Source organism: Nonomuraea maritima (assembly GCF_900100395.1).
GTDB lineage: Bacteria > Actinomycetota > Actinomycetes > Streptosporangiales > Streptosporangiaceae > Nonomuraea > Nonomuraea maritima.
The window spans coordinates 1-53,882 of the sequence record NZ_FNFB01000020.1 but is presented as its reverse complement, the minus strand read 5'-3'; the positions used below and the strand labels follow the sequence as shown (position 1 = coordinate 53,882).

General features: G+C 70.0%; 60 protein-coding genes, 1 tRNA gene and 2 pseudogenes (1 of these 63 running past the window's edge). 30 read left to right on the top strand and 33 right to left on the bottom strand.

Features of this window, described 5'->3' with window-relative positions; translation table 11 throughout:
* Nucleotides 1-2,425 carry the 5' portion of an ATP-binding protein gene (locus BLR04_RS42450; RefSeq protein ID WP_281191676.1) on the bottom strand. The gene continues 431 nt to the left of window position 1, outside the view, so 2,425 of the gene's 2,856 nt are visible here — the first part of the coding sequence; it begins with the start codon at nt 2,423-2,425; the stop codon falls past the left edge of the window.
* 110 nt (nt 2,426-2,535) lie between these two features.
* Entirely contained in the window at nt 2,536-2,682 is a 147-nt protein-coding gene (locus BLR04_RS40910) for a hypothetical protein (protein WP_176903301.1), read from the bottom strand.
* A 195-nt stretch (nt 2,683-2,877) separates the two neighbouring features.
* Here BLR04_RS40910 and deoC point away from each other — a divergent pair, with 195 nt between their 5' ends.
* A complete protein-coding gene (gene deoC, locus BLR04_RS26740) occupies nt 2,878-3,807 on the top strand; it encodes a deoxyribose-phosphate aldolase (RefSeq protein ID WP_245740577.1) in 930 nt (309 codons plus the stop codon).
* Between the two features lie 114 nt (nt 3,808-3,921).
* Here deoC and BLR04_RS26735 read toward each other — a convergent pair whose 3' ends face one another.
* Complete coding sequence (locus BLR04_RS26735; protein ID WP_090770308.1) at nt 3,922-4,140, bottom strand: Smr/MutS family protein; 219 nt, start codon at nt 4,138-4,140, stop codon at nt 3,922-3,924.
* A 177-nt stretch (nt 4,141-4,317) separates the two neighbouring features.
* Here BLR04_RS26735 and BLR04_RS26730 point away from each other — a divergent pair, with 177 nt between their 5' ends.
* Genes BLR04_RS26730 through BLR04_RS26725 form a run of 3 tightly spaced genes read left to right on the top strand, consistent with a single transcriptional unit; the run spans nt 4,318 to nt 6,785 of the window.
* A complete protein-coding gene (locus tag BLR04_RS26730; protein ID WP_090770306.1) occupies nt 4,318-5,760 on the top strand; it encodes an aldehyde dehydrogenase family protein in 1,443 nt (480 codons plus the stop codon).
* On the top strand, nt 5,750-5,947 hold the full coding sequence (locus tag BLR04_RS39930; RefSeq protein WP_143022217.1) for a hypothetical protein: 198 nt from the start codon (nt 5,750-5,752) through the stop codon (nt 5,945-5,947). The genes BLR04_RS26730 and BLR04_RS39930 overlap by 11 nt, the downstream gene beginning before the upstream one ends.
* Nucleotides 5,940-6,785: an aldehyde dehydrogenase family protein gene (locus BLR04_RS26725; protein WP_090770303.1), complete on the top strand. Its 846-nt coding sequence runs from the start codon at nt 5,940-5,942 to the stop codon at nt 6,783-6,785. Before BLR04_RS39930 ends, BLR04_RS26725 begins: the two co-directional genes overlap by 8 nt.
* On the opposite strand, the gene BLR04_RS26720 is transcribed toward BLR04_RS26725, so the two are convergent.
* Genes BLR04_RS26720 through BLR04_RS26710 form a run of 3 tightly spaced genes read right to left on the bottom strand, consistent with a single transcriptional unit; the run spans nt 6,782 to nt 11,011 of the window.
* The gene (locus BLR04_RS26720) at nt 6,782-8,230 is read right to left on the bottom strand and encodes an amidase (RefSeq protein ID WP_090770301.1); all 1,449 of its coding nucleotides are present in this window, start codon (nt 8,228-8,230) and stop codon (nt 6,782-6,784) included. The genes BLR04_RS26725 and BLR04_RS26720 overlap by 4 nt on opposite strands.
* A gap of 47 nt (nt 8,231-8,277) precedes the next feature.
* On the bottom strand, nt 8,278-10,683 hold the full coding sequence (gene hrpB, locus BLR04_RS26715) for an ATP-dependent helicase HrpB (protein WP_090770299.1): 2,406 nt from the start codon (nt 10,681-10,683) through the stop codon (nt 8,278-8,280).
* Nucleotides 10,676-11,011 carry an ArsR/SmtB family transcription factor gene (locus BLR04_RS26710; RefSeq protein ID WP_090770297.1) on the bottom strand — a complete coding sequence of 112 codons (336 nt, stop codon included), beginning with the start codon at nt 11,009-11,011 and terminating at the stop codon, nt 10,676-10,678. Before BLR04_RS26710 ends, hrpB begins: the two co-directional genes overlap by 8 nt.
* A gap of 57 nt (nt 11,012-11,068) precedes the next feature.
* On the opposite strand from BLR04_RS26710, the gene BLR04_RS26705 reads away from it, so the two are divergent.
* A complete protein-coding gene (locus BLR04_RS26705) occupies nt 11,069-12,244 on the top strand; it encodes an MFS transporter (protein ID WP_090770295.1) in 1,176 nt (391 codons plus the stop codon).
* A 55-nt stretch (nt 12,245-12,299) separates the two neighbouring features.
* Nucleotides 12,300-12,725 carry a hypothetical protein gene (locus BLR04_RS40905; protein WP_176903299.1) on the top strand — a complete coding sequence of 142 codons (426 nt, stop codon included), beginning with the start codon at nt 12,300-12,302 and terminating at the stop codon, nt 12,723-12,725.
* A 5-nt stretch (nt 12,726-12,730) separates the two neighbouring features.
* Here the strand turns inward: BLR04_RS40905 and BLR04_RS26695 are convergent, their stop codons facing one another.
* A complete protein-coding gene (locus BLR04_RS26695) occupies nt 12,731-13,558 on the bottom strand; it encodes an undecaprenyl-diphosphate phosphatase (protein WP_090770291.1) in 828 nt (275 codons plus the stop codon).
* Between the two features lie 195 nt (nt 13,559-13,753).
* On the opposite strand from BLR04_RS26695, the gene BLR04_RS26690 reads away from it, so the two are divergent.
* The 4 genes from BLR04_RS26690 to lipB all read left to right on the top strand — a co-directional run bounded on the left by BLR04_RS26690 (nt 13,754) and on the right by lipB (nt 16,149).
* Complete coding sequence (locus BLR04_RS26690; RefSeq protein WP_090770289.1) at nt 13,754-14,674, top strand: AraC family transcriptional regulator; 921 nt, start codon at nt 13,754-13,756, stop codon at nt 14,672-14,674.
* Nucleotides 14,671-15,177, top strand: coding sequence for an HAD domain-containing protein (locus BLR04_RS26685; RefSeq protein ID WP_245740565.1), 507 nt, complete (start codon nt 14,671-14,673; stop codon nt 15,175-15,177). The genes BLR04_RS26690 and BLR04_RS26685 overlap by 4 nt, the downstream gene beginning before the upstream one ends.
* 60 nt (nt 15,178-15,237) lie before the next feature.
* Nucleotides 15,238-15,429, top strand: a complete 192-nt coding sequence (locus BLR04_RS26680) for a PspC domain-containing protein (protein ID WP_090770287.1) — start codon at nt 15,238-15,240, stop codon at nt 15,427-15,429.
* Between the two features lie 81 nt (nt 15,430-15,510).
* A complete protein-coding gene (gene lipB / locus BLR04_RS26675; protein WP_090770285.1) occupies nt 15,511-16,149 on the top strand; it encodes a lipoyl(octanoyl) transferase LipB in 639 nt (212 codons plus the stop codon).
* 39 nt (nt 16,150-16,188) lie between these two features.
* Here the strand turns inward: lipB and BLR04_RS26670 are convergent, their stop codons facing one another.
* From BLR04_RS26670 to BLR04_RS26660, 3 genes are all read right to left on the bottom strand, one after another.
* Nucleotides 16,189-17,736: an amino acid permease gene (locus BLR04_RS26670; protein WP_090770283.1), complete on the bottom strand. Its 1,548-nt coding sequence runs from the start codon at nt 17,734-17,736 to the stop codon at nt 16,189-16,191.
* 138 nt (nt 17,737-17,874) lie between these two features.
* On the bottom strand, nt 17,875-18,420 hold the full coding sequence (locus BLR04_RS26665; RefSeq protein ID WP_090770281.1) for a type 1 glutamine amidotransferase domain-containing protein: 546 nt from the start codon (nt 18,418-18,420) through the stop codon (nt 17,875-17,877).
* A gap of 63 nt (nt 18,421-18,483) precedes the next feature.
* A complete protein-coding gene (locus BLR04_RS26660) occupies nt 18,484-18,828 on the bottom strand; it encodes a ribosomal maturation YjgA family protein (protein WP_218129177.1) in 345 nt (114 codons plus the stop codon).
* 148 nt (nt 18,829-18,976) lie between these two features.
* On the opposite strand from BLR04_RS26660, the gene BLR04_RS26655 reads away from it, so the two are divergent.
* From BLR04_RS26655 to BLR04_RS26635, 5 genes are read left to right on the top strand one after another with little or no spacing between them, the layout of a single operon-like run.
* Nucleotides 18,977-20,794: an ABC transporter substrate-binding protein gene (locus BLR04_RS26655; protein WP_090770276.1), complete on the top strand. Its 1,818-nt coding sequence runs from the start codon at nt 18,977-18,979 to the stop codon at nt 20,792-20,794.
* Complete coding sequence (locus BLR04_RS26650; RefSeq protein WP_090770274.1) at nt 20,791-21,843, top strand: ABC transporter permease; 1,053 nt, start codon at nt 20,791-20,793, stop codon at nt 21,841-21,843. The genes BLR04_RS26655 and BLR04_RS26650 overlap by 4 nt, the downstream gene beginning before the upstream one ends.
* Nucleotides 21,840-22,721 carry an ABC transporter permease gene (locus tag BLR04_RS26645; protein WP_218129176.1) on the top strand — a complete coding sequence of 294 codons (882 nt, stop codon included), beginning with the start codon at nt 21,840-21,842 and terminating at the stop codon, nt 22,719-22,721. The genes BLR04_RS26650 and BLR04_RS26645 overlap by 4 nt, the downstream gene beginning before the upstream one ends.
* A complete protein-coding gene (locus BLR04_RS26640; RefSeq protein ID WP_090770272.1) occupies nt 22,718-23,692 on the top strand; it encodes an ABC transporter ATP-binding protein in 975 nt (324 codons plus the stop codon). The genes BLR04_RS26645 and BLR04_RS26640 overlap by 4 nt, the downstream gene beginning before the upstream one ends.
* Entirely contained in the window at nt 23,689-24,693 is a 1,005-nt protein-coding gene (locus tag BLR04_RS26635; protein ID WP_090770270.1) for an ABC transporter ATP-binding protein, read from the top strand. Before BLR04_RS26640 ends, BLR04_RS26635 begins: the two co-directional genes overlap by 4 nt.
* Nucleotides 24,694-24,736: 43 nt before the next feature.
* On the opposite strand, the gene BLR04_RS26630 is transcribed toward BLR04_RS26635, so the two are convergent.
* A complete protein-coding gene (locus tag BLR04_RS26630) occupies nt 24,737-25,384 on the bottom strand; it encodes a response regulator (protein WP_090770463.1) in 648 nt (215 codons plus the stop codon).
* 20 nt (nt 25,385-25,404) lie between these two features.
* On the bottom strand, nt 25,405-26,550 hold the full coding sequence (locus BLR04_RS26625) for a sensor histidine kinase (protein WP_090770461.1): 1,146 nt from the start codon (nt 26,548-26,550) through the stop codon (nt 25,405-25,407).
* A gap of 109 nt (nt 26,551-26,659) precedes the next feature.
* Between BLR04_RS26625 and BLR04_RS26620 the strand changes: the two genes are divergently transcribed.
* A complete protein-coding gene (locus BLR04_RS26620) occupies nt 26,660-27,733 on the top strand; it encodes an alpha/beta hydrolase family protein (RefSeq protein WP_176903298.1) in 1,074 nt (357 codons plus the stop codon).
* A 32-nt stretch (nt 27,734-27,765) separates the two neighbouring features.
* Here BLR04_RS26620 and BLR04_RS26615 read toward each other — a convergent pair whose 3' ends face one another.
* Nucleotides 27,766-28,401, bottom strand: a complete 636-nt coding sequence (locus BLR04_RS26615) for a maleylpyruvate isomerase N-terminal domain-containing protein (RefSeq protein ID WP_090770266.1) — start codon at nt 28,399-28,401, stop codon at nt 27,766-27,768.
* A gap of 48 nt (nt 28,402-28,449) precedes the next feature.
* Complete coding sequence (locus BLR04_RS26610) at nt 28,450-29,178, bottom strand: nucleotidyltransferase domain-containing protein (RefSeq protein ID WP_090770264.1); 729 nt, start codon at nt 29,176-29,178, stop codon at nt 28,450-28,452.
* Nucleotides 29,179-29,188: 10 nt separating this feature from the next.
* Here BLR04_RS26610 and BLR04_RS26605 point away from each other — a divergent pair, with 10 nt between their 5' ends.
* Nucleotides 29,189-30,001: an SDR family NAD(P)-dependent oxidoreductase gene (locus BLR04_RS26605; RefSeq protein WP_090770262.1), complete on the top strand. Its 813-nt coding sequence runs from the start codon at nt 29,189-29,191 to the stop codon at nt 29,999-30,001.
* Here BLR04_RS26605 and BLR04_RS26600 read toward each other — a convergent pair.
* Nucleotides 29,988-30,926 (bottom strand): ribose-phosphate diphosphokinase, encoded by a 939-nt coding sequence (locus BLR04_RS26600; RefSeq protein WP_090770260.1) that lies wholly within the window; start codon nt 30,924-30,926, stop codon nt 29,988-29,990. The two genes, BLR04_RS26605 and BLR04_RS26600, sit on opposite strands and share 14 nt — an antisense overlap.
* Nucleotides 30,927-30,977: 51 nt before the next feature.
* Complete coding sequence (locus BLR04_RS26595; RefSeq protein WP_090770258.1) at nt 30,978-31,634, bottom strand: HAD family hydrolase; 657 nt, start codon at nt 31,632-31,634, stop codon at nt 30,978-30,980.
* 96 nt (nt 31,635-31,730) lie between these two features.
* On the opposite strand from BLR04_RS26595, the gene BLR04_RS26590 reads away from it, so the two are divergent.
* Together BLR04_RS26590 and BLR04_RS26585 are read left to right on the top strand one after the other, a co-directional pair.
* Nucleotides 31,731-33,530 (top strand): alkyl/aryl-sulfatase, encoded by a 1,800-nt coding sequence (locus tag BLR04_RS26590; RefSeq protein ID WP_090770255.1) that lies wholly within the window; start codon nt 31,731-31,733, stop codon nt 33,528-33,530.
* A gap of 514 nt (nt 33,531-34,044) precedes the next feature.
* Nucleotides 34,045-35,481, top strand: a complete 1,437-nt coding sequence (locus BLR04_RS26585; RefSeq protein ID WP_218129174.1) for an MFS transporter — start codon at nt 34,045-34,047, stop codon at nt 35,479-35,481.
* On the opposite strand, the gene BLR04_RS26580 is transcribed toward BLR04_RS26585, so the two are convergent.
* Nucleotides 35,464-36,444: an NAD-dependent epimerase/dehydratase family protein gene (locus tag BLR04_RS26580; protein ID WP_090770251.1), complete on the bottom strand. Its 981-nt coding sequence runs from the start codon at nt 36,442-36,444 to the stop codon at nt 35,464-35,466. The genes BLR04_RS26585 and BLR04_RS26580 overlap by 18 nt on opposite strands.
* Nucleotides 36,445-36,672: 228 nt before the next feature.
* Between BLR04_RS26580 and BLR04_RS26575 the strand changes: the two genes are divergently transcribed.
* Nucleotides 36,673-38,043: a sensor histidine kinase gene (locus BLR04_RS26575; protein WP_176903297.1), complete on the top strand. Its 1,371-nt coding sequence runs from the start codon at nt 36,673-36,675 to the stop codon at nt 38,041-38,043.
* A 16-nt stretch (nt 38,044-38,059) separates the two neighbouring features.
* A complete protein-coding gene (locus BLR04_RS26570; protein ID WP_090770247.1) occupies nt 38,060-38,368 on the top strand; it encodes a nucleoside triphosphate pyrophosphohydrolase family protein in 309 nt (102 codons plus the stop codon).
* A gap of 67 nt (nt 38,369-38,435) precedes the next feature.
* Here the strand turns inward: BLR04_RS26570 and BLR04_RS26565 are convergent, their stop codons facing one another.
* On the bottom strand, nt 38,436-40,223 hold the full coding sequence (locus BLR04_RS26565; protein ID WP_090770245.1) for a bifunctional metallophosphatase/5'-nucleotidase: 1,788 nt from the start codon (nt 40,221-40,223) through the stop codon (nt 38,436-38,438).
* A 107-nt stretch (nt 40,224-40,330) separates the two neighbouring features.
* On the opposite strand from BLR04_RS26565, the gene mshD reads away from it, so the two are divergent.
* A complete protein-coding gene (gene mshD, locus BLR04_RS26560) occupies nt 40,331-41,239 on the top strand; it encodes a mycothiol synthase (RefSeq protein ID WP_090770243.1) in 909 nt (302 codons plus the stop codon).
* 3 nt (nt 41,240-41,242) lie between these two features.
* On the opposite strand, the gene BLR04_RS26555 is transcribed toward mshD, so the two are convergent.
* From BLR04_RS26555 to dcd, 3 genes are all read right to left on the bottom strand, one after another.
* Nucleotides 41,243-42,247: an inorganic phosphate transporter gene (locus BLR04_RS26555; protein ID WP_090770241.1), complete on the bottom strand. Its 1,005-nt coding sequence runs from the start codon at nt 42,245-42,247 to the stop codon at nt 41,243-41,245.
* A gap of 5 nt (nt 42,248-42,252) precedes the next feature.
* Entirely contained in the window at nt 42,253-42,870 is a 618-nt protein-coding gene (locus tag BLR04_RS26550; protein WP_090770239.1) for a DUF47 domain-containing protein, read from the bottom strand.
* A gap of 249 nt (nt 42,871-43,119) precedes the next feature.
* Nucleotides 43,120-43,695 carry a dCTP deaminase gene (gene dcd, locus BLR04_RS26545; protein ID WP_176903296.1) on the bottom strand — a complete coding sequence of 192 codons (576 nt, stop codon included), beginning with the start codon at nt 43,693-43,695 and terminating at the stop codon, nt 43,120-43,122.
* 96 nt (nt 43,696-43,791) lie between these two features.
* On the opposite strand from dcd, the gene BLR04_RS26540 reads away from it, so the two are divergent.
* The 3 genes from BLR04_RS26540 (at nt 43,792) to BLR04_RS26530 (ending at nt 45,016) form a co-directional block, all read left to right on the top strand.
* A tRNA-Gly gene (locus BLR04_RS26540) sits at nt 43,792-43,865 on the top strand.
* 438 nt (nt 43,866-44,303) lie between these two features.
* Entirely contained in the window at nt 44,304-44,678 is a 375-nt protein-coding gene (locus BLR04_RS26535) for a type II toxin-antitoxin system RelE/ParE family toxin (protein ID WP_218129173.1), read from the top strand.
* A 5-nt stretch (nt 44,679-44,683) separates the two neighbouring features.
* Complete coding sequence (locus tag BLR04_RS26530) at nt 44,684-45,016, top strand: helix-turn-helix domain-containing protein (protein ID WP_090770235.1); 333 nt, start codon at nt 44,684-44,686, stop codon at nt 45,014-45,016.
* 311 nt (nt 45,017-45,327) lie between these two features.
* Here BLR04_RS26530 and BLR04_RS41945 read toward each other — a convergent pair whose 3' ends face one another.
* Complete coding sequence (locus tag BLR04_RS41945) at nt 45,328-45,474, bottom strand: hypothetical protein (RefSeq protein WP_245740561.1); 147 nt, start codon at nt 45,472-45,474, stop codon at nt 45,328-45,330.
* A 3-nt stretch (nt 45,475-45,477) separates the two neighbouring features.
* Nucleotides 45,478-45,840: pseudogene (locus BLR04_RS42835) on the bottom strand (tyrosine-type recombinase/integrase); the annotation flags it as partial.
* Nucleotides 45,841-45,855: 15 nt separating this feature from the next.
* On the opposite strand from BLR04_RS42835, the gene BLR04_RS42985 reads away from it, so the two are divergent.
* Nucleotides 45,856-46,107, top strand: a complete 252-nt coding sequence (locus BLR04_RS42985; protein ID WP_143022214.1) for a hypothetical protein — start codon at nt 45,856-45,858, stop codon at nt 46,105-46,107.
* A 35-nt stretch (nt 46,108-46,142) separates the two neighbouring features.
* Here BLR04_RS42985 and BLR04_RS42980 read toward each other — a convergent pair.
* Nucleotides 46,143-46,337, bottom strand: a pseudogene (locus BLR04_RS42980) (site-specific integrase); the annotation flags it as partial.
* A 66-nt stretch (nt 46,338-46,403) separates the two neighbouring features.
* Here BLR04_RS42980 and BLR04_RS40900 point away from each other — a divergent pair.
* Nucleotides 46,404-47,171, top strand: coding sequence for an XRE family transcriptional regulator (locus BLR04_RS40900; RefSeq protein ID WP_176903295.1), 768 nt, complete (start codon nt 46,404-46,406; stop codon nt 47,169-47,171).
* Nucleotides 47,168-47,701, top strand: a complete 534-nt coding sequence (locus tag BLR04_RS26510; RefSeq protein WP_090770229.1) for a flavoprotein — start codon at nt 47,168-47,170, stop codon at nt 47,699-47,701. Before BLR04_RS40900 ends, BLR04_RS26510 begins: the two co-directional genes overlap by 4 nt.
* Before the next feature lie 353 nt (nt 47,702-48,054).
* Here BLR04_RS26510 and BLR04_RS40895 read toward each other — a convergent pair whose 3' ends face one another.
* Complete coding sequence (locus tag BLR04_RS40895; RefSeq protein WP_176903294.1) at nt 48,055-48,216, bottom strand: hypothetical protein; 162 nt, start codon at nt 48,214-48,216, stop codon at nt 48,055-48,057.
* 19 nt (nt 48,217-48,235) lie between these two features.
* Nucleotides 48,236-48,802, bottom strand: coding sequence for a winged helix-turn-helix domain-containing protein (locus tag BLR04_RS26505; RefSeq protein WP_143022213.1), 567 nt, complete (start codon nt 48,800-48,802; stop codon nt 48,236-48,238).
* A 353-nt stretch (nt 48,803-49,155) separates the two neighbouring features.
* Here BLR04_RS26505 and BLR04_RS26500 point away from each other — a divergent pair, with 353 nt between their 5' ends.
* Nucleotides 49,156-49,434 (top strand): hypothetical protein, encoded by a 279-nt coding sequence (locus BLR04_RS26500; protein ID WP_090770225.1) that lies wholly within the window; start codon nt 49,156-49,158, stop codon nt 49,432-49,434.
* A gap of 300 nt (nt 49,435-49,734) precedes the next feature.
* Here BLR04_RS26500 and BLR04_RS26495 read toward each other — a convergent pair whose 3' ends face one another.
* The 4 genes from BLR04_RS26495 to BLR04_RS39925 all read right to left on the bottom strand — a co-directional run bounded on the left by BLR04_RS26495 (nt 49,735) and on the right by BLR04_RS39925 (nt 51,875).
* Nucleotides 49,735-49,932: a hypothetical protein gene (locus tag BLR04_RS26495; RefSeq protein WP_090770223.1), complete on the bottom strand. Its 198-nt coding sequence runs from the start codon at nt 49,930-49,932 to the stop codon at nt 49,735-49,737.
* Nucleotides 49,933-49,972: 40 nt separating this feature from the next.
* Nucleotides 49,973-50,778, bottom strand: a protein-coding gene (locus BLR04_RS26490) for an IS5 family transposase (RefSeq protein ID WP_245740557.1) whose coding sequence is annotated in 2 segments (ribosomal slippage) — nt 49,973-50,433 and nt 50,433-50,778 — 807 coding nt in all. Because the reading frame shifts where the segments join, the coding sequence is not laid out codon by codon here.
* Nucleotides 50,779-50,840: 62 nt separating this feature from the next.
* Nucleotides 50,841-51,365: an SMI1/KNR4 family protein gene (locus tag BLR04_RS26485; protein ID WP_245740556.1), complete on the bottom strand. Its 525-nt coding sequence runs from the start codon at nt 51,363-51,365 to the stop codon at nt 50,841-50,843.
* A gap of 321 nt (nt 51,366-51,686) precedes the next feature.
* Entirely contained in the window at nt 51,687-51,875 is a 189-nt protein-coding gene (locus BLR04_RS39925; RefSeq protein ID WP_143022212.1) for a hypothetical protein, read from the bottom strand.
* A gap of 124 nt (nt 51,876-51,999) precedes the next feature.
* Between BLR04_RS39925 and BLR04_RS26480 the strand changes: the two genes are divergently transcribed.
* On the top strand, nt 52,000-52,596 hold the full coding sequence (locus BLR04_RS26480) for a hypothetical protein (RefSeq protein WP_090770219.1): 597 nt from the start codon (nt 52,000-52,002) through the stop codon (nt 52,594-52,596).
* A gap of 229 nt (nt 52,597-52,825) precedes the next feature.
* Here the strand turns inward: BLR04_RS26480 and BLR04_RS26475 are convergent, their stop codons facing one another.
* From BLR04_RS26475 to BLR04_RS26465, 3 genes are all read right to left on the bottom strand, one after another.
* A complete protein-coding gene (locus BLR04_RS26475) occupies nt 52,826-53,203 on the bottom strand; it encodes a hypothetical protein (RefSeq protein WP_143022211.1) in 378 nt (125 codons plus the stop codon).
* A 54-nt stretch (nt 53,204-53,257) separates the two neighbouring features.
* Nucleotides 53,258-53,419, bottom strand: coding sequence for a hypothetical protein (locus tag BLR04_RS40890; RefSeq protein WP_176903293.1), 162 nt, complete (start codon nt 53,417-53,419; stop codon nt 53,258-53,260).
* A gap of 159 nt (nt 53,420-53,578) precedes the next feature.
* Nucleotides 53,579-53,882 (bottom strand): transposase (locus BLR04_RS26465; protein WP_143022210.1); only part of this gene is annotated, 304 nt, incomplete at its 5' end.

The following is a 53,882-nucleotide window of genomic DNA, read 5'->3' as shown; positions in this document are numbered from 1 at the left end:
CGCCGGCGTACGACAGCCGGTACGCCTCCGCGACCGGCCCGATGACCGACAGCTCGGTGGCGACCGTGGCGGCCTGCGCGCGCAGCGCCGCCGTACGTTCCTGCTCGATCTCCTCGGCGCCGTCGCAGACGGTGCGCAGCAGCGACAGCAGCCGCCAGCTGAGCATGGCCTTGCTCGACTGGCGCGGGTGGGCGAGCACCCGTTCGGCCTCCGCCAGCGCGGCGCCGGGGTCGTCCTGCGCTTGATACCAGCCGATGCGCAGGCGGGCGTTGCTGATGACGTCCTGGATGTAGTCCTCGGTCCTGCCCTTGAGGACGCCGAGCTCCGACAGGATGCTCTCGACGAGCGGCAGCTCGCCCCTGGCCAGGGCGATGTCGGCGCGCAGCCGCAGCAGGTGGCGGCGGGTGCGCGGCACGGGACCGTGGCTGAGCGCGCTCTCGACGACCTCGACGGCCTCGTCCCAGCGGCCGAGCGCCTCCAGCGTCTCGCCCCAGTTGCTCTTGATGAACAGGCCGCTGCCGCGCAGGCGGCCGTACTTCTTGGCGAGCCGCCAGCCGTCCTGCGACATGCGCAGGGCCTCGTCGGCCCGGCCCATGGCGAGCAGCGCGTCGACGTTGTTGGCGATGGCCCTCGTGATCACCCGGCCGGAGCCGGACTCCCTGCCGATCTGCAGCGCCTGCTCGTTCACCTGGAGGGTCGAGTCGGTGTCGCCGTTGAGCGAGTGGCCGAGACCCAGGTTGAGCAGCAGGTCGGCCTCGACGCAGCGGTCGCCGTGCTCGCGGGCGAGGCGCAGCCCCTCGGCGATGAGCTCGCTCGCCTCGTCGATCTCGCCGCGCATCATGAGGTGGCGGCTGAGCGGCGTGAGGACGTCGGCACGGTCGCGGCTGCAGCCGGAGACGAGCGTCAGGGCGTGCCGGAGGTCGTCGATGATGCCGGGCTTGCCCTTGGAGTCGTAGAACTGCGTGCGGCGCACGATGAGCCTGGCCACGCGTTCCGGCTCGCGCGTCTCGTCCAGCTCCGCCAGCGCGGCCCTGACGAACTTCACGCCCTTGTCCACGTCGCCGCCCGCGTTGGCGGCCTCCGAGGCGCGTTCGAGGACGGCGGTGTGGTCGGCGCCGATGAGACCGGCCGCGTCGTCCACCCGGTCCCACAGCATGAGGACGCGTTCGAGCAGGGGGATGGCCTCGGTGTAGGCGAACGACTTGAACGACTCGCGCGCCGCCTCCCACGCCGAGATGAGGGCCCAGCGGTCGTCGCGGGCGCCGTGCCAGTGGTGGGCCAGCTCGACGGGGGCGCGTCCCGGTAAGACGAGCGCGCGGTCCTTGCCGATCTCCTCGGCGAAGCGGCGGTGCAGCCGCTGGTGCTCGCCGGGCAGCAGCTCGTCGTGCACGGCCTCCCGGATGAGGGCGTGCCGGAAGACGTACGCGCGGTTGTCGGCGATCTGCAGCACGTTGCCCGCGATGGCCGGACGCAGCGCGGTCTCCAGCTCGACGTCGGACAGCCCGCTCACGGCGGCCAGCAGCCGGTGGCTGACCCGGATGCCGCCGGCGGCGGCGACGCGCAGCACGCGCTGGGTCTCCTCGGGGAGGCGTTCGACGCAGCCGAGGATGAGGTCGGTCATGGACTCGGGGAAGGCGCCCATCTCGCCGCTCTCCAGCATGGCCTCGACGAACAGCGGGATGCCCTCGCTGCGCTCGTAGACCTTCTGGACCTTGGCGTACTCGGGGGCGCGGCCGAGGATGGCGGTCATCTGCTGGCCGACCTCGTCGCGCGACAGGCGCGGCAGGTCGAGGCGGTGCACGCCCTGGACCCGTCCGAGCTCGGCGAGCACCGGCCGGAGCGGGTGCTGGCGGTGCAGGTCGTCGGAGCGGTACGTCATGACGATGAGCGCCTGCGCGATGTGCAGGTTGCGGCTGAGGAAGGCGATGAGGTCGCGGCTGGAGCGGTCGGCCCAGTGGATGTCCTCGATGACGAGCACGGTGGGCCGGCACGCGGAGAGGCGTTCCAGCAAGGTGAGGAACTGCTCGAACAGCCGGGCGCGGCCGGTGTCGGTCTCGCCGTCGCCGGGGGGCTCGCCGAACTCGGGCAGCAGCCGCGCGAGGTCGCGTTCCGCGCCGTCGGGCAGCATGCCGGTGACCGCGGCGGGGCCCTGCTCGCGGACGAGCTGCCGCAGCGCCGCGGTGAAGGGCGCGTACGCCAGGCCCTCGATGGACAGCTCCACGCAGCCGCCGACCAGCACGTGAGCTCCGTCGGCCGTGCACTGCTCGGCGAACCGCTGGACGAGCCGCGTCTTGCCGACCCCGGCCTCACCGCCCAGCAGGACGGCGGTCACCGTGCCTTTCGTGGCTCCGTCCAGGCATTCGGCCAGAACCGAGAGTTCCTCGTCCCGCCCCACGAAGACGGGACTCACAGCACGTCCCCGCATGTCAGCAAGCATTTCACGTCTCACAAGTAACTTTCGACACTTTTTGGGGGGTCACGGGGGCTCGGAGGCCCGGCCGGGGCGACTCGGCCGGCCGGGCTCTCGTGCGGTGTTCATGCGGTACGGCGCTTGCCGAACAGCGAGCGGCGCTCGGCCTTGTTGCCGGCCTGGGCGTCGCGTACTCGCCGGTGGTCGGCGGCCGCCTCACGCATCTCCCTGGCGGTGGACTTCATGAGCTGGAACTGGATCTCGGGATTCACTGAGAACTCCTGTTAATTCGTGATTTCCTGACATATTCAAGTCTGCGGCTAAGGCGTCTCCTCCCACATCGGGTGGATGCCCTATCTCGGGGTTCCCCGGTCGTCATGACCTACCTAGAGGGACGGGCGGGGGTGCCTAAGGGGGCCGGTTTGGAGGTAGGGGTCCTGGTCGGCGATGCTGTGCAGGTGTCAACTGTGACTACCTCGCTCGCCGACGTCGCCTCGTCCGACGCGGCGCTGCGGGCCTTCCTGCACGGCCTTCCCGGGGTTGACCGGGTCGGCGCCGACCAGCGGGCGGCCATGCTCGGCACCCGTTCGATCAAGACCACGGCCAAGGCCCAGGCCATCGACCTGGCCATCTCCATGGTCGACCTGACCACCCTCGAAGGGGCCGACACGGCCGGCAAGGTGCGCGCGATGTGCGCGAAGGCCGTCCGGCCCGGCGGCGAGGCCCCCTCGGTGGCCGCCGTCTGCGTCTACCCCGACCTCGTCGCGGTGGCGGCCGAGGCGCTGACCGGCACCGGCATCAAGATCGCCTCGGTGGCCACCGCGTTCCCCAGCGGCCGCTCGTCGCTCGACGTGAAGGTCGCCGAGACCGCGCAGGCGGTCGCGTCCGGCGCCGACGAGATCGACATGGTGATCGACCGCGGCGCGTTCCTGTCCGGCCACTACCTGAAGGTGTACGAAGAGATCGTCGCGGTGAAGGCCGCCTGCGGTCCGGCCCACCTGAAGGTGATCCTCGAGACCGGCGAGCTGTCCACCTACGACAACGTGCGCCGGGCGTCCTGGCTGGCGATGCTGGCGGGGGCCGACTTCATCAAGACCTCCACCGGCAAGGTGTCGCCCGCCGCCACGCCCCCGGTCACGATGATCATGCTGGAGGCGGTCCGCGACTTCCGCGCGGCCACCGGGCGGCAGGTCGGGGTGAAGCCCGCCGGAGGCATCCGTACGACCAAGGACGCGATCAAGAACCTCGTGCTGGTCAACGAGACCGCCGGCGACGACTGGCTGAGCCCCGAGTGGTTCAGGCTGGGCGCGTCGTCGCTGCTCAACGACCTGCTCATGCAGCGCGAGAAGCTCACCACCGGCCGCTACGCGGGCCCCGACCACTTCACCCTCGACTGAGCCCCGGGGATCTCCCCAGCGGGGATCCCCGAGTTCTTTCCCACGTGGTCACGAGCACGCGCCCTCAGGACGGTGACGACCAGCCGGCCCACATGACGCCGTGTGGTCGAGTGGTCAGGAGCGACTCGGGTCCTCCGTCAGGCCGGCGTTCGCGCAGATCTGGCGGATGGCTTCTCGCGTGTAGCCGGTCGCTCTCACGATCTGGATCTGGCGCACCCCGTCGCGAGCCGCCTGGACGATCGCGTCCATGAGCCGTGCCCGCGCCTCCTGCGCCCGCTTCGTGGCGTCGGCGTACTCGACAGATGCCTGTTCGAGCCGCTCCGTACTGCTCATGCCCGCATGGTGGCACGGGATCCGGCTCCACGTAACGATTTCGACCGGCTCAGGGGGTGGGCCGAGCGGCTGAGGTGCGGCGCTGACGGGGTGGGGCACGGCACGTCCTCGTTGCATTCTCGCTGACCGTCTACGCTGGCAGACGTGTTCCCCAGATACTTGACCCTGGACTGACCGATGGCGATCTTCGAGTACGCCCCCGCGCCCGAGTCACGCGACGTCGTCACCCTGAGGTCGTCGTACGGGCTGTTCATCAACGGCGAGTTCGTCGAAGGGTCGGGCAAGCCGTTCAAGACGGTCAATCCCGCCACCGAGGAAACGCTCGCCGAGGTCGCCGCGGCGACCTCCGACGATGTCGACCGGGCCGTCCAGGCGGCGCGCAAGGCGTTCGGCGTGTGGAGTGCCCTGCCGGGCAGCGAGCGCGCCAAATACCTGTTCCGCATCGCGCGCATCATCCAGGAGCGGGCCAGGGAGCTCGCCGTGCTGGAGTCGCTCGACAACGGCAAGCCGATCCGCGAGTCACGTGACGTCGACCTGCCGCTGGTGGCGGCCCACTTCTTCTACTACGCGGGCTGGGCCGACAAGCTGCAGTACGCGGGCTTCGGCCGGACGGGGCAAGGCGCCCCGAAGCCGCTCGGCGTCGCCGGCCAGGTGATCCCGTGGAACTTCCCGCTGCTCATGCTGGCCTGGAAGATCGCCCCGGCGCTGGCGTGCGGCAACACCGTGGTGCTGAAGCCGGCCGAGACGACGCCGCTGACCGCGCTGCTGTTCGCCGACATCTGCCGCCAGGCCGAGCTGCCACCCGGCGTGGTCAACATCGTCACCGGCGCCGGTGACACGGGCGCGGCCGTCGTCGCCCACCCCGACGTCGACAAGGTGGCCTTCACCGGCTCCACCGAGGTCGGCCGGATCATCGCGCGGGCGGTCGCCGGCACCGGCAAGAAGCTCACGCTCGAACTCGGCGGCAAGGCCGCCAACATCGTGTTCGACGACGCCGCCATCGACCAGGCCGTCGAGGGCGTCGTCAACGGCATCTTCTTCAACCAGGGCCACGTCTGCTGCGCCGGGTCGCGGCTGCTGGTGCAGGAGTCGATCCACGACGAGCTGCTCGACGCGCTCAAGCGCCGGCTGGCCACGCTGCGCGTGGGCGACCCGCTCGACAAGAACACCGACGTCGGCGCGATCAACTCCGCCGAGCAGCTGGCCAAGATCAGGCGGCTCAGCGAGATCGGCGAGTCCGAGGGCGCCGAGCGCTGGTCGCCCGCGTGCGAGCTGCCGGCCAAGGGCTTCTGGTTCCCGCCGACCTTGTTCACCGGGGTCGCGCAGTCCCACACCGTCGCCCGTGAAGAGATCTTCGGGCCGGTGCTGTCGGTGCTGACCTTCCGCACCCCCGCAGAGGCGGTCGAGAAGGCCAACAACACGCCGTACGGGCTGTCGGCGGGCGTGTGGACCGAGAAGGGCTCGCGCATCCTGTGGATGGCCGAGCGGCTGCGGGCCGGCGTCGTGTGGGCCAACACGTTCAACAAGTTCGACCCGGCCTCGCCGTTCGGCGGCTACAAGGAGTCGGGCTTCGGCCGCGAGGGCGGACTGCACGGGCTGGAGGCCTACCTTGACGTGTGAGCACCGCCGGGCCCGCCGCCGTGAGCGGCGCATCCAGGCCACCAGAGACCACGCCTACGCCAGGGCCGGCCGTCCGGTACGGGTCGGCTGGTACGCCCACCGCTGCGGGGTGAGCCGGTGCGGCCAGGTCTTCGTGCCGGTCCAGATGTCGCAGGAGTCCACCTGGAGGGGTCGGGGCGATGAGTAGGTTGTCCGTCAGAAAGACCTACAAGCTGTACATCGGAGGGGCGTTCCCGCGCTCTGAGAGTGGAAGGTCCTACCCCGTGACCTCGGCCAAGGGAGAGTTCCTGGCCAACGCCTCGCTGGCGTCCCGCAAGGACGCCCGCGACGCCGTGGTGGCCGCGCGCAAGGCGTTCGCCGGCTGGTCGGGCGCCACGCCCTACAACCGGGGTCAGATCCTCTACCGCGTCGCCGAGATGCTGGAGGGGCGGCGCGCGCAGTTCGCCGACGAGCTCGGCGGGGGCAAGCGGGCCGCGCTCGAACGCGTCGACGCCGCGATCGACCGGCTGGTCTGGTACGCGGGCTGGTCCGACAAGGTCGCCGCGGTCCTCGGGGCGGCCAACCCGGTCGCCGGGCCGTACCTCAACCTGTCGACGCCCGAGCCGGGCGGCGTGATCGCGATCGTGGCGCCCGCCGACCCGCTGCTCGGCCTGGTGTCGGTGGTGGCGCCGGCGATCGTGACGGGCAACACCTGCGTCGTCGTCGCCTCCGAGTCCGCGCCCCTGCCCGCGATCACGTTCTCCGAGGTGCTCGCCACCTCCGACCTGCCGGGCGGCGTGGTCAACGTCCTCACCGGGCGGCAGGCCGAGCTGGCCCCCTGGCTGGCCGCGCACATGGACGTCAACGGGCTCGACCTCACCGGCGTGGCCGACGCCGACCTCACGCTCACGTGCGAGCAGGCGGCGGCGGAGAACCTCAAGCGGGTCACGCGCCCGGTCGACGAGGACTGGACGGCCGATCCCGGCGTCGGGCGGATGGCCAGGTTCCTCGAGACCAAGACCGTCTGGCACCCGATCGGCGTCTAGAACGCGTACCCGCGGGCCCTGATCGGCGGGTAGGCGGCCTGGAGCTGGGCGGCCAGCCCGAGGAGGTGCGGCTCGCCGCCCGGCGGGGCGACGAGCTGCACGCCGATCGGCATCCCGCTGGAGTGGGTGGCCAGCGGGACGGTCATCGCGGGCCAGCCGCACATGTTCCACGCGCCGGTGGCCGGGGCGTACCTGACGTTGGTGAGGGCGTTGCGCAGGAACCCGCGCTCGCTCCACCCGTCGGCCCTGGGCGGCACGGCGGCGAGCGCCGGGGTGACGAGCACGTCGGCCCTGCCGAACCACTGGTCGGCGCCGTAGCCGGCCCAGCGGCCCCGGCCGCGTGCGCCGGTCAGGCCGAGCGCTCCGAGGACGCGTCCGCCGCGGGCGAGCGCCCGGGTGCGGCGGTCGAGGCGGCGCCTGTCCAGTTCGGCGGCGCCGACGGAGGCGGCCGCCTGGCCGAGCCAGGTCGCGATCGTGGCGAAGCCGAGCGCGGCGGGCAGCCGGTGGCCGTGCTCGACGATGGTGTGCCCGGCCACCCGCAGCGACTCCGCCGCCGCCCGTACGGCGGCCTGGAACTCCCGGTCCATCGGCAGGCCGACGGGCAGCGGCTGGGGCGCGTAGGCCACGCGCAGGTCGAAAGGCTCGGGGCCGCCGGGCGGCGGCTGCGGCTCCCACACCTGGTCGTCGCCCGCCCAGACCGAGCGCAGCATGGGCCGTGGAGGCTCCACCCGCCGGCCGCCGCGCCACGCCTCCGCCAGCGACGGGTCACCGGCCAGCACGGACAGCGCGAGCGCCAGGTCGGCGGCGGTCATGGCGAAGGGGCCGTTCTCGGCGAGGTGGTCCCAGTCGTCGGACGGCGGCGGCACCAGACCCGTGCCGGGCTTCACGGCCAGCACACCGCAGCAGGCCGCCGGGATCCGCAGCGAGCCCATGCCGTCGTTGCCGATCGCGAGCGGCACCATGCCGGCCTCCACGGCCGCGGCGCTGCCCGACGAGGAGCCGCCCGCCGTGCGCGAGAGGTCCCACGGGTTGCGGACGACGCCGTACGCGCTGTCGCCGAACGCGACCAGCGCCAGCTCGGGCAGGTTCGTCAGCCCCACGATCAAGGCGCCCGCCGCCCGCAGCCGGGCCACGGCCGGGTGGTCGTCACGGGCGGGCGAGCCGGACGTGGCGGCGGACCCGCCGCGGGTGGCCTCGCCCGCCACCTCCAGGTTGTCCTTGACCGCCACCGGCACCCCGGCCAGCGGCAGCTCGGCCAGGTCGCGCCGCTTGGCCAGCAGCCGCGCCTCGTGCACTGCCTGCTCGCGGACCAGCCGGAACGCCCCGATCCGCGGGTCTCGCTGGGAGATGACGTGCAGGTGCTCCTCGACGACGGTCTCCGGCGTGACGTCTCCGCGCCGGACGGCTGTCGCGATCTCGACCGCGGACCTGCCTGCCCACACCATGTCTTGAGTGTGCAGGTTTCAGGTGCATGCGTCCACGTGGTGTTCGGTCAGCTCCGGTTCTTCGTACGGCGGGTGGGGGGTGCGGTGAGTGGGTCGTCGGGCCAGGGGTGCCGGGGGTAGCGGCCGCGCATCTCGGCCCGTACGGAGCGGTAGGCGTCGCGCCAGAACGACGCGAGGTCGGCCGTGACGGCGAGGGGCCGACCGGCGGGGGACAGCAGGTGGACGAGCACCGGCACGCCCGCGATCCGTGGCGCCTCCTGCCAGCCGAACACCTCCTGCAGCTTCACCGCGAGCACCGGCTGCTCGCCCGAGTAGTCGACGCGCACGCGCGACCCGCTCGGCACCTCGATGCGCTCGGGGGCCACCGCGTCGAGGCGTTCGCTCCACGGGATCAGCCGGCGCAGGGCGGTGGCCACGTCGATGCGTTCGAGGTCGGCGCGGCGGCGGGCCCGGGACAACTCGGGTTCGAGCCACTGGTCGGCGAGGTCGGCGAGCGCGTCCATGGACGGCCAGGGGTCGCCGACGGCCCGGTGGCAGAACGCCAGGCGGTCGCGCAGCTCGATCGCGGCTTTCGTCCAGGTCAGGACCTCTTCGGTACGCAGGCCGTGCAGGATCGCCGCGCGGACGTCGGCGTCCTTGAGCGGGGTGGCCGACAGTTCGATCGCGCCCAGCCGCTCGACCCGGCGGGCCGACACGTCGCCGCGCCGCCCGCCGGGCGGGACGCGCCAGGTGACCTCGTCCTCGACGGTGGCGGTGACGGCCAGCCGCGCGGTGGCCTCGTCGATGACCACGGCCTGCCTGACCCGGGCCGAGGCCGATCCGGTGGGGCGGTCGGCGACCGCGACGGCCAGCCATTCCGCGTCGTGCAGCCGCGAGCCGTCGGCGAGCTGCGCCTGCGTGCCGGACGCCATGAGGTAGCCGCCCCCGCGCCGCCGGGCCACCCGCTCGGGGAACGCCAGCGCCACCACCGCCCCGGCCAGCGCGTCGTCATGCGTCCGCGGCCGGTCGCCCTCGGTGGCGACGCGCTGGAGGCGGCGCGTCTCCTGGCGCCAGCGGGCGGCGTACGGGGTGCCGCCGCGGCGGGCCGTACGCCACAGCTCCACCAGGTCGTCGGGGGCGTCGCGCGGCGGCGGCTCCGACAGCAGCGCCACCACCTCGGCGGCACGCGGCCCGAGGTCGAGCAGCGCGCGGGCCAGGCGCGGGTGCACGCCGGCGAGCGCCATCCGCCGCCCGCGCGAGGTGACCCGGGAGGAGTCGTCGAGCGCCCCGAGCACCCGGAGTGTACGGACGGCGGCCGACATCGCGGCGGCCGGCGGTGGGTCGAGCAGCGCGAGGCCGGAGGCGTCGGGCGTGCCCCAGCAGGCGGCCTGCAGCGCGAACCCGGTCAGGTCGGCCAGCGCGATCTCGGGCCTGGAGTGGTCGGCCAGGCGTTCGTGGTCGGCGGCCGCCCAGCACCGGTAGACCACGCCGGGCGCCTCGCGGCCCGCGCGTCCGGCCCGCTGGTCGGCCGAGGCCCTGGACACCCGGACGGTGGTGAGCGAGCCGAGCCCGCGGGCGTGGTCGGTGCGCGGCTCGCGGGCGAGGCCGGAGTCGACGACGACCCGGACGCCTGGCACGGTCAGGCTCGACTCGGCCACCGACGTGGCCAGCACCACCCGGCGGGCCGTGCCGGGGGACAGGACGGCGTCCTGGACGCGGGCCGGGGCCTGGCCGTGCACCTGAAGCAGTTCGACGTCACCGGTCAGCACGCCGGTCAGCACGTCGGTCAGCATCGCGGCCACCCGGCCGATCTCGCCGACGCCCGGCAGGAAGCAGAGCACGTCGCCGTCGTGTTCGGCGAGCGCCCGGCGGACGACCGCGGCCACGTGGGACAGCAGCGCAGGATCGACGCGGAGGCCGTGCGGCGGCGCGACGGGCTTGGGCGGCGGCGCCCAGACCGTCTCCACGGGGTGGGTGACGCCGGTGGCGGCGACGACGGGCCCGCCGACCAGCTCGGACCACGGCCCGGCGTCGGCGGTCGCGGACGTGGCCAGCAGCCGCAGGTCGGGCCGGAGCGTGTCGCGTACGTCGAGGAGGAAGGCGAGCGCGGTGTCGGCGTCGAGGTGGCGTTCGTGGCACTCGTCGAGCACGACCGCGTCGACCCCGGACAGCTCCTGGTCGCGCTGGAGGCGCTGGAGCAGCACGCCGGTGGTGACGACCTCGACCATGGGGTTGGCGCCGGTGTGGCGTTCGCCACGGATGGTGTAGCTCACGCCCATCCGCCGGGCGGCCGCGCGCACGGCCAGCCTGCGCGGCTCGGCGACGAGCACCCGCAGCCCGGCCTCCGCGAGGGCCAGCGGGACCACGGTGGTCTTGCCGGTGCCGGGCGGCGCGGTCAGCACCGCGCTGCCGTGCCGGTCGAGCGTCGACAGCAGCTGGGGGAGAACGTGCCGGATGGGCAGCCCGTCAGGCATGGGCTCCGGCTCTGGTGTCCTGCCGGGCGGCGGACAGGATCGCGTCGAGCAGGCCGGGGAAGCGGTCGTCGAGCTCGTCGCGGCGCAGGCTCATGTACTTGAGCCGACCGTCCTGCTTGGTGAACACCAGGCCGGACTCGCGCAGCGTCCGCAGGTGGTGGGAGGCGGTGGACTTGTGGATGCCCAGGTCTTCGCCGAGCTTGCCGCAGGTCGTCTCGCCGTCGGTGGCCAGGCGGACGACCACCTCTAGGCGGATCGGGTCGGACAGCGCTCGCAGGACCTCTGTGAGCTCGACGTCCTCCATGGCGGGGTGCGGTAGCAGGCGCATGCGGAAACCCTATCGCCGTCGCATGGTTTGACAACCATCAAACTATGCGTCAGTTTGATGGGCGTCAAACTTTCCCCTGCTCGGAGGCTTCTCGTGGGCTCGCGCCTCTACCCACTCGCACTCGGAAATTTCGCCATAGGTACGGGCATGTTCGTGACGGCAGGGCTGCTGCCGCCCATCTCCGCGGACCTGGGGGTCTCCACGTCCGCGGCGGGGCAGCTCATGACCGTCTTCGCGCTGGCGTACGCGGTGCTGTCGCCCGTGCTGGCCGCGGTGACCGCGCGATTGTCCCGTAAGACCCTGCTGCTCCTGGCCCTCGCGGTGTTCGTGGTGGGCAGCGTGCTGACCGCGCTCGCGCCGACGTACGGGCTGGTGCTGGCCACCCGGGTGGTCGCAGCCGCGGGGGCGGCCATGTTCACGCCGACGGCGTCGGGCGTGGCCAACGCGCTCACCGAGCCCTCGCGGCGCGGGCGGGCACTCGCGCTGGTGATGGGCGGGATGACCGTGTCGTCCGCGATCGGCGTGCCGCTCGGCACCTGGCTCGGCGGCGCGGTGAGCTGGCGGGCCACGATCTGGCTGGTCGCCGCGCTGGGAGTGATCGGCTTCATCGGCGTCGCGGCCATGGTGCCGCGCGTCACGGTCGAGACGTCGGGGCGGCTGTGGGAGCGGTTCGCGCCGCTCGCCGACCGGCGGGTGCTCGCGGTGCTGGGGACGCAGCTGCTCGCGTTCGCGTCGGTGTTCAGCGCGTACACCTACATCGGATCGCTGTTCGACCTGCCGCTCACGGCCGTGCTGTGGGCGTGGGGGATCGGCGGCGTCGTCGGCAACCAGCTCGGCGGGCGCCTCACCGACACCTACGGGCCGCGCCGGATGGTGTTCATCGGGCTGGTCTTCACCGCCTTGTTCCTCGCCCTGATCCCCGTCGCGAACCTGGCGCTGCCCGTCGCGCTCGTCTGGGCGTTCGTCTGGGGCGGGCTCGGCTGGATGGTGGCCCCCACGCAGCAGTTCAGGACGGTCAGCGTGGTGCCCGGCAACGTGCCGATCGGGCTCGGGCTGCTGTCGTCGGCCCAGTACGTCGGCGTGTTCGCGGCCGGGATCGCCGGTGGCGCGGCGCTCGACACGTTCGGCAGGACCGGCGTCGTCGTGCTGGCCACCGCGCTCGGGTTGCTGAACATCGTCTTCACCCTGGCCACCTACCGCCAGGCCCGCACTCCCGTGACCGTCCCGGCCTGAGCCGGGACCCCTCGGGACCTCGCGCCCCCGCACGTCGTCGGCCAGAATGGCGGCTGTGCCCGACGACTTGGACGCGACCCCTGGCGACGATCCCGAGGCGGCTCACGATTCCCGGACCGCTCCCGGTGACCCGCGCGACGAACCAGCGCCGCTGGGGCTCGTCGTCCTGCTCACGGGCGGCTCGGCCGTGGCGGTCATGGGGCTCGCCGCCGTCCTGTCGGACCCGCCCGGCCTGAAGCTGCTCCTGCTGGGGCCGATCGCCCTCGTCGTGTGGGAGGTGATCGCCTTCGAGGTGTGGTGGCGGCGCTGGTGGGGCGCGATCCCGGGGGCCGCCGCGGGGCTGCTCGTCCACGTCGAGGGCCGCCAGGCGCTGGCCGACGTCGTCGGCGACGCCTGGGCCCACCCCGTCGCGTACGTCACGGCCTGGACCCTCTTCGCCGCCGTCTTCGCGCTCTGCAGCCGCTACCCGCGGACCGCCTGAGCCGGTCAGCCGTTCGCCGGGATCCATCCCAGGGTGACGGCGAGGATGACGAAGAAGCCGAGGACGATCCGGTAGATCACGAACCCGGTGAAGCGGTGGGTGCTGATGTAGCGCAGGAACCAGGCCACCGCCGCGTACCCGACGACGAACGAGATCACCGTGGCCAGGATCGTCGGCCCCCAGGCGACGGGCCCGTCGCCGATCTCGGCCAGCTCCAGCCCGCCGGAGGCGAGCACGGCCGGGATGGCCAGCAGGAACGAGTATTTCGCGGCGTCCTCGCGGCGGTAGTCGAGCAGCAGACCGGCGGTGACCGTGCCGCCCGAGCGGGACACGCCGGGGATCAGCGCGAGCGACTGCGCGAAGCCGTACACGATGGCGTGCGTGAAGCTGAGGTGCTTCTCCAGCGTGAGCTTGTTGCGGGCGGTGTGGTCGGCGAACCACAGGATGAGCGCGAAGACGATCAGCGTGGTGCCGACCAGGCGCAGGTCGCGGAATGTTGTCTCGATCTGGTCCTTCAGCAGCAGGCCGAGGACGGCGATGGGCAGGGTGCCGGCGATGACGTACCAGCCCATGCGGGCCGCCCAGTGGCCGCGCAGGTCCTTGACGAACAGCGAGCGCGTCCAGGTGGAGATGATCTCCCAGATCTCCTGGCGGAAGTAGATGAGCACGGCCGCCTCCGTGCCGAGCTGGATGACCGCCGTGAACGCCGCTCCGGGGTCGGGCCAACCGGCGAAAGCGGACACCACCCGGATGTGGGCGCTGGAGGAGATCGGCAGGAACTCCGTCAGCCCCTGGACCAACCCCAGAATCACCGCTTCCAGCCAGCCGATCACGACGTCAACCTTTCGAGCACGCGGGAACTGACCAGGTGAGGCTAGCGAATCGGCAGTCGCGGTTCGCTCGAGTTCCGCCCTTCGACGCCGGGAATTCGCGCGGCCGTCACCCCGCGGCTGTACGCGGGCCAGGCTCCATGCCGGGAAGAGTTTCCATGCTTGAGTAGCTTGTAGGCATATGCGATCGTCTACCGCATGGACCAGCTCGCGGCTCTTCTCGACGGCCCGAGAGCCCGCGGCGCCTTCCTCCTCCGTACGATCCTCGACCCGCCCTGGTCGCTGCGCATCCAGGACGAGGCCCCGCTGGCGGTCGTCGCGCAGGTGCGCGGCGAGTCGTGGATCTGGTTCGACGGCGGCGAGCCGGTACGCGTGGAGCCGGGACAGGTGGCGGTCGTGCGGGGGCCGGAGCCGTACACGGTGGCCGACGACCCCGCCACCCCGCCACAGATCGTCATCCACCCCGGACAGCGCTGCGCCACGGTCGACGGCGAGTCGGTGCACCAGGCGATGGACCTCGGCGTACGGACGTGGGGCGACGGCCCCGACGGCGCGACCGTGCTGCTCACCGGCGCCTACCCGATGGAGGGCGCGGTGAGCAGGCGGCTGCTCGACGCGCTGCCGCCGCTCGTCGTGCAGCCGGGCGGCGCGGTCAGCCGGCTGCTCGACGCCGAGATCGCCAAGGACGAACCCGGCCAGGAGGCCGTCCTCGACCGGCTGCTCGACCTGCTGCTGATCGCGGTGCTGCGGGCGCACTTCGCCACCCACCACGCGCCCGGCTGGTACCGCGCGATGAGCGACCCCGTGGTCGGCAAGGCCATGCGCATGCTGCACAACAACCCCGCCCACCCGTGGACGGTCGCCGCGCTCGCCGACGAGGTGGGCGTGTCGAGGGCGGCGCTGGCCAGGCGCTTCACCGAGCTGGTGGGGGAGCCGCCGATGACGTTCCTCACCGACTGGCGCCTCTCGCTCGCCGCCGACCTGCTGCGCGAGCCGGACGCCACGATCGGGTCCGTCGCCAGGAAGGTCGGGTACGGCAGCCCGTTCGCGCTCAGCGCCGCCTTCAAACGCGTCCGGGGCGTCAGCCCGCGCGAGCACCGGGACGGGGTGACGCGGTGAAGCCGCTGATCCTGCTCGACGTCGACGGCGTGCTCAACCCGATGGGCCGCCCGTCGCTCGACTTCAGGCGCTACCTGTGCACGGTCGAGGGCGTCGACTACACCGTGTTCCTCGACCCCCGCCACGGCCGCCGGCTGCTCGAACTGGCCGACTCGACCGGGGCCGAGCTCGTCTGGGCCACCACGTGGGAGCACCACGCCAACGACTGGATCGGCCCCCGCATCGGCCTGCCGGAACTGCCCGTCATCCCGATGACCCCCGCCGTGCCTGGCGAGCACGGCGAGCTGTTCAAGACCAGGCACGTGGCCGCGTACGTCGGGCGGCGGCGGTTCGTCTGGTTCGACGACCAGGTGTGGGCGGAGGACGAGGACCATCTCAGGGTGCGTCAGGGTCTGCACGACTTCCTCCTCGTGCACGTCGACCCGGAAGAGGGACTGACCAGCCGTCATCTGGGCATGGCACATGACTGGCTGACCCTTACAGGGTTTTCTCAGGGTTCCTGACGGGAGCCCGTCGCCGTCCCGGCGCGTTGTACGGGTAGGTCGTCCAGTACGGAGGAGATCATGTACCGCTCACGAGAGCACAGGATCATCGCTGGGGTCTGCGGTGGCATCGCCGACAGGCTGGGCATGCCGCCCACCCTCGTCCGGATCCTGTGGCTGATCCTGTCGCTCATCCCGGGGCCGCTGTGGGTGCTCTACGTCGCGATGTGGATCCTGGTTCCCCAGGCGCCGAAGACGTACCGCACGGTGTGAGCCCGCGGCCGCGGAGGGCGCTGAAGGCGCCCTCCCGGGCCCGGTGTCCCGTCATCGGCGCGGCGGCATATCCTCGGGAGAATGAGAGCCAGGCCGTTGACGCTCATCCAGGATGAGCAGCTCGTCGACTACGACAAGGCGATGGAACGCATGTCCGACCTCGTCGGGCAGCGTCAACAGGAGGAGCTGCCGGACACGCTCTGGCTGCTGAGCCACCCGTCGGTCTACACCGCCGCGCGGCGCACCCTGCCGGAGCACCTGCCCGACCCCTCGCACGGCATCCCCGTGGTCGAGACGGGTCGCGGCGGCCAGCTCACCTACCACGGCCCCGGCCAGCTCGTCGGCTACCTGATCGTCAAGCTCGGCGAGACGGAGGGCATCGTCGACTACGTGCGCGAGGTCGAGCTGCGGCTGGTGGAGGCGCTCGGGAAGCTGGGGCTGCCGGCCGAGCGCCGCGACACCCCGCCGGGGTCCGAGCTGCTGACCGGCGTGTGGACGGCGGAGACCGGACGCAAGGTCGTCTCGATCGGCATGCGGCAGAGCCGGGGCGTCACGAGCCACGGCTTCGCGATCAACGTTGACGGCGACCTGACGCCGTGGAACTGGGCGGTCGCCTGCGGCATGCCCGACGTCGACATGACCTCGGTCAAGCGCGAGCTGGGCGCGGCCTCCATGGACGAGGTGCGCAAGGTCGTCGCGGAGGCGTTCGAGGCGTCCTGACGGCACCGGCGGGCGCGGAACCGCGCCCGCCGACAGTTGTCATGGCGTCGTGACGTCGCCCACCGGGTCCGGATCCTCGATCGTCCGGCGCGGGCCGGTGAACCAGTGCCGCGCCGACAGCGACCACCACAGCGCGATCCCGATCAGCACCACGCCGACGGCGATCGGCGCGTAGTTGACCGACGTCCAGGTGAAGTCGGGGTTGCCCGGCACACCGGCCGGCGAGAACGGCAGGACGAAGTAGACCGACACGATCGCGATCTCGACGCACGCGATCCAGCACAGCGCCTTGTACTTCTTGCCGAGCGTCCACGGGCCGGGCTGGAAGGCGTCACCCATGCGCAGCCGGAGCCAGATCGGGATGAGGAACGCCAGGTAGAGCCCGATGACCGCGATCGACACGACGGCGTAGAACGCGACCGGGGTGGTCAGCCCTGGAGGGGCGTAGAGCGCGGGCAGGGTGATCAGCGCGGCGGCGACACAGCCCGCGACGATCGCGTTGACCGGGGTGCGGTTGCGGTCGACCTTCGACCACAGCCGCCAGCCCGGCACCGCGCCGTCGCGGGAGAACGCGTACGTCATCCGCGACATCGACGTCACGCAGCTCATGCCGCAGAAGAACTGGCCGACCGTGGAGATCGCGAAGATCGCCGTGGCGAGCGGTGACGACAGCGCGGTCTCGAAGATCGTGCCGACGAAGCCGCCGTCCGCGTTGATCGCGTCGACGTCGGTGGCGGCGAACAGGAACGACAGCAGCACGATCCAGCCGCCGATGGCCGAGTAGAAGATCGACTGCCACAGGCCGCGGGCGGCGTGCGTCGCCGCGCCCTGGGTCTCCTCCGACACGTGCGCGCAGGCGTCGAAGCCGGTGATCGTGTACTGGGTGAGCAGGAAGCCGAGCGGCAGCACGTAGAACCAGAAGGGCAGTCCGTCGGTGCCGTCGCCGAAGCCCGAGTTGTTGATCGTGCCGCCGAAGACGAACCCGGGCGTCTGGTGACTCTCGGGGGCGAACACGAGGATGGCGACCACGATCGCGGCGCCCGCGACGTGCCACCACACGCTGACGTTCTGCAGCACCGAGATGAGCCGGTGGCTGTAGACGTTGATCAGCGCGTGCAGCGCCAGGACGATCACGAACAGCAGGAACGTCTGGGAGAGCGTGCCTTCCCAGGCCCCGCCGGTCAGCCTGGTGAGGGTGATGTTGAGGAAGGTCGCGCAGCCGTAGTCGACCGACGCGGTGACGGCGACGAGCCCGATCAGGTTGAGCCAGCCGGTGAACCAGCCGTGGATCGGCTTGCCGAGTTTGGCGGCCCACCAGTAGATGCCGCCCGCCGTCGGGTACGCCGACACCAGCTCCGACATGCAGAAGCCGATGATCAGGATGAACACGGAGATGAGGGGCCAGCCCCACGAGATGGCGATGGGGCCGCCGTTGTTCCATGCCTGGCCGAACGTGGTGAAGCAGCCGGCCAGGATCGAGATGATCGAGAAGGAGATGGCGAAGTTGGAGAAGCCGCTCCAGGTGCGGGCCAGTTCCTGCTGGTAGCCGAGCTCCGCGAGTCGTCTGGAATCCTCGTCTGCGGTCATTGAGGTCTCCCTGGGGGGCGTGGAGGACGCTCCTTTTGGTCTACGTCTAGACCAATTCCGCCCAGGGAACAAGGCGTAACAAGCGAGTTTCGTCCGGCGGGGCATGGACGCGCGTGCGCCGCCCATGCCCCGTCGTCGTCACGCGCCGAACGCGTCGATCGCCGCCTGGCAGAACGCCTTCAGGTCGTCCGGCTTGCGGCTGGTCACCAGCGTGTTGGACGCGTCGGTGTCCACCACGACCTCCTGGTCGACCCAGGTGGCGCCCGCGTTGCGCAGGTCGGTCTGCACGCTCGGCCAGGACGTCAGCGTGCGCCCGCGCACCACGTCGGCCTCGATCAGCGTCCACGACGCGTGGCAGATGGCCGCCACCGGCTTGCCCGAGTCGAAGAACGCGCGGACGAACTGCACGGCCTTCGGCTGCGTGCGCAGGTGGTCGGGGTTGGCGACGCCTCCGGGCAGCACGAGGCCGTCGAACGAGGCCGCCTCGGCGTCGTCGACCGTCTCGTCCACGGCGAACTTGTCGGCCTTGTCGAGGTGGTTGAACCCCTGGATCTGGCCGGGCCGGGTGGAGACGAGCTTCGGCGTGCCCCCCGCCTGCTTGACCGCCTTCCACGGTTCGGTCAGCTCGACCTGTTCGACGCCTTCAGGAGCCACCAGGAACGCGATGGTCTTGCCTTCCGTCATGAGATCCCCCTTTGACTAGCTCTTTTTCCTCTCCTTTCCGAGGTTGGGGGGATGTATGCGTCTTTACCCCCTCCGGGTATAGGCGGCGTGGGCGACGGCGGTCATGGCGGCGCCGACGGCGTACCAGAGGAGGTCCGGAGGGTTGAACGTGCTGCCCAGCAAGGGCTGCAGCCACCGCGGGATGCTCGCGAGCTGGGCGAACTCGATCATCCAGCTGAGCGCCGCCGCCGCGATCCCCGCCGTCCACGGGCGGATCCGTGGCCACAGCAGCACCAGGAGGGCGTAGATCAGCGCCGTGTAGAGCGCGTCGCCGGCGTACTTGGCGACCGGGCCGTCCCACAGCGCTCGTACGCCGAGTCCGCAGATCACGATCACTATGGCGACGAGCGCGGTGTGCAGTCGGGTCACGTGATCACGCTGCTGGCGTGGGTGATTGAAAATTTACACCGAAAACGGAAACGAGAGTGAAACAATTCTCCGCAGCTCGTTGACATGTGGACGCCGTATGGTGTGCCTTTCTCTACACAGGAATCCCCCGCCTGAAGGTGAGGCACATATGAGGAAATGGCTCGCACGCCTGGCTGCGCTGGGCGTCGCGCTCTTAATAGCCGGGCAGGGCACGACCGCGGCGCTCGCCCAGGACCCTGCGGCGGGGAAGAAGATCCTTCGCGTCGGCGCAACCCAGGCGATGGACTCGATGAACCCGTTCCTCGCGGTCCGGCTCGTCTCCACCCAGATCCACCGCATGATGTACGGCTTCCTCACGGTGCCCGACTCGAAGACGCTCCAGCCGAGCCCTGACCTCGCCGAGTCGTGGACGACCTCCGAGGACGGCCTGACCTGGACGTTCAAGATCCGCCAGGCCAAGTGGTCAGACGGCCAGCCGGTCACCGCCGAGGACGCCGCCTGGACGTTCAACAAGATCATGACGGACGAGGCCGCCAAGACGGCCAACGGCCCCGCCGTCGAGAACTTCGAGAGCGTCACCGCGAGCGGCCAGGAGCTGACCATCAAGCTCAAGGCCCCGCAGGCGTCCATGCTGGAGAACCCGATCCCGATCATGCCCAAGCATGCCTGGGAGTCGGTCACCGACATGGCCAACTACGACGCCGAGAAGTACCCGGCGCCGAGCAGCGGCCCCTTCATCGCGGTCGAGCACAAGAAGGACCAGTACGTCAAGCTGGTGGCCAACCCCGACTACTGGCGGGGCAAGCCCAAGATCGACGAGCTGCAGGTCATCTTCTACGCCAACCCGCAGGCCGCCATCGCCGGGCTCAAGACCGGTGAGATCGACCTGATCGGCCGGCTCAACCCGCCGGAGTACGAGGCTATCGTCAACGACCCGGCGATCACCGCGTGGAAGACCCAGGGCCGCCGCGGGGCGTACCTGCAGATCAACCACGGCGCCACCACCAACGACGACAAGCCCGTCGGTGACGGCCACCCCGCGCTGAAGGACGTCAAGGTCCGGCAGGCGCTGCACTACGCCATCGACAAGCAGAAGCTCGTCGCCGACGTGCAGAACGGCCTCGCCAAGCCGGCCGACGGCTCGATCGTGCCGCCCATGTACAAGGACTTCTTCTGGGAGGCCTCCGGCGACACCAAGGTCTCGTACGACCCGGCCAAGGCCAACCAGATCCTCGACGACGCCGGTTACAAGAAGGGTCCCGACGGCATCCGCACGATGCCCGACAGCGACCGCAAGCTGGAGTTCCGCTTCAGCATCCACACCGACACCCCGATCGAGGACAAGCTCGCCGAGTACCTGACCGGCTTCTTCAAGGAGATCGGCGTCTCGCTGACCACCAAGAAGCTCGACTCCAGCAAGTTCACCGAGGAGACCGGCGTCACCGGCCTGTTCGACATCGCGATCAGCGGCTGGTCGGTCAACCCCGACCCGGAAGAGGTCCTGGCCACCCACCTGTGCAGCCGGCGTCCGTCGCCGACCGGCGAGGGCGGCGGCACCGAGTCGTTCTTCTGTGACGACACCTTCGAGAAGCTCTACCAGGAGCAGCTGAAGGAGCTCGACCGGCCGAAGCGTGCCGAGATCATCAAGCAGATGCAGGAGCGCCTCTACACCGAGGCCCCGATCATCGCGATCTACTACACGGCCGACCTCGAGGCCTACCGCAAGGACCGGATCGTCAGCATCACGTCCATCCCGGAGACCGACGGCATCCTGTACGGCGGCAGCGGCTACTGGCCGTTCTACACCGCCGACGTCAAGCCGACGGGTGCGGCGGCCGGCGCCTCGACCGAGAGCGGCTCCAACACCACCCTGATCGTCGGCCTCGTCGTCGCCGTCGTCGTGGTGGGCGCGGGAGCGTTCTTCCTGACCAGGCGGCGGAAGAGCACCGCCGACGAGCGCGAATGACAGCTCTTCCCGACGCCGCGGAGCCCGCCGTCCAGGCGGCGGGCCCCGCTGAGGAAACCCCGTCCTCCCGAGGCATGCTGCGATACGCGCTGTCGAAGGCGGGCGGGGCGCTGTTCAGCATCGCCATGGTGGTCATCGGCACGTTCTTCGTGTTCCGGCTGCTGCCTGGCGATCCCGTGCGCAACCTGGCCCAGGGCCGCAACATGACCCCTGAGCAGCTCGACCTGGAGCGTCACCGGCTCGGTCTCGACCAGTCGCTGATCAACCAGTTCTTCGACTTCGTGGGCGACACCCTGCGGCTCGACCTCGGCACCTCCTACGAGTACAAGCGGCCGGTGCTCGACCTCATCGGCGAGCGGCTCGGGCCCACCCTGCTGCTCGCCGGAACCGGCCTGGTCATCGCGGTCAGCCTGGGCCTGTGGCAGGGCATCCACGCGGGCTGGCGGCACGGCAGCCGGTTCGACCGCTTCTCCACCGGCACGTCGCTGGTGCTGTGGTCGGTGCCGACGTTCTGGCTGGGCCTGCTGCTCATGATGGTGTTCGGGGTAGGCATCGGGCCGATCCCCGGCCTGCTCCCGTTCCGGGGCAGCGAGAGCATCGACGCGCCCGACGGGTTCGCGTACGTGCTCGACGTGGCCGCCCACATGGTGCTGCCCTGCCTGACACTCGTGGCCGTGGTCTACGCGCAGTACCTGCTGGTCATGCGCTCGTCCCTGCTGGAGGAGGTCAGCCAGGACTACATCACCGTCGCCCGCGCCAAGGGCCTGCGCGACGACGACGTACGCCGGCGCCACGCGGTGCCCAACGCCCTGCTGCCCACCGTGACGCTGGTGTTCATGCGCATCGGCTTCGTGGTCGGCGGCGCGGTCACCGTGGAGACCATCTTCACCTGGCCCGGGCTGGGCCAGCTGTTCTACGAGGCGGTCAGCGTGCCCGACTTCACGCTCATGCAGGGCACGTTCCTGCTGATCACCGTGTCGGTGATCGTCATGAACACCCTGGCCGACGTGGTGTACCACATGATCGACCCCCGGGTGAGGTCCGCATGACCGGCGTCGTCATGGCCCGCAGGCGGCTCGCGGTGAGCCGCTTCTGGGCCGACTTCCGCAAGCAACGGGCCGGGGTGGCGGGTCTCGTCGTCCTGCTCGTCGCCGTGGTGCTCGCGCTCGTCGCGCCGCTGTTCATCGGCGAGGGCGTGACCAGCGTCGTCAGCGGCACCGGGCCCAAGTGGGCCGCGCCCAGCCTCGACTACCCGTTCGGCACCGACGAGTCCGGCCGCTCCATCCTGCTGATGGTGTGGTGGGGCTCGCGCACGTCGCTGCTCATCGGCTTCCTCGCCGCGCTGCTCAGCATCGTGATCGGCATGGTCGTGGGCATCACCGCCGGGCACTTCAGGGGCTGGATCGGCGCGACGCTCATGCGCGTCACCGACTGGTTCCTCGTGCTGCCCTCGCTGGTGACCGCGATGGTGCTGGCCGCCATCCTGGGCGGCAGCACCTTCACGATCATCGCGGCCATCGGGGTCACCACGTGGCCCACGACGGCCCGCCTGATCAGAGCGCAGACGCTCGCCGTCGAGTCGAGGCCGTACATCGAGCGCTCGAAGGCGCTCGGCGCCGGACACTGGCACGTCACCACGCGGCACGTCCTGCCCAACGTGGCGCCGCTGCTGCTGGCCAGCGCCACGCTGGAGGTCGCCAGCGCCATCGTCACCGAGTCGACGCTGGCCTTCCTCGGCGTCAGCTCCAACAAGACCTCCTGGGGCACCATGCTGCGCGGCTCGTACGACTGGGGCGCCCCCACGCAGGGCGCCTGGTGGTACATCCTCATCCCCGGCCTGGCCATCCTGGCCGTCGTCATGGCGTTCATGCTGGCAGGACGCGCGCTCGAAGCCGTGCTCAACCCGCGGCTCAGGAGGGCCTCATGAGTCTGCTCGAACTCGACGACGTGTCGGTGACGTACCGGATCGCCTCGGGCGAGGTGCCCGCGGTGCGCGGGGTGTCGCTGAGCCTCGACGCGGGAGCGGCGCTCGGGGTCGCCGGCGAGTCGGGATCCGGCAAGTCGACACTGGCCATGGCGCTCCTGCGGCTGCTGCCGAAGGAGGCGCGTGTCGGCGGCCGGATCCTGCTCGACGGCGACGACGTGCTCACCATGAAGTGGGGCCGCATGCGGGCCGTACGGTGGGCGGAGGCCTCGATCGTGTTCCAGGGCGCCCAGCACGGGCTCAACCCGGTACGCAAGATCGGCGACCAGATCGCCGAGCCGCTGCTCACGCACAATCTCGCCAAGCCCGACGAGGCCCGCAGGCGGGTGACCGAGCTGCTGGAGCAGGTCGGCCTGCCCGCCTGGCGGGCGCGCAGCTACCCGCACGAGCTGTCGGGCGGGCAGCGGCAGCGCGTCATGATCGCGATGGCGCTGGCCTGCTCGCCGCGGCTGATCATCGCCGACGAGCCGACCACCGCGCTCGACGTCATGGTCCAGGCGCAGGTGCTGAGTCTGATCAAGGAGCTGGTGGCCGAACACGGCATCTCCCTGATCATGATTTCTCATGACCTGTCGGTGCTGGCCGACGTGTGCGACCAGCTCGCCGTCATGTACGCGGGCCGCCTCGTCGAGCACGGCCCGTCCCGCGAGGTCTTCCGCGAGGCCCGCCACCCCTACAGCAAGGCGCTCGCGGCCGCCTTCCCGACGGTCGGCGACCCGGGCTCGCGGATGGCGCCGAAGGGGCTCGGCGGCGACCCGCCCGACCCGATGCAGCTGCCCGGCGGCTGCTCGTTCCATCCCCGCTGCCCGGTTGCCGTGGACGGGTGCTCGACCCTCGACGTGCAGCTCTGGCCGGCAGGTCCGGGACGTACGGCGGCGTGCGTGCACGCCAGGGCCGAAGAGGAGGTCTCATGACCGAGACGCAGACCACCGACGAGACGGCCGAGGCGACCAGGCCGGCCCTGCTGGAGGCCCGCGACCTGCACGTCGAGTTCTCCTCGCGGGGCCGCCGCGCCCGCGCCGTCGACGGCGTCAACCTGTCCATCGGGCAGGGCGAGATCGTGGCCCTCGTGGGCGAGTCCGGCTGCGGCAAGACCACGCTCGCCCGCACCCTGCTCGGCCTCGAACGCCCGACCTCGGGCGAGGTCCGCTTCGGCGGCGCCGCGCTCGACTACGGGTCGAAGGCGCTGAAGGCCTACCGCAGGCAGGTGCAGCTGGTGCTGCAGGACCCGACCGGCTCGCTCAACCCCCGTCACACGGTGTACGAGGCCGTCGCCGAGGGCCCGCGCATCCACGGGCTGCCCGACGAGCGGGAGATCGTCGCCTCCGCCCTGTCCAGGGCGGGGCTGCGGCCGCCCGAGCGGTTCTTCCTGCGCTACCCGCACGAGCTGTCGGGCGGCCAGCGTCAGCGCGTGGTCATCGCGGGCGCGCTCGCGCTCGACCCGAAGGTGCTGATCGCCGACGAGCCGGTGGCCTCCCTGGACGCCTCCGTACGCGGTGAGATCCTCGCTCTGCTGCTCCGGCTGCGCGAGGAGCTCGGCCTGTCGGCGCTGGTCGTCACTCACGACCTCGGCCTCGCCTGGAACATCGCCGACCGGGTCGCGGTCATGTACCTCGGCCGGATCGTCGAGTCGGGGCCGGTCGAGCAGGTGCTGACGGCGCCGCGGCACCCGTACACGCAGGCGCTGCTGTCGGTGCTGCCCGAGTCGCCAGAACGGGTGGTGCTGAGCGGCGAGCCGCCGGACCCGACGCGCATCCCAGGCGGCTGCCGCTTCCACGCCCGCTGCCAGGTGCTCGCCTCCGGCAAGGCGGCCGAGGTGGGCGTGGACGCGAAGTGCCGCTCCGAGCTGCTGGACATCCTGCCCGCCGTCCCGGGCGCGCAGGCGGCCTGCCACTACGCGGAGGCCGTGTCCTGAGGCGGCGTCCTGGCCGAGGCCGCGTGCTGGGCAGGGCTGGTTCCTAGCCGAGGTCGGCGTCGTGCACCAGGATCGCGGCCTGCACGCGGTTGGCCAGGCCGAGCTTGGCCAGCACCCGGCTGACGTGGGCCTTGATCGTGGCCTCGGTCAGGCGCAGTTCGCGGCCGACCTCGGCGTTGGACAGGCCGCGGGCCAGCGCCCTGACCACGTCCTCCTCCCGGCCCGTGAGCGTCGCGAGCTGCCTGCGGGCGGCCTCGGCCCGGGAGGGGACGCGGTCGACGTACGAGGCGATCAGGCGCTTGGTGACCGACGGCGAGAGCATGGCCTGGCCGCTCGCGACCGTGCGGACGGCGGCGGCCAGCTCGCGCGGCGGGGTGTCCTTGAGCAGGAAACCGACCGCGCCCAGCCGTAGGGCCTGGTGGACGTACTCGTCGAGGTCGAACGTGGTCAGCATGATCACTTTTGGTGGCCGAGGCTCGGTCAGGACGCGTCCGGCAGCGGTGAGGCCGTCGGTGCCGGGCATGCGGACGTCCATGAGCACGACCTCGGGGCGCAGGCGCCGCACGGCGGAGACGGCCTCCGCGCCGTCACGGGCCTCGCCGACGACGACGATGTCACCCGCCGCCTCCAGGATCAGCCGCAACCCCGACCGCACCAGCTCCTCGTCGTCGACCACGAGCACCCTGATCACACGCGTCTCCCGCTCGCCGGTCATGCCGGGATCCTGGCGCTGACGAGGAAGCCGCCGCCGTCCTGCGCGCTGGTGCGGAGGGTGCCGCCGAGCAGTTCCACGCGTTCGCGCAGCCCCACCAGGCCCCAGCCCGCGCCGGGCACCCCGCCGCGCGGCGCGCGCGGCGGGGTGTCAGCGGCTCCGGACGGCGCCGGAGCGTCGTTGCGCACCTCCACCTCCAGCGCGTCCGTCCCGTAGTGGATGCGGACCCGCGTCCCGGCATCGCCCGCGTGCTTGTGCACGTTGGTGAGCGCCTCCTGGACAACCCGGTACGCCGTCCGCTCGACCGTCGGCTCCACCGGACGTGGCTCGCCCTCGTCGTGCCGGGTCACTGTGATGCCGAGGGCCCTCGACTGGTCGAGCAGCCGGTCGAGATCGCCCAGCGTGGGCGGGGGCCGCAGCGCGGCCTCCTGCCGGGCGTGCCCCTCGGGCGAACGCAGCACGCCGAGCACGTCACGCAGGTTGGCCAGCGCCTCCCTGCCGATCCCGCCGATCAGCGCGGCGGCCCGCACCGTCTCCTCGTCGGACGCCCGCACCTCCAGCGCGCCCGCGTGCAGCACGACGAGCGAGACCCGGTGCGCCACCACGTCGTGCATCTCGCGGGCGATCCTGGCCCGCTCCTGCGTCCTCGCCTGCTCGGCCCGCATGACCTGCTCGCGTTCGAGCCGCTCGGCACGTTCCTTGGCCGCCCGCAGCAGCTCGCCCGTCCACAGGCCGAGCGCCACCGGCAGCCCGATCACGCCCAGCATCATGAACAGCGCGTTGCCGAGGGAGGCCGTCAGCAGTTCCTGCAGACCGTCGCGCGCCTCGCCGACGATCGCGCCGATCCCGCACACCGCGACGCACGCGGCGAGGTAGGCGGCGATGCCACGGGGACGGGGGAGCGTGCGGCCGGCGTAGTAGGAGGCGAGCATCAGGGGCGGCCACACGACCAGCCCGGCGTAGGCGACGGCGCCGAGGACGGCCAGCGGCCACCACGACCGCCGCGCGTGCCAGGCGGCGAGCCCGGCGGCCGCGGCGATCGTGAGCTGCACCGGCATCGGCAGGTCGGACGGCACCCCCATCTGCCCGTCGAGGACGGCCAGCGTGAGCACGGACATGGCACCGCCGAGCAGGACGAACCGCATGGCCACAGCCTATGGGCGGGTCGACGACCGGGCTTACGACGAAAGTAGGGGATGCCGGCCGACGTTCGGAGGGGACGGCCGGGCGGTCCCGCCCGCCAGAGTGATCGCCATGCGTACCGTACTCGCCCTGGCCGTCCTGTCGCCGCTCGTCCTCACCGTCACGACCGTCACGCCGGCGCGGGCCGCCCGGCTCGCCCTGCCGGAGCCGACCGGCCGCGAGCCCGTCGGCCTGGCCACCCTGCACCTGGTGGACAGGAGCCGTCCCGACCCGTGGAACCCCGAGGCGGACCGGCGGGAGCTCATGGTCTCGCTCTGGTACCCGGCCGAGAAGGCCGCCGGCGAGCCCGCACCGTACGTGCCGCCGCAGGTGTCGGAGGCCGTCCTCGCGGACTACCCCGTCGCGGACAAGGACGCGCTCACCAAGGTCAAGACGCACGCCCGTCTCAACGCTCCCGCCGCGAAGGGCAGGCGGCCGCTGGTCGTCATGTCACCCGGGTTCAGCTTCCCGCGCGCCACCCTGACCTCGCTGGCCGAGGACTTCGCCAGCAGGGGATACCTGGTCGCGGCCGTGGAGCACACGTACGAGTCGGTCGCCACCACGTTCCCCGGCGGCCGCACCACCCCGTGCCTGGCCTGCGTGGACGGCCAGGACCCCGCCAAGGTCGTCGCGGGCCGGGTGAAGGACGTCCGGTTCGTGCTGGACGAGCTCTCCGAGGGCCGCTGGGGCCGCCTCGTCGACCGGTCGAAGATCGCGATGGTCGGCCACTCGATCGGCGGGTATGCCGCCGCCCAGGCCATGCTCGCCGACTCCCGGATCAAGGCCGGTGTCAACCTGGACGGCACGTTCCGGCTCACCGGCTCGATCAAGCGGCCCTTCATGCTGGTCGGCGCGCCCACGTCGCACACGCCGGACGGCACGGACGACTCCTGGAAGAAGGCCTGGCCCCGGCTGACCGGCTGGAAGCGCTGGATCACGGTGAAGGGCACCGACCACTCGTCGTTCGTCGACTACGCCGTGCTGCGGACGCAGCTGGGCCTCCCGGGGCAGCAGCTCGACGGTGAACGAGCGCTGGAGATCACCCGTGCCCACCTGGCGAGCTTCCTCGACCGGCACCTGCTCGGCAGGAGCACCCCGGTCGAGGACTGGCCCGAGGTCGCCGGCCACGCGCCCCTGAGCGACTGAGCCAAGGGGCGCGTGGCTCTCGATCTGACCGATCAGAAGGCGCTGATCGCGGCGGGGGCGCGTTCGGTGCGGCTCAGGGCGCGGACCACCGCTGTGGGCCCGTGGCGGTGCACGGACAGCTTGGCCAGCAGGTCGACCACCGGCTCGGTGACCGCCGCCGGGAACTCGGGCGTCGGCACGCCGACGCTGGACGCCAGGTCGTCGGCGTGCACGACCAGCTCCATCAGCCGGGTGAGCAGGAAGTCGTCCAGCAGCAGCGACCAACCAGCCCACGGCAAGAGCACGACGCGGTCGGCCGGCTCGCCGGGCAGCGCCGCGCGCTGCTGGTCGAGCAGCCCCTGCGCGCGCTCCAGCAACGCCGCGTGGCCGGCCGCCCCGGCCGCCTCACCGCCGCGCCGGACGCTCACGTTGCTCTCGTCGTCAACCCCGGCCTGCACCCAGGCGGACCGCGCGAAGTGCTCGACCACCGGGATCGGCTCGCCCGCCTCACCCGCGGCCAGCGCGTCACCGACCCTGACGAACTGGTGGACGATGTGCCCGGCCAGCCCCGCCACGCTGAAGTCGTGGAGCGCGCTGGGCTTGTCCCACGACGCGACCACGGCCGGGTCGCTCACGAGCGACATCGCCGTCTCCGCGGCCGTGAAATAAAGCTGCCGGTATTCCGTCATGGGAACCCTTTCCTGTTTGTGGCAATCCGACGGGAGCTTCCCGTGGTCTCAGGTGGTCAGCCGCCCGATCGCCGACCGGACGAACGCGCGTGCGAGCCGTCCGCGCCGGAAGCGGCTCAGCACCGGCGCGGGGGAGCCGTACCGGCGGGCCCGGATGTCGGCGACCACGGTAGCGGGGGCGCCCAGCTCGGTGAGGACGTCGAGGGCCTCGCGCTTGCTGATCAGCCGGCCGTCGCGCAGCGTGACCGCGGCCCTGGCGACCGTCAGCAGGCCGAGGTCGACCCAGACGTCCTGCAGCCAGCGCCGCCGCGCCTGTGCCTTGACCAGCCAGTAGTCGCGCAGGTCGGTCCGTACGAACCGGGTCAGCTCCGCGTCGGACACGGGCGGCAGCAGCCCCGCGGGCGGGGGCCCGTGCAGCACCAGGGCGCGGTCGTGCAGTTCGCGCCGCGCGACCGGGGTGAGGGGACGGCGGAAGATGCGCCCGTGCGCCCAGGTGACGTGCTCGGCCGCCGGGTCGTCCAGCTCCTGCCGGGCCAGGTACGCGCAGTGCAGCCGGTCGGCCGGGGGCAGCCCGAGGCCCCGGTGCAACGCCTTGACGCGCCGCCAGTGCTCCATCGTCATGGGCGCGTCGAGCACCGCGACGAGGTCGAGGTCGCTGCGCCCCGGCCGGTAGTCGCCGGTCGTCAGCGAGCCACGCGCCCAGAGGGCGACCAGGGGTACGGCCGGTGCGACGCGCTCCTGGAAAACCCCGAGCAGACGTTCGGCAGCTGCGTGCATGATGGCAACTATGATCGATACTCGCCTGGCCGGGAAAGTCGCGCTGGTCACCGGCGCCAACCACGGCATCGGCGCCGCCACGGCGAGGGCGCTGGCAGCCGAGGATGTCGCCGTCCTCCTGACGTACAAACGGCTCGAACCGCTCCGCGAGCCCGCCCATCCCGAGGCGTACGACCGCGTCAGGGCCGGCACCGCCGACGAGGTGGTGCGGCAGATCCGCGCGGCGGGAGGGGCGGCCGAGGCCGTCGAGGCCGACCTGACCGACCCGGCGGCGCCCGAGGCGCTGTTCGATCACGCCGAGAAGGCGTTCGGCCCGGTCGAGATCCTGGTCAACAACGCCAGCGGCTGGCTCAGCGACACCTTCGCCCCCGACGAGCACGACCGCTTCGGCCGTTCGCTGCGCATGCTCGGCGCCGAGACCCACGCCCGGCAGTTCGCCGTCGACGTGCGCGCGCCCGCGCTGCTGATCGCCGAGTTCGCCCGCCGTCACGTGACGCGCGGGGCCACGTGGGGCCGCGTCATCGGCCTGACCTCCGCCGGACGCGCGGGGTTCCCGTCCGAGGTCAGCTACGGCGCGGCGAAGGCCGCACAAGAGAGCTACACGCTGTCGGCCGCCCACGAGCTGGGCCGGTACGGCATCACGGCCAACATGGTCCATCCGCCGGTGACCGACACCGGCTGGGTCAACGACGAGGTCACCGCGTTCGCCGCGACGCTCCCGCTCGGCACGGTCGCCGATCCGGACGAGGTGGCCGAGGTGATCCTCTTTCTCGCCTCCCACCAGGGGCGGCGGGTGACGGGTCAGGTCGTCACGATGTACTGAACAGCGCGCTCACCGACTCGCCGTCGTGGATGCGGCGCATCGCCTCGGCCATGGCGGGGGCGATCGACAGCACCGTGAGCTTGTCGCTGGGCTTGGGCGGCGGCACGGTGTTCGTGCAGACGATCTCCCGTACCTCGCGCAGCGAGCCCAGCCGCTCGACCGCGCCGCCGGAGAACAGCCCGTGGGTGCAGGCCACCCGTACGGATCGCACGTCCTGCTCGCGGAGCCGGTCGAGCAGCTCGATCACCGTGCTGCCCTTGGCGATCTCGTCGTCCAGGATGATCACGTCCTTGCCGGACACCTCGCCGATCACCGAGCTGATCACCACGCGGTCGTCGCTGAAGCGCTGTTTGGCGCCCATGGCGACCTCGGTGCCGAGCATCCGGGCGAACTGGGCGGCGTCCTTGGCGTTGCCCAGGTCGGGGGAGACGACGACGGTGTTCGACAGGTCGTATCGGCGGAAGTGGGCGGCGAGCTCGCGCAGCGCGTGCAGGTGGTCCACGGGGACGCCGAAGAAGCCGTGCACCTGCGGCGAGTGCAGCGTCATCGTCAGCACCCGGTCCGCGCCGGCCGTCACCACGAGGTCTGCCACCAGCCGCGCCCCGATGGAGATGCGCGGCGCGCCCTTCTTGTCGGACCGCGCGTACGCGTAGTGAGGTATGACGGCCGTGATCCGCGCGGCGGACGCGCCGCGCGCGGCGTCGAGCATGAGCAGCAGCTCGACGAGGTGCTCCTGCGTCGGCGGCACGAGCGGCTGGATGACGAAGACGTCGCGTTCGCGGCAGTTGGCCTGCAGCTGGACCTCGAGCGCGTCGTTGGCGAACCGGTTGGTCTGGACAGGGTGGAGCGGCGTGCCGAGCTGCGCGCAGATCTCCTCCGCCAGCTCAGGATGGGCACTGCCGCTGAATACCGTGATGTCTCGCACGGTTTCCCCATGGTAGTCACCCGACTTTTCCGACAGTCGGTGCGGACACCCTTAATCCGGACTTTTTACCCAGGTCAGCGACTCGGGGGTGAGCGCGTCGAGCGCGGGAACGACGCGCCAGGCGAGAGCGAGCGCGTCCGGCGCGGGCGGGTAGCGCGGGTGCGGTACGGCGATCACGCGCATGCCGGCCGCGTGCGCCGAGCGCAGTCCGTTGCTGGAGTCCTCGACGGCCACGCAGCCGCGCGGATCCACCCCGAGGCGGCGGGCGGCCTCCAGGTAGCCGTCGGGCGCCGGCTTGCCGCGCGGCACCTCCTCGGTGGAGACGGTGGCCGCGAAGCACTCCGTCAGTCCGGCCGCGTCCAGCACCACGTCGATCAACTGCCTCGGGGACGAGCTCGCCAGCCCCAGCGTGCCCGCGTCCGACAGCCGCCGGACCGCGGCCACCGCCCCCGGCATGAGCGGCACCTCGTCCCGGTAGCGCGCCGCCATCTGCGCCACCACTCCGCGCGCGATCTCGTCCGGCTCCATCCTGACGCCGAGTTCGCGCAGGTAGGCGGCCCACTCGGAGGTGTTCATGCCCATGAGCCTCGACTGCGTGTCGGGCTGCCACGTGCCGCCGTGGTCGGCGACGAAGGCCCGCCTGACCTCTTCCCAGACCGGCTCGCTGTCGACGAGCACCCCGTCGAGGTCGAACACGCACGCGTCCATCGGTCCCCCCGCTGATCATGCGCCTTGCCAAGATTCATCCTATTAGGGGCACTTCATTGAGCTACTCGGCATGGATCCCGGGGCATGCGGCTTGGCATGGCAGACCTTCCATGGCACGACATGGGCGACTTCGAGGATGCCGACCGCGGGTTCGTCGCGAAGCTCAGCCCGGCAGTGATCAAGACCCTCGACGGCAGGGTCGTGTGGGACGGTGACGCGTACGACTTCCTGCGGGAGGGCTGCCCGGACACCGCCCAGCCGGGCCTGTGGCGCCAGGGGCAGCTCTGCGCCCGCCAGGGCCTGTACGAGGTCACGGACGGCGTCTACCAGGTGCGCGGGCTCGACGTGTCGAACATGACCCTGGTCGAGGGCGAACACGGTGTCGTCGTCATCGACCCGCTCCTGTCCACCGAGTGCGCCGCGGCCGCGCTGAAGCTCTACCGCGCCCACCGCGGGCCGCGTCCCGTCACCGGCGTCGTCTACACGCGCTCCCACGCCGACCACTTCGGCGGCGTGCGCGGCGTCACCGACGGAGGCGTGCCCGTCCTGGCGCCCCGGGGGTTCATGGAGCACGCCGTGGTGGACAACGTCTACGCGGGCCCCGCCCGTACCCGCCGGGGCGTCTACCTGTACGGCGCCGCCCTGCCGCACTCGCCGGAGGGACGGATCGGCGCGGGCCTCGGCATGGCGGTCTCCCGGGGCACCATGTCGCTGATCGAGCCCACCGCCGAGATCCAGCGCACCGGCGAGGAGGCGACGGTCGACGGCGTCACCATGGTCTTCCAGCTCACCCCCGACGCCGAGACGCCCGCGGACGCCAATGTGTTCCTCCCCGGCCACCGTGCCCTGTGCCTGTCCGGGAACGCCACCCGCGGCCGGCACGGCATGCTGCCGGCGTGCGGGGGCGCCGTCCGCGACGCCCGCGCCTCGGCGCGGTACCTGACCGAGGCCATCGCGCTGTTCGCCGACCGCGCCGACGTCGCGCTCGCCTCGCACCACTGGCCCACGTGGGGACGCGACCGCGTCGAGCGCTTCCTGTCGCAGCAGCGCGACCTGTACGCCTACCTGCACGACCAGACGCTGCGCCTGCTCAACAAGGGGTTCACCGGGGCGGAGATCGCCGAGGCCCTGCGGTTGCCGCCGGCGCTGGAGCACGTCTGGCAGGCGCACGGCTGCTCCGGCTCGCTCAGCCACAACGTCCTCGCGGTCTACCAGCGCTACCTCGGCTGGTTCGACGGCAACCCCGCGCACCTGTGGGAGCACCCGCCGAAGGAGAGCGCCGTCCGGTACGTCGCGTGTCTCGGGGGCGGGGCGGCCGTGGTCGAGCTGGCCCGGCGCTACGTCCGTGAGGGCGACCTGCGCTTCGCGGCCCAGCTGCTCAACCACGCGGTCTTCGCGGACGAGGGCAACAAGGAGGCCCGCGACCTGCTGGTCGAGGTCTACACGAGGCTCGGCCGCGGCTCGCGGAACGCCACCTGGCGCAACGTCTACCTGACCGGGGCGCTGGAGCTGTCGGACGGCATCGTGCCGGCCGACGTGGACCAGCCCCCCGCCGACTTCCTGGCGGCGCTGTCGGTGGAGCAGATCTTCGACTCCATCGCCATCCGCGTGGACGGGCCGCGCGCCTGGAACGAGCGCCTGTCGATCGACTGGCACCTGACGGACCTGGGGGAGCGCCGCCGGACGACCCTGGCCAACGGCGTCCTCATCCAGGAGGCGGAGCCCCGCGACGAGACTGCCGATCTCACGTTGCGGCTGACGAAGGCCCAGCTCGTCGGCCTGTTGTCCGGCAAGGGCGTCGAGGGCGTGGAACGTGAGGGCGACACCGGCGTCCTCCGGCGCCTGGTATCCGTCCTCGACCACCCGGTCCCGGACTTCGCCGTCGTCACCGCCTGACCGAGTCCGACGGCCCGTGGGGGAAGCGGGGAAGCCCGGCGGTCCGCGGGGAGGCGGGGAAGCGCGGCGGGCCGCGGGGAGGCGGGGTCGCCCGGCCATCCGGTGGCCGTCCTCGCTGTCTGGTCGAGCGCACCCACCACTCCACACGTCGCCGAGCCCGCAAGGCCGGTACGGGACTTTGTTCGGTCGGGCCGTGGGCCCGCGGGCGCCGGGTGGTGGCCTTGTTGTGTTAATCACGTTTGGCGAGCGTGTGACAGGTTCGGGCATTATTTTGCTTTCTTTGCGGCGTGACCTTGGTCTCGTGGGTGGGGGTTCAGCGGGTCACCGCCGTCTCACGGCCTCACTTCGGTCACGGTAGTCGCGTTCTGCGGCCTTTCTCGATCTTTAAGTGATCTGTGGTGTTTGCTGGCGATTGGTAGCGTTTCTTTCGATCGTCAATATGTCCACCACCGATCCTTTTCCAGCATTTGTGATGAAAAATCACTATTGCTGGTGACGGGGGATGCTCGTGAGCATGGCTGCAGGCACCGCACGGGGAGCCGGGTCCGACACGCGAAGCCGCGCGCTCGCCCTGTGCCTGACGGCCGCGTTCATGACCGGTCTCGACGTCAGCATCGTCAACGTGGCGCTGCCGTCGATCCGCAGCGGGCTCGCCGCCTCCGACGACGGCCTGCAGTGGACGCTGTCCGGCTACGCGCTCACGTTCGGCCTCCTCCTCGTCCCGGCCGGCCGGCTCGGGGACGCGAGGAGCCGGCGCACGATGTTCCTGTGGGGCGTGGTGCTCTTCACCCTGGCGAGCGCCGCCTGCGGCTTCGCCATGAACATGCACATGCTCATCGTGGCCCGCCTCATCCAGGGCCTGGCCGCCGGCATGCTGAACCCGCAGGTGTCGGGCCTGCTCCAGCAGATGTTCCAGGGGTACGAGCGCGGCCGGGCCTTCGGCGCGCTCGGCGCCACCATCGGGGTGTCCACGGCCGCCGGGCCACTGATCGGCGGCGCGCTGGTGACCGCCTTCGGGGCCGACCACGGGTGGCGCTGGGTGTTCCTGGTGAACCTGCCGATCGGGGCCGTGCTGCTGCCGGTGGCCTGGCGGGTACTGCCCCGGCCACAGGGCTCCCGAAGACACGAGAGCATCGACCCGGTCGGCGTGCTGCTGCTCGGCGTGGGCGTCGCGGCGCTGCTGCTCCCGTTCATCCAGCGCAACCAGTGGGCGGGCGGCGGCAAGTGGCTGCTCGTGCCGCTGGCGTTCGCGATCATCGGCGGGTTCGTGCTGTGGGAACGCCTCTACAAGCGCGAGCCGCTGATCGACCTGGAGCTGTTCCGCAGGCGGTCGTACCGGCTGGGGTCGACGATCGCGCTGTTCTACTTCGCCGGGTTCACCGGCATCTTCTTCGCCTTCACCCTCTACCTGCAGAACGGGCACGGCTACAGCCCGCTGCTGGCCGGGCTGGCCGTCACGCCGTTCGCGCTCGGCTCGGCCTCGGCCGCCGTGGTCGGCGGCCGGCTCGTGTGGCGGGCGGGCCGCCGGCTCACCGCCACCGGGCTCGCCATGGTGATCGTCGGGATCTCGGCCACCATGGGCGCCACCGTCCTGGTGCCGGGCCCGCACGTGGGCTGGGCGACCGCGCTCCCGCTGCTGGTGGCGGGCATGGGCAGCGGACTCGTCATCTCGCCCAACCAGGCGATCACGCTCTCCGAGGTGCCGCCCGAGGGCGGTGGGAGCGCGGCGGGCGTGCTGCAGACGGGCCAGCGGCTGGGCTCGGCCATCGGCATCGCCGCGGCGGGCTCGACGTTCTTCGGCTCGCTCGGGCAGGGCTGGGGGACCGCGCTCCGTCACGGGCTTCTCGTCGTGGTGGTCGCGGTCGCGATCGCCCTCCTCGCCGCCTGCTACGACCTCGTACGGACGCTCTACGAGGATCGGCGGGCCGGCGACTCACTCGTGGCCCAGTAGGCGCGCCTCCACCTTCGGGTCGAGCCCCAGCTGCGGCCGGTCGGGCCGCTGGGGCGCCGAGCCGCCCACACTCTGCAGCCAGGCCCAGGTGTCGGCGACCGTCTCCGCCACCGGACGGAACCGCAGCCCCGCCGCGACCGCCCGCGACACGTCGCCCCCGTGCAGGAAGCCGTGCTCGTCGCCGACCAGCCAGACCGGCAGGTCGATCCACGGCCGCACGCCCTCGGTCAGCAGCCGGTCGGCCGATGTCCAGCGCAGCTCGGCGTCGGACCCGGTCACCCGGACGCAGGTCTCGAGCAGCTCGGCCATCGTGGTGAACCCGGCGGGGCTGACCACGTTGAACGCCCCGCCCACGCCGTTCCAGGCCGCCTCCAGGCACCACACCGCGAGGTCGCGGGCGTCGACGTACTGCAGGCCGAGGTCGGCGGGCTCGGGCGCGACCACCGGGCCGCCGCGCGCGATGCGGGACAGCCACCACGGCAGCCGCCCGATGTTCTCGTGCGGCCCGAGGATGAGGCCCGCGCGGGCCAGCAGCGCGCGCTCCCCGAACGCCGCCACGGCCCCCAGCTCGCTGCCCATCTTGTTGCGCGCGTAGTCGCCGTCGCCGTCGTCGGCCGAGGCGTCCACCACCGGGGCGCTCTCGTCTGCGCCGAACGGGACCAAGGGGTGGACCGACCGGCTCGACACGTAGACGTAGTGGCCGGCCCGGTCGGCCAGCAGCGCGGCGGAGTCGCGGACCGCCGACGGCGCCCACGACCAGGTGTCGACCACGATGTCCCACTCGCCGCGCTCCAGCTCGGCGAGCCCGCCCGGGGCCGTCCGGTCGCCCTTCAACGCCGTCACCCCAGGAAGGGGCGCGTGACGGCCGCGGTTGAAGGTCGTCACCTCGCACCCCATCGCGAGGGCCTCTTCGACCACCGCCCGCCCGACGAACTCCGTACCGCCCAGGACCAGAAGCTTCATGTACCAACCCTGGCGGTGGGAGCCCGCGGAGGGAAGACGCCCTCGCCCACAGCGGAATCGCCAGGAGCGTAAGCGCGCGCCTGTCGTTTGCCGGTCAAACAGCCGTATATACACTGAACGTGACCAGACACCTTCATCGCCATCTGTAAACGTGCAGATCACTAGACATCAGACTGTGTTTCGCGGAACGGGTAGATGTCACGAGCGGTGATGTTCGGGGGTGAATCAGTGGCGCGACTCGTTCCGAGAACGCTGCGCGGACGCCTGACCACGATCGCGATGCTCGTCGTCGCGGTCGTCCTCGTCGTCGGAGGCGCTTTCGTCCTGTCCACCGTCCCGGACAACCTCTACGGCGTCGTCCACAGCCGGGTCGAGCTGGCCGTGCGCAGGACGGCGGCCGAGGCCAAGACCGGTCAGCTGCCCTCCGAGCTGCGGCCGCAGGCCCGCATCCACTTCCTCCGCGTCACGACACCCGACGGGAGGCTCGTCGCGTCCACCCCCGCCAGCATCACCGACGCACAGGACGCGGGCATGACGACGTTCCGGCCCGACGACAAGGGGACCATCGCGACCGTCCAGCGGACCCTGCGCATCGGCGCGGAGCCCGAGGTCCGCTACCTGGTCAAGGGCATGACCGTGCACACCTCCTCGGGCCCGCTGATCGTGTACGCGTCCTCGTCCCTGTCCGACGTCGACCGGGCGCTCGCCTGGCTCGACGCGTTCGTGTTCGTCGGAGCCCCGCTCGCCCTCGCGATCGTCGGCGGCATCACCTGGACCGTCGTCGGGTCGGCCCTGCGCCCGGTCGAGCGCATCAGCGCCGAGCTCGCCGAGATCACCGGCCGCGACCTCAGCCGGCGCGTCCCCGTACCGCAGACCAGCGACGAGATCAGCACCCTCGCCCGCGTCACGAACCACACCCTCGACCGGCTGGAACGTTCCGCCGAGACCCAGCGCCGATTCGTCGCCGACGCCTCCCACGAGCTGCGCAGCCCGGTCGCGGCGCTGCGCACCCAGCTGGAGGTGGCCGGCGCCTACCCCGACGAGACCGACTGGAAGCTCACGGGCATGCGGGCCCTGGCCGTCGCCGACCATCTCACCGCCGTCATCGACGAGCTGCTGCTGCTGGCCCGGCTGGACGCGGGCGCCGACGCGCACCGGGAGAGGGTGGACCTCCGCCGCGCGGTCGAGGAGCAGGCGCGCGCCCGCGAAGGCGCCCGCGTCCCGCTGTTCCTGCGTCTGTGCCCGACGGCCGAGGTCTTCGGCTCGCCCCTGCAGCTCGACCGGCTGCTGACCAATCTGCTCGACAACGCCGTCCGGCACGCGGCCACCCGTGTCGACGTGGCCATGTCCACCGCCGACGGACTGGTGACGATGACCGTCACCGACGACGGCGACGGCATCGCTCCCGAGGACCGGGAGCGGGTGTTCGAACGGTTCACCAGGCTGGAGAGCGCCCGTACCAAGGACTCCGGCGGGAGCGGCCTCGGCCTGGCCCTGTCCAGGGAGATCGTCGCGGCGCACGGCGGCAGCATCGTGGTGGCCGACCACTGGCCCGGCGCCCGCTTCGTCGTCGTTCTCCCACTCCGCCGGGACGACTGAGCCCTACACTCCGGCCATGGATCTTCGCGAGCTTTCCGATGAGGTCGAGTCCATCTCCAGCCGGTACGCGGCCCGGCTCGGCGTCGAGCGGGACGACACGTGGTTCCTGCTCAAGCTGCAGGAGGAGATGGGCGAGCTCACCCAGGCGTTCCTCATGCGTACGGGACGGGCCCGCCGGAAGGGTCGTACGGACGAGGAGCTCGACGCGGACTTCCGCGCGGAGCTGGCCGACGTGCTGTGTCACGTGGTGCTCATGGCCCGCCACCACGGCGTGGACCTCGCCGCCGAGGTCGAGCGGAAGTGGCTGGTCCGGAAAACCGGCTGAGGGCCCGCCCCCTGCGGGAACGGGCCCTGCCTGCTACGCCCCCCGACGGGAGCGGGCTCCGCACGCGTCAGCCGGCGACGGTGATGCGGTTGGTGGTGGGTGGGGTGATGGGGTTGTTCTGGCCGAGGTGGTCGACGAAGGCGTCGATGTCCAGCGGGCCGCTCCACAGGTCGGTGCCCTCGGTGAAGGCGAGGAACGCGTCGCCGCCGCCCACGAGGAAGTTGTTGGCCGCGACCCGGATCGACTGGCCGTCGGTCACCGGCACGCCGTCGATCTTCATGTCGGAGATCTTCGACCCCCAGGCCGCGCTGCGGTCGTAGGTGTAGGTGAAGTTCGCCGAAGGCTGCAGGATCTTCTCGAACGCCTGGTTGTTCGGCCCGCCGGTGAACTGCTGCTCCAACACCGTCTTCAGCTGCGCCCCGGTCAACGTGACTACCTGCATGAGGTTGTTGAACGGCTGCACCGTGAACGCCTCGCCGTACGTGACCGTCCCGTCGCCCTCACCCGCGGGCGAGCCCGCGAACGACAGCGAGGCGCGCACGCCGCCGGGGTTCATCAGCGCGATCTGGGCGTCGCCGCCCGTCCTCGTGGCGGCCAGCTGCGCGTCGGCGATGAGGTTGCCGAGAGGAGACTCGCCGGACGGCGCCGGGCTGTTGGTGATGTCGCCGGTGATGGTGCCGACCGCCCGGTTCGCGACGGGCGCGACGCGGTCCTTCCACGTCTGCACGAGCGCGGAGATCTCGGCGTCGGGCTCGACCGTACGCGTCACCACGTGGTTGTCGGCGACGACGGAGGAGCGGACGATGTCCCGCTTCTTGACGTCCACCTTCAGGTCGACCTGCGTGATGACCCGTCCGAACGAGCCGCCCTGCGAGTACAGCCGGTCGTGACCCGCCGGGTCCTTGACCGTGCACAGGTACGCCTGGTGGGAGTGGCCGCTGAGGATGAGGTCGACCTGCGGGTCGACCTGCGTGGCGATGCGGCTGCCCGCCCCCGCGACGGTGGAGCAGGCGTCCGGCGACTGGCCCGCGTTCACCTGGTCGCCCTCGTGCATGAGGACGACCTGCGCCTTCACGCCGAGGATCGAGAGCAGCTTCGACGCGACGTTCGCCGACTTGACCTCGTCCGCGAACTGGAGGTCCTTGATGCCCTCGCTCGTGACGATGTTCGGCGTGGTCTGGGTGACGAGGCCGATGAAACCGATCGGGACGCCGTTGATGTACTTCACGCTGACCGGCGGCAACGCCGGCACGCCGAACGACCCGATCAGCTTCTTGATCTGGCCGTTGTGCCCCTTGCCGAGCGCGTCCAGCGCGTCCGTCCGCGTCTTCGGGTTCTTGAACAGGACGTTCGCCGCCACGTAGTCGAAGGGCGCGCCCTTCCACCTGCCGGCCGGCGAGCAGCCGTCGACCGGGTGGCAGCCGCCCTTCATCATGCGGCGCAGCTCGGCGTAGCCCTCGTCGAACTCGTGGTTGCCCACCGAGGCCACCTTGAGCCCCAGCTTGCCGAGGAACTCGATGGACGGCTCGTCGTGGTAGGCCGCCGAGATCAGCGGCGAGGCCCCGATGAGGTCGCCCTGGGCCACCGCGATGGTGTTCCGGTCGGTCAGGGCCTTCATGTGGGTGGCGATGTACGCGGCGCCGCCCGCGTCCACGGTGTTGCCGTTCTCGTCCACCATGCGGCCCGAGGAGCCGGTCGGAGGTTCGAGGTTGCCGTGGAAGTCGTTCAGTGCCAGTAACCGGACGGGGACCGTCGAGGGCTTCTTGCTCGCGTCCGCCGGGATGACGGTCAGCATGACCGCTCCCGAGGCGACGGCTCCGGCGAGTGCCAGCCGGAGGAAGGAACGGGACGTCATGGCACAAGACGTTACGGCTTGATCGCAGGCAACCGATGTCGCAGAGGTAACGATTATCCAGATACCACTTGGCGTACTTTGCCAATCGTCCGCTTAGAGTGCGTTCTGTGAACGCGCGCGTAAAGGTCTCAGCCCGATTGGACGACCAGGAAATCGCCGAGGTGCTCGGCCTCGTGGAGGCGGCGACGCAGGCCGACGGCGTCCGCCCGCTCAATGAGCACGTCATGCTCCACCTGCGCTACGGCGGAGATCCGCAAGCCCGCTCGCTGCTGGTGCGGGACGGCGCCGACATCGCCGGGTACGCGCACGTCGACCCCACCGACGAGGTCGAGGGCCCGAGCGTCGAGCTCGTCGTCCACCCCGAGCGCCGCAGACGCGGCCACGGCACCCGCCTGCTGCGCGAGGTCATGGACATGACCGGCGGACGGCCCCGCGTGTGGGCCCACGGCGACCACGAGGGTGCGGCGGCGCTCGCGGCCTCGTTCGGACTCGACCGGGTGCGTTCCCTGTGGCAGATGCGCCGCCCGCTCGAAGAGCCCCTGCCGGCCCACACCCTGCCGGAAGGGGTCGAGCTGCGGACGTTCGTGCCGGGCCAGGACGAGGAGCAGTGGCTCAAGGTCAACGCCGCGGCGTTCGCCCACCACCCCGAGCAGGGCGCCTGGACGGTCGACGACCTGCTGCGGCGCGAGAGCGAACCCTGGTTCGACCCCGAGGGCTTCTTCCTGGCCTTCCGCGGCGACCGGCTGGCCGGCTTCCACTGGACCAAGATCCACGGCTCGTCGGAGCACGGCCACGAGCCGCTCGGAGAGGTGTACGTCGTCGGCGTCGACCCGTCCCAGCAGGGCACCGGCCTCGGCCGCGCGCTCACGCTGGCGGGCCTCGCTCACCTGCGCGAGCGTGGCCTCGTCCACGCGATGCTCTACGTGGACGAGGCCAACGTCGCGGCCATCAGGCTGTACGAGTCGCTCGGCTTCACCCGATGGGACGTCGACGTGATGTACGCCCGCACCGGGTGACGGTCACTCCACGATCGCGTGCAGGATGAAGTACGAGATCGAGGCCACGAGGGCGGCGGCCGGGATGGTGAGGACCCACGCGGTCACGATGTTGCCGGCCACGCCCCACCGCACGGCGCTGAGCCGCTTGGTGGCGCCCACGCCCATGATGGCCGAGGTGATCGTGTGCGTGGTGGAGATGGGGGCGCCGAAGCCGATGGCCGCCCCGTACAGCACGCTCGCCGCGGCCGCCTCGGCGGCGAAGCCCTGCGGCGGGTCCAGGGCGATGATGCGCCGGCCCAGCGTTCGCATGATGCGCCAGCCGCCCGCGTACGTGCCGAGGGAGATGGCCGCGGCGGCGGCCACGATCACCCACTGCGGGATGGGGTCGGACGGGTCGGCCAAGCCGCCGACCACGAGAGCCAGGAAGATGACGCCCATCGTCTTCTGGGCGTCCTGGAGGCCGTGACCGAGCGCCATGGCCGCGGCCGAGACCGTCTGCGCGTACCGGAACCCGCGGTTGGTCTTTCCCGGCTGGCTGTTGCGGAAGATCCAATAGATTGCGATCATGATCAGTGCCGCGAGCGTGAACCCGATCAGCGGCGACAGGATCATCGGGATGACGACCTTCTCGATCACGCCGTCCCAGTGAACGACACTGGCCGACGCCAGCGCGGAGCCCACCAGGCCTCCGATGAGCGCGTGACTGGAGGAGGACGGCAGTCCGAAGTACCAGGTGATGAGGTTCCAGACGATCGCGCCGATCAGCGCGGCGGCGACGATCACCAGACCGTGTGAGCCCTTGGGGGCGTCGATGATGCCGCTGCCGACGGTCTGGGCCACCTGGGTGCCGAGATGGGCGCCGATGAAGTTCATGGCAGCCGCCATGAACAGCGCGGCTCTGGGGGTCAGGGCCCGGGTCGAGACGGAGGTCGCGATGGCGTTCGCCGCGTCGTGGAAGCCATTGGTGTAGTCGAAGACGAGCGCGACGACGACCACGCCGATGACCAGGGCGAGCGTGAGGTTCACGAGCCCTAGCTCTCCTTGACCGCGATTGACTCGACCGTGTTGGCGACGTGCTCGAAGGCGTCGGCCGCCTGCTCGAGAGCGTCGACGACCTCCTTCATCTTCATCACCGTGAGCGCGTCGTACTCGCCGCTGAACAGCTTGGCCAGCAGCCTGCGGTACACCTGGTCGGCCTGGTTCTCGAGGCGGTTGACCTCGATCCAGTACTCGTTGAGGTTCTTCATCGAGCGCAGCCGCGGCATGGCCTCGGCGGTCAGCTCGGCGGCCCGCTCCAGCACCTCGACCTGGCGGACGACGTCCTTCGGCAGGTGGTCGAGCTGGTAGAGGACGATGAGGTCGGAGGCGGCCTCCATGGCGTCCATCACGTCATCGAGGTTCGAGGCGAGACGGTAGATGTCCTCGCGGTCGAACGGGGTGATGAAGCTCTCGTTGAGCCGGTTCATGATGGCGTGAGTGCGTTCGTCGCCGGCGTGCTCGCAGGCGCGCATCTTCTCGGCCAGGGCTTCCCGGTCCGAGCCGTCACTGATGATCTCCACCAGCAGGCGGGATGCCGTGACCAAGTTGTTCGCCGAGTCGGCGAACAGGTCGTAGTAGCTGTCCTCACGTGGCGTGAGACGCAGGCGCACGTCGTTCTCCAGATGTGCGGGGATGGTCCGTGGAAGAGGGTATGGCCTACCAGGCGAAATGCGAACTTCACATCCCGTTCGCCTAATGGCTACCCGACGTATGTTGTACGACACCGTGTACCTACGTACTTGTAGGGCTTTTCAGCAGTTTGAGCCCTTGGTCATCCTTCACGGCAGACGTGTCGGGCGGCGCGATCGAGACATGATTGCGGGGACGTTCCCCAACTGTTCACCTGATGTTCATCTCCGTCAGACCTTCGTCCGATGGAAGTTCCGGAACGACCGCGACGGGGTCGGACCCCGCTGATTCTGGTAGCGCGAGCCGTACTTGCTGGACCCGTACGGCGACTCGGCGGGCGAACTGAGCCGGAACACGCACAACTGCCCGATCTTCATCCCCGGCCACAGCTTGATCGGCAACGTCGCCACGTTCGACAGCTCCAGCGTCACGTGCCCGCTGAACCCCGGATCGATGAACCCCGCCGTCGAATGCGTCAGCAGCCCCAGCCGGCCGAGCGAACTCTTGCCCTCCAGCCGCGAAGCCAGGTCGTCGGGCAGCGAGACGACCTCGTACGTGGAGGCCAGCACGAACTCGCCCGGGTGCAGGATGAACGGCTCGTCACCCCTGGGCTCGACCAACCGCGTCAGATCCGGCTGCTCCTCGGCGGGGTCGATGTGCGGGTAGCGATGGTTCTCGAACACCCGGAAGAACCGGTCGAGCCGTACGTCGATGCTGGACGGCTGGATCATCTCGAGATCAAAAGGATCAAGCGCGAGCCGTCCGGCCTCGATCTCGGCCAGGATGTCACGGTCAGATAGCAACACGGTGAGCAACTTACCGCCCGGCTCGAGATGGTGCGGGCTCGGGATTGCCGAAGCGGCCCAACTTTCCGCTACAGTAGTGGAGCGGCTGCGCCGCATGCGGGTGTAGTTCAATGGCAGAACATCAGCTTCCCAAGCTGACAGCGCGGGTTCGATTCCCGTCACCCGCTCCAATCCTTTCCCTGGGCCTCACTGCATGGCCTTCCACTTGGGGCGCTTCGCGCACGAGTGTTCCAGCCTGTGCCTCCCAGGGGGCTCCGCCCCCTTCGACCCCCTGAAAACCCCGCCCAATGCCTGGTTACACGGTGAGCTGGCTGATGCCCGCCCCGAGCGAGCCTCGCTGATCGCTCGAAATGTCCCTTCCGGGCCTTTGGATCGGGTCGTAGCAAGATTGCCGCCCTCAGCGCTGATCTGACTGGTTGAAGAAGAGCGGCCGATGCAAGATCGATGCCGACGTTATGTCGGGGTGACAACTCTTGGATGCCGCCGCACTCGTCGTTGCCCACAGAACAGAGCCGGAGTCGTTGACCTCTATGGCACGTCATCTCATACGGTTACCGTGTCCCTGCGGAGACCTGCGATATGCAAAGCATGGCATATAGACTGGGTGCATGAGGCAAGAGCTGTACGACATCGAGCTGGAGCCAGCGGTGGAGGCTTGGCTGGACACTCTGTCCGACCGGGACCACGCCGCTGTCGAGGCCGCCGTCGAACGGCTCGCTGAGTTCGGCGACCGAATGCCGTACGGTCATGCTCGAGACTTGGGGGACGGATTGTGGGAGTTGCGCTTCGACATCTCACGTCACTCCGTGCGCCTCACCTATTGGCTCGCTGAGGGGCGCCGGGCGGTCTTGCTGACTGCCTTCTACAAGACGCGAGACAGGCAGCCGCGGGATGTGGAGCGCGCCCGCAAGGTGATGGCTGAGTGTATGGCCGGCGGCTTGGAGCACGGTGCCGCGCATCGGCTCTATGAGGGAAGGGGCTGAAGGGAATGGCCGGGCACAGCAAGTGGAAGACGATCAAGGCCAGGCGGCTTGCTGGTGAGGCGGTAAGCCCTGAGTATGCCGCGATGGTGGAGGAGGCACGCCTGGGGCAGGAACTTGGCGCGGCTGTCTACCGTCGTCGAATTGAGCTGGGCCTGTCGCAGGTGGAGCTGGCCGAGCGGGCGGGCATGACGCAGCCGCAAGTCTCCCGCTTGGAGGGTGGGGCGCACATGCCGACGATTCCACTGATGGTGCGGTTGGCAGCGGCGTTGGAAATCGATGTGGTGATGCATGGTGACGTCTCCGTGCCAGTGGAATTTCGGGCCATCACCGCCGCGTAAGCGAGGAGGTGCTGCGGCACCGAGCCAGGCGGGCGACGCAACCGCGCGTCGCGCAGGAAACACCAGCTCACGGGTTGATCGTCGTGCCATTAGCGTGCCATCAAGGCGGTGACGAGGGGTCGACCACGGTCGCTCACGATCGGCCTCAGCTCCAGGTCGACGCGTCTACGAGCCAAGATCCCTGCAATTCCCAAGCTGACAGCGCGGGTTCGATTGCCGTCACCCGCGCCACGTACGAAAAGCCAGGTCAGGGGTGGATTCCCGACCTGGCCTTGATCGTTTATCACGCGCTTGTCGATCTTCCGTGCCCGTTACGTGCCCGATCTCTCGGGGTCTTGGTTCTTCATGGCCTCCTCAGCCAGCTTGCCGAGGTCGTCGGCGATGGCCCGGTCGCGCTCGATCGCGGTGTGCTGATAGATCAACGCGGCTCGGGTGGACGAGTGCCCCATGCGGGTCATCAGGTTCCGGAGAGTAGCGCCGGATTGTGCGGCGAGGGTGTTTCCGGTGTGACGGAGATCATGGAAGTGAAAGCCGCTGAGCTTCGCTTTCTTGAGCGCCGCCGTCCAGACGCGGGTGAAATTCGCGCGCCGGAGCTTGGCGCCCTTGGGGCCGATGAAGACGTGTCCGTGCTCGCCGTTCTCTGCGTACGTCTCCACGTGCGCTTTGAGATCGGGCAGAAGCGTGGCAGGGATGCTGACGAGGCGCTTGCCCGCCTCGGACTTGGGCGGGCCGAGCCGTCCCTGAGCTCGGTCGTGGATCCGACGACGCGGATCCACGACTCCAGGTCCACGTTCTTCCGTTGCAGTGCCGCCAGTTCGCCCCATCGCAGGCTCGCGAACGTGGCCAGCAGGATCAGTATCCGGAACCGCGGCTCGATGGCGTCGGCGAGAGTGAAGACCTGCTTCATGGTCAGGACGGGCCGTTCGGGTGAGTCCTCCTTGCCCGCGTTCTTGATGGTGCAGGAATTGGACTTGATCAGCCCGTCCTCCACCGCCGTGGCGAAGATCGCCTTCAGCAGGCGGTACGCCTTGGCCATGGTGACCGCGCCGATGCCGCTGTCCAGACGTTCCTTGCGCCACTTACGGATGTGAGCCACCTTGACCTCGCTCACGGCGTAGTGGCCGAGACCCGGAACGAGGTGGAGGCGGTACAGGCCCTCATAGAGCTGTACCGTCTTGGGACGCAGGCCCGGACGCTCATCGATCCAGGCGGCGCCGTATTCCTTGAGGCTCACCTTGCCGAGGTCCGGGTTCAGCCAGTTGCCGGCCAGCAGCTCGGCCTCTTTCTTGGTCAGCCAAATGTCCGCCTCCTTCTTGGTCGGGAAGGTGTTCGGCGCGGCCCGGTCCGTGCCGTCAGGGCCCGGATGCTCCGTGCCGCGTGCGCCTTCATGGAGGGTGACGAGTGTCTACGGGCACATGCCTTGTCCGCCGAGGCATACCACGTCACGGCCTCCATCCTGCTCAAGCAGGAAGACAAGGGCCTCGCCTGGCTGGCAGCCGATCGCAGCGTCCAGGCAGCACACGCCAGCCAGAGCCCACTCATGATCGGCTCAAGCTCCCGCATCATCACCCACGCCCTGATGGACGGCGGTCACCACTACGCAGCCACGGGCGCGGCCCGCAGCGCAGCCGAACGCATGGCAGCCGACCTCACCGAGCCCACCCCCGATGATCTTCTCGATCTACGGATCTCTGCTGCTTTGGGAGCCATCGCAGCCGCCGACACAGGTAGCCGTCACAGCACTGCCGAACTTTTGGACGAGGCAGCCGAGGCAGGTAGGCGGCTCGGCCAGGACGCCAACCACATGTGGACCGCGTTCGGCCCCAACAACGTTCTGTGCCACCGAGTCAACGTCGCCCTGCGGTTCGGCGACGCGGGCACCGCCATCGACTACGCCCGCCAAGTCGACCTGGAGCAGTTGCCCATCAACGAACGCAAGGCCACCCTGCTCCTCGACACCTCCCGCGCCTTCCTCATGTGGAACCGACACGACAAGGCCCTTCACGTTCTGCGCGCCGCAGGCGAGATCGCCCCAGAAGAAATCGCCGGCCGCCCCGCGGCCCTCCGGCTGGTACGTGACATCCTGGCAACAGCCCCGATCAGCGTCCGCCGCGAAGCCCGCGACTACGCGGCAACCCTGGGAGTCATCGCGTGACCCAACCCGGCGAAGTCCTGTACATCATCGTCTGCGCCGCAGGACCGGCCCCCGATGTCGGGCGCCTCGTCACCCTCGCCCAAGACGCCGGCTGGACCGTACAGATCATCGCCACCCCGTCAGCACTCGACTTCATCGACATTGCCGAACTGGAGAAGCAGACCGGTCGCCCCGTCCGCAGCCAGTACCGCAAACCGCACGAGCCCAGATCACCCCGTGCCGACGCCATCATCGTCGCCCCGGCCACGTACAACACGATCAACAAGTTCGCCCAAGGCATCACCGACACCTACGCACTCGGCGTCCTCTCCGAAGCCCCAGGACTCGGCATCCCCGTCGTCATCCTGCCGTTCGTCAACACCGCCCTGGCTGCACGTGCCCCCTTTCAACGCAGCATCGACCAGCTTCGCGCCGAAGGCGTACGCGTCCTGCTTGGCCCCGGCCAGTTCGAGCCACACCCGCCAAGCTCCGGAGCAGAACGCATCGAGAACTACCCGTGGTCGCTGACCTTGGAGAACTTGCCGAATTAATCTCTTATGGATCAAGCGGCGGCGCGGCGCGCCGCCGTACCTCCGGCCCTCTGCCCGCCCGCCGTCCGGGCGTGCGGTCTGGGGGCCGGTCCCGGACGGCGGCGGGACACCGGGCCGGGCACCGCACGCCGGCCCCGCCGTACCAACCGAACGCACCGACCAGGGTTGCCGCGCCGCCGCACGGATGCCGCCCTACGATCGCCACTGCATGGCTGGACGCCGTCCGTGCTTGGGGCGATCGACGATCCAGGGTTCGTTCCTCACCCTGGCTCACCGGGGAACGTGGTTGACCACCCCTGCCTTGTACCGCCTGGAACGGAGCCTTTGGCTGGGGCGCTCAGGTTCCGGGATTGTCACGCAGGTTCGAGGTGGTCGGCGAGGCAGCGGAGCGTGATCGCGAACTTGCCGCGTATCCGGGGAAGGACAGGCTGGCGCGAGCGCTGCGGGATCATGCGTAGCCGTGCGGCCTCGGCTCGCTGCTCAGCCAGGTCCGCACGAACGAGCTCTTCATACATGTGATGCATGGAAGGCTCCTCAGGGGTCCTGGGGGAATGCGTGGTAGAAGAGGAAGACCGGGCGGGTGTCCGCCGGAGTCTCGCTCGATTCGACGCGCGACCTGGTCAGCTCGCGCCACGGCTCCAGCACGGCATTGAGCTGGTCACGGAGCTGCGCGAGCTCGTCGCTGGTGAGCCGTAGGTGGCGGCTGCTTCCGAAGGCCACGTTCTGCCAGTCCTCGGGAAACGTCCTATGAGTGCGTTCCCAGTCGCGCAGCCGCTCGAACTGGTCGATCACCCACTGTGAAGTCCACGCCCGCACCACGGCTCTTTCTTCCGGGGTTTCCAGGCCCGTCACTGCCAACCCGCCCATGGCCGCCCGCACCCAGCGTTCCCGGCTGTCGCGAGCGAGCTCCGGCACATCCTCGATCAAGTCATGTTCCTGCATCTGCCGCAGGTGATAGCTGACCTGGCCGGGGTCGGCATCCATCCGTCTGGCGAGCTCGCTCACCGTGACCGGGCCGATCTGGAAGAGGAGGTTGTAGAGCTTCATCCGAAACGGGCTGGTCATGACCTTGAGCACGTCCGGGTCATCAATCTGTCGCATGGCCACGACGGTAGGACCAGCGGGTGAGATGCTCAAGACGTCTACTGGATCTTGAAATTACGCGTCGGTGGCGTCGAGTGGTGGCATGAAGGGATGATCGTGCCTGCCGCTGCCTCGCGGGATATACGCGGGATGATCTTCTCCGGTCGCGGGCAAGCGAGAGTCGTACCCGAAGGTCGGGGACCTGATGCAGTTAGGAACCTCGACCCGCTGTAAAACCGTCGGCTCAGCCTACGCAAGCTCGAACCTGCATCTCAGGCGTCGCGGCCGTATGGCGCTGGTCACGGGTGCGCGCGGTACTGCAACAAACCTATAGTGGCGGAGCTTCACACCCTACGTACCGAGGTCTTCACGTGGCCGACCTGATCGGAATGCTGTATCAGACCATCCCTCTAACGCTGGGCGGAGTCGCCTTCGTGGCCTTGTTCTTGGCGTTTCGGCGCACGCAGCGGCGCTCCCACTATCTCTTGTGGCCAGCAACCGCCTGGTTCCTGGCTGCGTTGGACGAGTGGTACATGAGTACCTACCAGCCAGAGATGAACATTCGAATCGACGCACTACCGTGCCCGGCGCTGATGGTTATCACCACATTGACCTGCGTTCCGATGGCCTTCCTTCGTCGGCAGGCGTAGTCAAATCGCAGCGAGCGCTTCCCAAGTCGACCGAAGAGCACACAGGTCAGCCGCGTGATCGTCGTGCAATTATCGTGCAATTAGCCAGGGGAACGAGGGGTCAATCACGGTCACTCGCGACCGGGTTTCCGCCCAGTTCAGAGCCCTCACGTGCCGCGATCCGTGCAGTTCCCAAGCTGACAGCGCGGGTTCGATTCCCGTCACCCGCTCTCAGTGCGAAAAGCCAGGTCAGTGATGGGTTCCCGATCTGGCTTTCGATCAATCCTCTCAACAGTTGCTACCCGCTCGGATCAATCGGATCTACATCAGTATCACCCGGTCAGCGTCGATATCGAACCCGAGATCCGGATGGTCGGGAGATCCCTCCGCACTCATCAACACGGACCTCCCGACACGCCGTCCGAGCAGGCAGAAGAAGTCCACGAGGACGTCCAACCGCTCCTGCCCCTGCAACTCTCTGAGATCGACGTCGAAGTCGATCGACTCGGTTTGATACATGCGTTGATCGTCGTGCCGTTACGTGCCATTAGACGTCGTCTCATTTGGCGAGTCGGCGGTAGCAAATGAGAGCTGCGGCGATCGCGACGAAGGAACCGAAGTGGTCGGATCGGCGTTCGTAGCGGCGGTGTAATCGGCGGGTGCCGGCCAGCCATGAGAACGTCCGCTCGACCACCCAGCGGTGACGGCCCAGGCGCTGGCTGGACTCGATTCCACGACGGGCGATACTGGGCACGATGCCGCGGCTGCGGAGGAAGGCCCGCAGGTGCGGATAGTCGTAGCCCTTGTCGCCGTGAAGCTTGCCGGGCCGGCGGCGGCGTGGCCCGCGACGGGAACGGATCGGCGGGATGCCGTGTACGAGTGGCTCCAGGGCCTTGCTGTCATGGGTGTTGGCCGCGCTGATCGCGACAGAGATGGGCAAGCCAGTTCGCTCGGTGATGATATGGATCTTCGAGCCTTTCTTGCCGCGGTCGACAGGATTCGGACCTGTCAGGTCCCCCCTTTGGCGGCCCGGACGCTGACGGAGTCGATCGCGCACCGTGACCAGTCCAGTTCTCCACGGGCTCCGAGTTCGTCCAGCATGATCCGGTACAGCTTGGCCCACACCCGGGCGGCGCTCCACTCGGCGAAGCGGCGGTGCACGGTCTGCCAGGAGGCCCCGAAGATGGGCGGGAGCTGCCGCCAGGTGCAGCCTGTGGTGGCCACGAATACGATGGCCGCCAGGATCAGGCGGTCATCAGCCCGTCGCCGGCCACCACCCTGCGGACGGGTCGGCGAGGCCGGCACCACGCGTTGGAACAGCTCCCACAACTCGTCAGGGACCAGCCGGTCTGCGAACGTCGTCACGCCTGGTCTAACGAGCGATCACCAAATAAGACACGGTCTTAGCCAGGGTGACAAGAGGTTCCTCAGCGACACAGTGACTCCACCGTCTCGTCGAAGTTCGGGAACTCCTGCCGCGCGGTGTCTATCACCTCGGCCGCGGACTGGCGTGCTGACGGTGCCCAGCGTTCCGCGATCTGTGTCAGTCGCGCGTCAGCGCGCGGCTCATGTTCATGTCTCGGGTACATCATCGCTTCGAACGGACCGAATCCGGCCGCAATCAGCCATAGGTAGCCGTCCAGGTTGCGGGCTACGAGCCCAGTCCTGCCCTCAGAGTCGAGGAACACCACCGGCTGATGCGTGAGCGGCTCACCGCTGCGGACGAGCCAGAACGCCGCCATACCGCCAGTACCGTCCTGCCCGAACACCCGAAACTCGGCTCCATCGAGAGAGGGGTTTCCCGTCCAGGCCCGCCACCACTGCGCGGTCTCGGCTGCGGTCAGGAACCGCGGGTATGGCTCAAAGTCCACGCCGGCACCGTCTCTGTAATCGAAGCCCACTTCATGCGCCTCAATCAGCGCGGCGGGCATTGTGAAGTCAGCACCGGTCACCGCCGCAGTCTAGGGTGCGGCTCAGAGGCAGATAAGGCAGCGGCGAGTGCGGATTAGAAGGTGCATGCCCGTTGCGTGCCCGTTCCTGCAGCGATCAGCAGGGAGTCACGGAGACTCGCGGTCACTCGACAGACGTATGCCCAGGTCAGCGTTTCCCCTGTTCAGAGGCCATGATCTTGAAAGGCTTCCCAAGCTGACAGCGCGGGTTCGATTCCCGTCACCCGCTCTCATCGTGAAAGCCCAGGTAGACCGGTGGATTCGGTACCTGGGCTTCGATCTTTTCCAGGGCTGTTGATCTCTGCGTGCCATCAGGGCTGGCGATCAGCCGGTGGGGACCAGCAGGCCAGGTGGGCCGTCGTCGCCCTCGTCGCGTGCCCGTTCGTGCCCGACGAGGTGCTTGTCGATGGCTCCAGTGATCAGCTTGTCGGCTCCCCGGACAGCGTGCCGATCAAGCGGCGGCGCGGCGCGCCGCCGTACCCCCGGCCCTCCGCCCGCCCGTCGTCCGGGCATGCGGTCTGGGGGCCGGTCACGGACGGCGGCGGCACACCGGGGGGGTCGCCCCCGCCGCACCGACCGAACGCGCCGAGCGCGGTTGCCACGCCGCCTCGTGGCATCTTCCGCGACAATCAGCACCGTGATCGATCATTACCGCAGTCTCTTCGACCGGCACCAGTGGTTAGAGGGCGCGCTCTGCTGGACCGTCGTGCAGCCTCTCAATGAAGAGATCACGGTGGACGACCTCCTGCGACGGCTGAACGGAGGCCGCGATCCCCAACAACGCACCATGGAATATCCCACAGAGGAGGCGTATAGGGAGGACCAGCCGGTGCTCTTCGCCTTCGAGGGCGAGGGCACCCACGGCTTCCTGGAGTTCAGCTACGGCTACGCCACACCCGATCGCATACTCGTCGAACTCAGCAGGACATCACGGGTATGGATGACGACCTGGCACACCTTCGGGGGATACATGATCCTCTACGCAGCCGACGGCGAGATCAAGGCGCGGATGGGCTCCTTCATCTTCGCCGAGCACCGCATCCAGCAGGGCGACCCCAACATCCTGGCCGATTTCCTGCCCTTGCTCGACAGCCTCGGCGCGGAGGACTACCGCGGCAAGCTCAGCGCGGCATTCGCTTTCATCGAGGCATCCACCGGCATGCGCCTTGAAAGCGAATGGCTGGATGTAGAAGAGGCACCGGTTATCGTGCTCGACAACTGGGATGAGGAGTGAACGCAGTGCATGCCTCCGGCGGGGGCGCTCCGGCTCCGGGATGATCGCCGCGTTCACTGTCTGGGCCGTAGGTGGCGGAGGTGGAAGCCTGATCATCCCGCCCACCATCGACAGCCAAGGTCGTTCCTCCAGTTGGGGGCTCCACCTTGTCCCCGTGGCCCTGGCCCGCTTCCCCTTCGGGCGGGTCGACACGGCAGACGGGGTGATCAGGCGGGCGGGGTGCGTGTAGTCAACGCTCGAAATCACTTCGCAGGTAGCCATGGAAGAGCGAGAAGGAGCTGTACCTTGATCGTTCTTCCTGGTCGAGGAACAGGTAGTCAGCGAGCACATGGCCGGAAAAGTGGTCGTTTCCGAGACGGAAGATCACGTCATCCGGATCGCCCCCGTTCGTGCGCTCGATGTCCACCACGAGCCCGTCCGTCATCGTTACGGGAAGGTTGATCTGGCGCACTCCCCGGAACAGCAACTCAATGTGCGGCGTATCCGGCTCGAACTCCGTCCGTAGAACGAGCCCGCTATGTGAGGGCACGTAGCTCCAGATCCGAAAACGGCGGTTCGGGAAACGCAGGGGGAAGGAGAGCCGGCCAGGGAAGCGATCATGACTCACGAAGCAAGCGCACCACGGCCGGGAGCGCCGAAGCAAGCCGTCAACGCGTGATCGTCATGCCGTTAGCGTGAAGCCATAGTCCAGCGGGTAGATGAACCTCGGCGCCTTCGGATGCGACGTGCCCGCGGGACGGTCGATCACGATCGTGGCGTCACCCACCAAGGAATCGGCCTGCTCCCACAAGGAAAGCCGCGCCCATGCGTCGAAGTCCGGCATGGGCAGAATCTAGCCTCCGGCGGGGGGCGGTTCCGAGCGGTGGTGGGACACCGGACCGGGCGCCGCACGCCGACCTCACCGTACTGACCGAACGCTCCGCCTGAGGTTGCCGCGCCGCCGGACTGATACAGCCCTGACGATCGCCGCGGCTTCGTCCCCCTAGGGCGTGTCTGATAATTCGGCGTGCCGGAGCCAGAGCATGAGCGAGGCGATGGTGACACCCGCCAGATAGCGGCTGGCCAGCTTGTCGAAGCGGGTGGCGATAGCACGCCATTGTTTGAGCTTGCCGATGCAGCGCTCGACCACGTTGCGCTGCTTGTAGGTGAGCGCGTCGAAGGCGTGGGGGCGGCCTCCGCGGCTGCCTTTGCGCTTGCGGTTGGCGATCTGGTCCCGTCGTTCGGGGATGACCGCCTTGATCCCGCGCCGGCGCAGGTCGAGCCGGATCTTGCGGCTGGAGTAGCCC

Excerpts from the sequence above, each read along its gene's own strand:
- BLR04_RS40890 (WP_176903293.1), bottom strand. The coding sequence starts at position 53,419 with ATGCCGGACTTCGACGCATGGGCGCGGCTTTCCTTGTGGGAGCAGGCC.
- lipB (WP_090770285.1), top strand. The coding sequence starts at position 15,511 with ATGAGAGCCAGGCCGTTGACGCTCATCCAGGATGAGCAGCTCGTCGAC.
- BLR04_RS26595 (WP_090770258.1), bottom strand. The coding sequence starts at position 31,634 with ATGGACGCGTGCGTGTTCGACCTCGACGGGGTGCTCGTCGACAGCGAG.
- BLR04_RS26610 (WP_090770264.1), bottom strand. The coding sequence starts at position 29,178 with ATGCACGCAGCTGCCGAACGTCTGCTCGGGGTTTTCCAGGAGCGCGTC.
- BLR04_RS26690 (WP_090770289.1), top strand. The coding sequence starts at position 13,754 with ATGGACCAGCTCGCGGCTCTTCTCGACGGCCCGAGAGCCCGCGGCGCC.
- BLR04_RS26670 (WP_090770283.1), bottom strand. The coding sequence starts at position 17,736 with ATGACCGCAGACGAGGATTCCAGACGACTCGCGGAGCTCGGCTACCAG.
- BLR04_RS26710 (WP_090770297.1), bottom strand. The coding sequence starts at position 11,011 with ATGCGCCTGCTACCGCACCCCGCCATGGAGGACGTCGAGCTCACAGAG.
- BLR04_RS26615 (WP_090770266.1), bottom strand. The coding sequence starts at position 28,401 with ATGACGGAATACCGGCAGCTTTATTTCACGGCCGCGGAGACGGCGATG.
- hrpB (WP_090770299.1), bottom strand. The coding sequence starts at position 10,683 with ATGCCTGACGGGCTGCCCATCCGGCACGTTCTCCCCCAGCTGCTGTCG.
- BLR04_RS26640 (WP_090770272.1), top strand. The coding sequence starts at position 22,718 with ATGAGTCTGCTCGAACTCGACGACGTGTCGGTGACGTACCGGATCGCC.
- BLR04_RS26535 (WP_218129173.1), top strand. The coding sequence starts at position 44,304 with ATGAGGCAAGAGCTGTACGACATCGAGCTGGAGCCAGCGGTGGAGGCT.
- BLR04_RS26655 (WP_090770276.1), top strand. The coding sequence starts at position 18,977 with ATGAGGAAATGGCTCGCACGCCTGGCTGCGCTGGGCGTCGCGCTCTTA.
- BLR04_RS40895 (WP_176903294.1), bottom strand. The coding sequence starts at position 48,216 with ATGTATGAAGAGCTCGTTCGTGCGGACCTGGCTGAGCAGCGAGCCGAG.
- BLR04_RS26620 (WP_176903298.1), top strand. The coding sequence starts at position 26,660 with ATGCGTACCGTACTCGCCCTGGCCGTCCTGTCGCCGCTCGTCCTCACC.
- BLR04_RS26565 (WP_090770245.1), bottom strand. The coding sequence starts at position 40,223 with ATGACGTCCCGTTCCTTCCTCCGGCTGGCACTCGCCGGAGCCGTCGCC.
- BLR04_RS39925 (WP_143022212.1), bottom strand. The coding sequence starts at position 51,875 with ATGCCCGGACGACGGGCGGGCGGAGGGCCGGGGGTACGGCGGCGCGCC.
- BLR04_RS26585 (WP_218129174.1), top strand. The coding sequence starts at position 34,045 with ATGGCTGCAGGCACCGCACGGGGAGCCGGGTCCGACACGCGAAGCCGC.
- BLR04_RS26735 (WP_090770308.1), bottom strand. The coding sequence starts at position 4,140 with ATGAGCAGTACGGAGCGGCTCGAACAGGCATCTGTCGAGTACGCCGAC.
- BLR04_RS41945 (WP_245740561.1), bottom strand. The coding sequence starts at position 45,474 with ATGACCCGCATGGGGCACTCGTCCACCCGAGCCGCGTTGATCTATCAG.
- BLR04_RS26680 (WP_090770287.1), top strand. The coding sequence starts at position 15,238 with ATGTACCGCTCACGAGAGCACAGGATCATCGCTGGGGTCTGCGGTGGC.
- BLR04_RS26665 (WP_090770281.1), bottom strand. The coding sequence starts at position 18,420 with ATGACGGAAGGCAAGACCATCGCGTTCCTGGTGGCTCCTGAAGGCGTC.
- BLR04_RS26650 (WP_090770274.1), top strand. The coding sequence starts at position 20,791 with ATGACAGCTCTTCCCGACGCCGCGGAGCCCGCCGTCCAGGCGGCGGGC.
- BLR04_RS26605 (WP_090770262.1), top strand. The coding sequence starts at position 29,189 with ATGATCGATACTCGCCTGGCCGGGAAAGTCGCGCTGGTCACCGGCGCC.
- BLR04_RS26570 (WP_090770247.1), top strand. The coding sequence starts at position 38,060 with ATGGATCTTCGCGAGCTTTCCGATGAGGTCGAGTCCATCTCCAGCCGG.
- BLR04_RS26590 (WP_090770255.1), top strand. The coding sequence starts at position 31,731 with ATGGCAGACCTTCCATGGCACGACATGGGCGACTTCGAGGATGCCGAC.
- BLR04_RS26725 (WP_090770303.1), top strand. The coding sequence starts at position 5,940 with ATGAGTAGGTTGTCCGTCAGAAAGACCTACAAGCTGTACATCGGAGGG.
- BLR04_RS26505 (WP_143022213.1), bottom strand. The coding sequence starts at position 48,802 with ATGCGACAGATTGATGACCCGGACGTGCTCAAGGTCATGACCAGCCCG.
- BLR04_RS40900 (WP_176903295.1), top strand. The coding sequence starts at position 46,404 with ATGGAGGGTGACGAGTGTCTACGGGCACATGCCTTGTCCGCCGAGGCA.
- BLR04_RS26530 (WP_090770235.1), top strand. The coding sequence starts at position 44,684 with ATGGCCGGGCACAGCAAGTGGAAGACGATCAAGGCCAGGCGGCTTGCT.
- BLR04_RS26495 (WP_090770223.1), bottom strand. The coding sequence starts at position 49,932 with ATGTATCAAACCGAGTCGATCGACTTCGACGTCGATCTCAGAGAGTTG.
- BLR04_RS26635 (WP_090770270.1), top strand. The coding sequence starts at position 23,689 with ATGACCGAGACGCAGACCACCGACGAGACGGCCGAGGCGACCAGGCCG.
- BLR04_RS26730 (WP_090770306.1), top strand. The coding sequence starts at position 4,318 with ATGGCGATCTTCGAGTACGCCCCCGCGCCCGAGTCACGCGACGTCGTC.
- BLR04_RS26580 (WP_090770251.1), bottom strand. The coding sequence starts at position 36,444 with ATGAAGCTTCTGGTCCTGGGCGGTACGGAGTTCGTCGGGCGGGCGGTG.
- BLR04_RS26705 (WP_090770295.1), top strand. The coding sequence starts at position 11,069 with ATGGGCGTCAAACTTTCCCCTGCTCGGAGGCTTCTCGTGGGCTCGCGC.
- BLR04_RS26720 (WP_090770301.1), bottom strand. The coding sequence starts at position 8,230 with ATGGTGTGGGCAGGCAGGTCCGCGGTCGAGATCGCGACAGCCGTCCGG.
- BLR04_RS26645 (WP_218129176.1), top strand. The coding sequence starts at position 21,840 with ATGACCGGCGTCGTCATGGCCCGCAGGCGGCTCGCGGTGAGCCGCTTC.
- BLR04_RS26625 (WP_090770461.1), bottom strand. The coding sequence starts at position 26,550 with ATGCGGTTCGTCCTGCTCGGCGGTGCCATGTCCGTGCTCACGCTGGCC.